The organism is Cellulomonas sp. (genome assembly GCF_017744555.1).
Classification (GTDB): Bacteria; Actinomycetota; Actinomycetes; order Actinomycetales; family Cellulomonadaceae; genus Cellulomonas.
In genome coordinates, this window is the sequence record NZ_JAGIBD010000007.1 from 1 (window position 1) to 53791 (window position 53791).

Genomic DNA, 53791 nt, shown 5'->3' on the forward strand with positions numbered 1-53791 from the left:
CGCGCGAACATCGACTACGGCTTCTTCGAGGCCCGCACGACCTTCGGGCGCATCGGCGTCAAGGTGTGGGTCTACAAGGGCGACATGACCGAGAAGGAGTTCGCCCGCGACCAGGCGACCCAGGCCCCGCGCCCGGCTCGTGGTCCGCGTGGCGAGGGCGGTCGTGGAGACCGCGGCGACCGTGGCCCCCGTTCGGGTGCCCCGCGTCGTGAGCGCTCGGACGCCCCCGTCGAGGCCACCGAGGCGCCGGCTGCCGAGGCCGCTGCCCCTGAGACCGGAACGGAGGCCTGAGCCGTGCTGATCCCGCGCAGGCTGAAGCACCGCAAGCAGCACCACCCGGGGCGCTCCGGCGCCGCGACCGGTGGTACGTCGATCGCGTTCGGTGAGTACGGCATCCAGGCTCTCGAGCCCGCGTACGTCACGAACCGGCAGATCGAGGCTGCTCGTATCGCCATGACCCGCCACATCAAGCGTGGTGGGAAGGTCTGGATCAACATCTACCCGGACCGTCCCCTCACCAAGAAGCCCGCCGAGACCCGCATGGGATCCGGCAAGGGCTCGCCCGAGTGGTGGATCGCCAACGTCAAGCCCGGCCGAGTGATGTTCGAGCTCGCCGGTGTCCCGGAGCCGCTGGCTCGCGAGGCCATGCGCCGCGCGCAGCACAAGCTCCCGATGAAGACCCGTTTCGTGGTTCGCGAGGGTGGTAACTGATGGCTATCGGAACCAAGGACCTGGCTCCCACCGAGCTGGACACCTTCGACGACGAGAAGCTGGTCGCCGAGCTGAAGAAGTCGAAGGAGGAGCTGTTCAACCTCCGCTTCCAGTCCGCGACCGGCCAGCTCGAGAGCCACGGGCGTCTCAAGGCCGTGCGCCGCGACATCGCGCGGATCTATACGATCCTGCGTGAGCGCGAGCTCGGCATCCGTACCGCCCCGAGCGCGAGCGAGTGAGACTGATGAGCGACGAGAAGAACGAGAACACCACGGCAGTGGCGGAGGCCCGCCCCTACCGCAAGACGCGCCGCGGCTACGTCGTGAGCGACAAGATGGACAAGACCGTCGTGGTCGAGGTCGAGGACCGGGTCAAGCACCCGCTCTACGGCAAGGTCATCCGGCGGACGAGCAAGGTCAAGGCGCACGACGAGCAGGGCTCGGCGGGCATCGGTGACCTGGTCCTGATCATGGAGACCCGGCCGCTGTCGGCCACCAAGCGGTGGCGTCTGGTCGAGGTCCTCGAGAAGGCCAAGTAAGACCCAGCAACACCCCAGTTGCCCACGGGCGGCGGGTGCCATCGCAAGACGACACCCGCCGCGACGTGTGCATCACGGCAACTACGTGCGGCCAGGCTCGCCCCGCCCCGGGGCGAGAACCCGCCGGACGACAGGAGTAGGTCATGATCCAGCAGGAGTCGCGACTGCGTGTCGCTGACAACACGGGTGCCAAGGAGATCCTCTGCATCCGTGTGCTCGGCGGCTCCGGCCGCCGGTACGCCGGCATCGGCGACATCATCGTCGCCACCGTCAAGGACGCCATCCCCGGCGGGAACGTCAAGAAGGGCGACGTCGTCAAGGCCGTCGTCGTGCGCACCCGCAAGGAGCGCCGCCGTCCGGACGGCTCGTACATCAAGTTCGACGAGAACGCCGCCGTGATCCTCAAGAACGACGGGGAGCCCCGTGGCACGCGCATCTTCGGCCCGGTGGGCCGCGAGCTGCGCGACAAGAAGTTCATGAAGATCATCTCGCTGGCGCCGGAGGTGCTCTGACCATGGCGAAGATCAAGAAGGGCGACCTCGTCCTCGTCATCTCGGGCCGCGACAAGGGCCGTCAGGGCCGTGTCCTCGAGGTCCTCACCGAGACGCAGCGTGTCGTCGTCGAGGGCGTGCAGCGCGTGCAGAAGCACGTGAAGGCCGGCCAGACGGCTCGCGGCACGCGCACCGGCGGCATCGAGACCGTCGAGGCCCCCATCCACATCAGCAACGTGATGCTCGTGGACCCGGAGACCAAGAAGGGCACCCGGGTCGGCTACCGCACCGAGCAGGTCGAGCGTGACGGCCGTACCCGCACCGTCCGGGTCCGCGTCGCCAAGCGCTCCGGTAAGGACATCTGATGACCGAGATCACCGCTCCGGCGCAGCCGCGGCTCAAGGCTCGTTACAACGACGAGATCAAGCCGGCCCTCTTCGAGCAGTTCAGCCACGCGAACATCAACCAGACCGCGCGTCTGGTGAAGATCGTCGTGAACATGGGCGTCGGCGAGGCCGCCAAGGACTCCAAGCTCATCGACGGCGCGATCCGCGACCTGACCCAGATCACGGGGCAGAAGCCGCAGGTCACCAAGGCCCGCAAGTCCATCGCGCAGTTCAAGCTGCGTGAGGGCATGCCGATCGGCGCCCACGTGACGCTGCGCGGCGACCGTGCCTGGGAGTTCCTGGACCGCCTGCTGTCGACCGCGCTTCCGCGCATCCGCGACTTCCGCGGCCTGTCGCCCAAGCAGTTCGACGGCCACGGCAACTACACCTTCGGCCTCACGGAGCAGTCGATGTTCCACGAGATCGACCAGGACAAGATCGATCGCGTCCGCGGCATGGACATCACGATCGTGACGACGGCCGACACCGACGACGAGGGTCGCGCTTTCCTCAAGCTCCTCGGCTTCCCGTTCAAGGAGAACTGACAATGGCGAAGACCGCCCTCAAGAACAAGGCCGCCGCGAAGCCGAAGTTCGCGGTGCGTGGCTACACGCGCTGCCAGCGTTGCGGCCGGCCCCACTCGGTGTACCGCAAGTTCGGCCTGTGCCGGATCTGCGTGCGGGAGATGGCCCACCGCGGCGAGCTCCCCGGCGTCACCAAGAGCAGCTGGTAAGAGAAGAAACACGACGTCGGTAGGTCTGCGTCGCCCGCCTCACGGAGGGCGACGCAGATACCCCGGCGAGAGAGGGCTGAAGCCCCATGACCATGACTGACCCCATCGCAGACCTGCTCACGCGGCTGCGTAACGCGAACTCGGCGCACCACGACTCGGTGTCGATCCCGTTCTCGAAGCTGAAGTCCCACATCGCGGAGATCCTCCAGGCGGAGGGCTACATCGCGGGCTGGAAGGTCGAGGACGCCGTCGTCGGCAAGAACCTCGTCATCGAGCTCAAGTACGGCCCCAACCGTGAGCGCGCGCTCGCCGGTGTGAAGCGCGTGTCCAAGCCGGGCCTGCGCGTGTACGCGAAGTCGACCAACCTGCCCAAGGTGCTCGGCGGCCTCGGCGTGGCGATCCTGTCCACGTCCTCGGGTCTCCTCACCGACAAGCAGGCCGCCAAGAAGGGCGTGGGTGGGGAAGTCCTCGCCTACGTCTGGTAAGTCCGAGACGGAAAGGAGCAAGCCATGTCTCGAATCGGCAGAATCCCCGTCCCGGTCCCGGCCGGCGTGGACGTCAGCATCGACGGTGCCGTGGTGTCGGTGAAGGGCCCCAAGGGGTCGCTCTCCCACACGGTCGCCGCCCCCATCGAGGTCGCGCGTGACGAGGCCGGTGCCCTGGTGGTCACCCGCCCGAACGACGAGCGCCTGTCGCGCTCGCTGCACGGTCTCACCCGCACGCTCCTGGCGAACCTCGTCACGGGTGTGACGGAGGGCTACACCAAGAAGCTCGAGATCGTCGGCACCGGTTACCGCGTGACGGCCAAGGGCTCGGACCTCGAGTTCGCCCTCGGCTTCAGCCACCCGGTCGTCGTCTCGCCGCCGGAGGGCATCACGTTCGTCGTGGAGGCCCCGACCCGCTTCTCGGTGCAGGGCATCGACAAGCAGCAGGTCGGCGAGGTCGCCGCGAACATCCGCAAGATCCGCAAGCCCGAGCCGTACAAGGGCAAGGGTGTGCGCTACGCGGGCGAGAACGTGCGCCGCAAGGTCGGAAAGGCTGGGAAGTAAGCCATGGCGATCAAGATCATCGGCAAGGGCAAGCGCATCGCGCGTCAGCGTCGTCACCTGCGCCTTCGCAAGAAGGTCGTGGGCTCGGCCGCTCGTCCCCGCCTCGTCGTGACCCGGTCCGCCCGGCACATCACGGCGCAGGTCGTCGACGACGGCATCGGGCAGACGGTCGCGTCGGCGTCGACCCTCGAGGCCGACCTGCGCGCCGCGAACGGCGACAAGACGGCCAAGGCCCGCAAGGTCGGCGAGCTCGTCGCCGAGCGTGCCAAGGCTGCCGGCGTCTCCGCCGTCGTGTTCGACCGCGGCGGCAACAAGTACCACGGCCGGGTGGCAGCCGTCGCCGACGGGGCCCGCGAGGGCGGACTCTCCCTGTGACGACCACGACCATCCCCGCATCGAAGAAGAGGACTCACTGATGGCTGCTCCTCAGCGCAGCAACACCGGGGCGCCCGCGGGCGGCACCGGCGGCGGCGACCGCCGCGACGGCGGTCGCGGCCGTGACGGCGGCCGCGGCGGTCGCGACGCCGCAGAGAAGAGCGCGTTCCTCGAGCGCGTCGTCACGATCAACCGCGTGGCCAAGGTCGTCAAGGGCGGCCGCCGCTTCAGCTTCACCGCGCTCGTCGTGGTGGGCGACGGCGACGGCACCGTCGGTGTCGGCTACGGGAAGGCCAAGGAGGTGCCCGCGGCGATCGCCAAGGGTGTCGAGGAGGCCAAGAAGAACTTCTTCAAGGTCCCGCGCATCCAGGGCACGATCCCGCACCCCATCCAGGGTGAGGCCGCTGCCGGTGTCGTCTTCCTGCGTCCGGCGTCGCCGGGTACCGGTGTGATCGCCGGTGGTCCGGTGCGCGCCGTGCTCGAGTGCGCCGGCATCCACGACGTGCTCAGCAAGTCGCTCGGCTCGTCCAACGCGATCAACATCGTCCACGCGACGGTCGAGGCCCTCCGCGGTCTCGAGCGTCCGGAGGCCGTGGCGGCGCGCCGCGGTCTGCCGGTCGAGCACGTGGTCCCGGCTGCGCTCCTGCGGGCGCAGGCCGCCGGCCTGGCCGCCGCTGCGGGCGCGAAGGCAGGTGCCTGATGGCTCGGCTCAAGGTGACGCAGAAGCGTTCCGGCATCGGTGGCAAGCAGAACCAGCGCGACACGCTGCGCACGCTGGGCCTGAAGCGGATCGGCGACGTCGTCGTCAAGGAGGACCGTCCTGAGATCCGCGGCATGGTCAAGACCGTGCAGCACCTGGTCGCGGTCGAGGAGGTCGAGTGACCATGGCTGACGACAAGAAGGCCGACGCGAAGGCCGACGAGGTGACGGCCCCCAAGGCCGCCGCCAAGGCGGCTCCGAAGAAGGCTGCTGAGAAGAAGGCTCCCGCGAAGGCCGAGGCCACGGAGGCAGCCCCGAAGACGACCAAGGCGAAGGCTGCGGCGTCGGAGAAGGCGGAGCCGAAGGCTGACGCGAAGGCGGCGAAGGCCGAGACGAAGGCCGCCCCGGCGAAGGCCAAGGCGGCTCCCGCAAAGAAGACCGCCGCGGCGAAGTCCGAGGCTGCCGTCAAGGCGGCCGAGGCCGCAGCCGAGCCCGGCGCCGGTGGCACCCTCAAGGTGCACCACCTGCGCCCGGCCCCCGGCGCCAAGACCGCCAAGACCCGCGTGGGTCGTGGTGAGGCGTCGAAGGGCAAGACGGCCGGTCGTGGCACCAAGGGCACCAAGGCCCGCTACCAGGTGCCGGACCGCTTCGAGGGTGGGCAGATGCCGCTGCACATGCGGCTGCCCAAGCTCCGTGGCTTCAAGAACCCGTTCCGCGTCGAGTACCAGGTCGTCAACCTGGACAAGCTCTCGGCGCTGTACCCGGACGGTGGCGACGTGACGGTCGCCGACCTGGTCGCGAAGGGTGCGGTCCGTAAGGGCCAGCCCGTCAAGGTGCTCGGCACCGGCGACCTCACGGTCAAGGTCTCGGTCGCGGTCGACGCCTACTCGGCGTCCGCGAAGGAGAAGATCGTGGCTGCCGGCGGAAGCGTCGCGCAGGACTGATTCACGGACGGGGCCGGTGGGGCCGACAGAGCTCCCACCGGCCCCGTTCCGCATGCTGGTGGGCATCGGTTAGGGTGCCCCGTTGCCTGCAATGATTCGCGGGCGTTCACGGCCGGAACGGACCGGTCGTACGAGATGCCGCTCAGGCGGCCCAGGAGGACCAGGTGCTCAGCGCATTCGTCAGGGCGTTCAGGACGCCCGACCTGCGGCGCAAGCTGCTCTTCACGATCGGCATCATGGTCGTGTTCCGCATCGGTTCGTTCCTGCCCACGCCGGGGGTGTCCTACCCCAACGTGCAGGAGTGCATCGACCAGTCCCAGGGCAACGACCTGCTCGGCCTGGTGAACCTGTTCAGCGGTGGAGCGCTCCTGCAGCTCTCCGTGTTCGCGCTCGGGATCATGCCGTACATCACGGCGAGCATCATCATCCAGCTGCTCCGCGTGGTCATCCCGCGGTTCGAGGAGCTGCACCGTGAGGGCCAGTCCGGCACCGCGAAGCTCACGCAGTACACGCGGTACCTGACGATCGGCCTCGCGGTCCTCCAGTCGACGACGATCATCACGGTCGCCCGCAGCGGTCAGCTGTTCTCGGGGTGCACCGTCGACGTGATCCCCGACGACAACTGGGTCACGCTCCTCATCATGGTCATCACGATGACCGCGGGCACCGGCCTCATCATGTGGCTCGGCGAGCTCATCACGGAGCGCGGCGTCGGCAACGGCATGTCGCTGCTCATCTTCACGTCGATCGCCGCGAGCTTCCCGACCTCGCTCGGCTCGATCGCCGGCGGCAACAACGGTGGCCCGAAGTTCGTCGCGGTCCTCGCCGTCATCGTCGTCGTGATCGCCATGGTCGTGTTCGTCGAGCAGTCGCAGCGCCGCATCCCGGTCCAGTACGCCAAGCGCATGGTCGGCCGGCGCATGTACGGCGGCTCCAGCACGTACATCCCGATCAAGATCAACATGGCCGGCGTGATCCCGATCATCTTCGCGTCGTCGCTGCTCGCCATCCCGGGCCTCATCGCCCAGTTCGGCGACCCGACCGCGGGCTGGGTCCAGTGGGTCAGCCGGCATCTCGCCCAGCAGAGCGCACCGCTGCACCTGGTGCTGTACGTGCTGCTGATCATCTTCTTCTGCTACTTCTACACGGCCATCACGTTCAACCCGGACGAGGTCGCCGACAACATGAAGAAGTACGGCGGGTTCATCCCCGGCATCCGTGCGGGTCGTCCGACGGCGGAGTACCTGGACTACGTCATCACGCGCATCACGGCGCCGGGTTCCATCTACCTGGCGATCGTCGCGCTGATCCCGACGGTGATGTTCATCGTGCTCAACGTCGGCAGCAACATCCCGTTCGGCGGTTCGTCGATCCTCATCGTGGTGGGCGTCGGCCTCGAGACCGTCAAGCAGATCGAGTCGCAGCTGCAGCAGCGGCACTACGAAGGGTTCCTCCGATGAGCGCACGTCTGGTCCTGCTCGGTCCTCCGGGAGCCGGCAAGGGAACGCAGGCGGCGCGGCTCGCCGAGGAGCTGGGCGTGCCGGCGATCTCGACCGGCGACATCTTCCGCGCCAACATCAAGGGCGGCACGGAGCTCGGTCGCACGGCGCAGGAGTACTCGGCCCGCGGCGCGCTCGTCCCGGACTCGGTGACGAACGCGATGGTCCGGGACCGTCTCGCGCAGGACGACGTGACGAACGGCTTCCTTCTCGACGGGTACCCGCGCAACGCGGCCCAGGTCGAGGAGCTCGACTCGATCCTCGCGGACCAGGGTCGTGCGCTGGACCTCGCGGTGGAGATCACCGCGGACCCCGAGGTCGTCGTCGAGCGGCTGCTCAAGCGCGCGGAGATCGAGGGGCGCGAGGACGACACCGAGGACGTGGTCCGTCACCGCCTCGACGTGTACGCCGAGCAGACCGCCCCGATCTCGCAGCTGTACTCCGACCGTGGGCTGCTCGCTCAGGTCGACGGCATCGGGGAGGTCGACGACGTGACCCGGCGGCTGCTCGCCGCGATCGGCTCGCTCGCTCGCTGAGCGTGCCCTCGGGTGACGTGATGTTCGGCAGGGAGCGGATCGAGTACAAGACCCCGGACCAGGTCGCCGTCATGCGGCGGGCGGGGCTGGTCGTCGCGGACGCATTGGCCGCGGTGCGCGAGCACGCCGTCGCCGGCGCGACGACCGCCGACCTCGACGCCGTCGCGGCGGGGCTCATCGCGGACCGCGGGGCGACGCCGTCGTTCCTCGGCTACCACGAGTACCCGGCGACGCTCTGCGTCTCTGTCAACGACGAGGTGGTCCACGGCATCCCGGGTCCACGCGTCCTCGAGGACGGCGACGTCGTGTCGATCGACTGCGGCGCGATCGTGGACGGCTGGCACGGCGACTCGGCGATCACCGTGGTGGTCGGCGAAGGGCACCCGGAGGACGTCGCGCTGGCCGCCACCACCGAGCGCGCCATGTGGGCGGGCATCGCGGCGCTCGCGCGCGGCGAGCGGCTCGGTGTCGTGGGCGAGGCCGTCGAGGACGTCGTCGACGCCGCCCTCGAGGCGGGCCTCAACGGGGGCGCGCGCTACGGGATCGTGCAGGAGTACGTCGGCCACGGCATCGGGACGGCGATGCACCAGCCGCCCGACGTCCTCAACTACCGGGCGCGTGACCGCGGGCCTCGGGTGCGTCCCGGCCTGTGCGTCGCCGTGGAGCCGATGATCGTGCGCGGCTCGCGCATGACCGAGGTGCTCGACGACGACTGGACCGTCGTCACGGAGGACGGGTCGCGGGCGTCGCACTGGGAGCACACGGTCGCCGTGCTCGAGGACGGCATCTGGGTGCTGACCGCACCCGACGGCGGCGCCGCCGCGCTCGCCGCGCTCGGCGTCGAGGTCGCCCCGCTCGCCTGAGACGTCGTCGTCGGGTCCCTGTCGGACGACTGTCCGGTTCGTCCGGTCCGCCGTTCAGGTGAACATCCGTCCAGATTCCAGATGAATCGCGTTCATCTGCGCAAACGCGCCTCCCTCGTCGCATATGTCCGATAGTGTGCGGCGCGGCGGGGCCGGGGTCCCGCCGCCCCTGTGAGGTGTGTGGCGTGTCGCCGCGCGCCCGGGGGAGCCCGCAGGCGCGCCCCCCGTCGTGCCTGCCCGTATCGACGATGGGTGGCCCATGCAGCGCAGCGTTCGTCCCGTGTCCTCGTCCCGAGCAGCGCGGTCTGCTCGCACGTTCACCACCCTCGCGCTCGCCACGGTGGTCGCCGCCGTGACGATCACGGTGGGTGCCGGCGCTGCGGAGGCCCACGGCGGCTCGCGCGACGGCGGCTGGCCGCGGTCCGCACCGTCCGCGTCCGCGTCGTGGGGCACGCCGAAGGCCACACCGACCCCCTCGGTCGAGCCCGGCACGGCGACCGGCGCCTACGTCTACCTCAAGCGCGACGCCTCCAAGAGGGCCTCGTGGGAGAACTCGACGCAGCAGTACCTCGTGGCGACGTGGTCCGGTCGGTACTACCGGCCGCTCACGCTCGCGGAGGTGCGCGCCGCCGTCCCGGTGACCGTGTGCGGGCCGGGCTGGGCCGTCCAGGAGGACCAGGCCGTCGGCGAGCAGTCGCTCTTCACCGGTGCGAAGGCGCCGTCCTACCCGGTCGCGACGATCGGCTGGCCGCCGATCACCGCCGCGAAGCACTTCGAGCTCGGCGAGTTCTTCGAGGTCCCGGCGTGCGGCGGCGCGACGCCCGCCCCGACGCCGTCCGTCACGCCCACGCCGACGCCGTCCGTGACGCCGAGCGCCACCCCGACGCCGACGCCGACGCAGACCGCGCCCGTCCCGCCGGCGCCGAGCCCCACGCCGACCGTCAGCGTGACGCCGACGCCGACGCCGACACCCGCCAGCGAGGTCGAGGTCGCGCCTGCGCCGACCACGAGTGCGACGCCGACCACGCGCGCGACACCGACTCCGACGCCGACGATCGTGTCCGAGGTGCTGGCCGCGAGCGGCGGCTCCACCCTCGCGGCGACCGGGTCGTCGCTGACGGTCCCGCTCCTCGTGGCGTTCGTCCTGCTGCTCGGTGGTGCGGGCCTCGTGGTCCTGCGTCGCCGCGGCAAGACGCAGGGCGCGGGCGAGGACGCCTGACACCAGGTCTGACCTGACCGGGCCCCGGTGCGCCAGCCGCACCGGGGCCCGCTCGCGCTTGCCGTGATGCGACGGCGGGCACGTGCTGCGGTGAGACCAGGGCCACCCTCCCGCCGGTTTCTTCCTGCAGGAGCGATGCCGTAAGATTGTCCGTTGGGTGTGTGCGCCCATTCAGCTTCCGGTCCTTGCAGGGCCGGTACGGATGCACATGCTCTCCACGAGAGCCGACGCCTGGGCCTGCACGACGCGGGGCCGAGGGGCGGGTCGACGTGGGTTGATCAATGAGACCGACAGTTAGCGGAGGACATGGCGAAGAAGGACGGTGTCATCGAGATCGAGGGCAGCGTCGTGGAGGCTCTGCCGAACGCGATGTTCCGCGTGGAGCTCACCAACGGCCACAAGGTGCTCGCCCACATCTCGGGCAAGATGCGTCAGCACTACATCCGGATCCTTCCCGAGGACCGGGTGGTCGTGGAGCTGAGCCCGTACGACCTGTCCCGCGGCCGGATCGTCTACCGCTACAAGTAATCACCACTCGAACACGCCGTCACGCCGCCGGTCCCCGGAGGCTCATGCGGCGGCGGAGGAACACGCGATGAAGGTCAAGCCCAGCGTCAAGAAGATCTGCGACAAGTGCAAGGTGATCCGCCGGCACGGTCGCGTCCAGGTGATCTGCGAGAACCTGCGTCACAAGCAGCGCCAGGGCTGATGCCCTGACGCGGGACGCATCCCGCGAGCACCGCAGCACCACGGAGGGCCGCACGCGGCCGTCCAGCACGACGGTCCCGACGACGGGACCGGCAAGCGCACCGCCACTCCGGTCGGTGCCGGGCGAGAGCCCGGTCCACCGGCGAACCCCCGGCTCGGAGGCCGGGGCCCGCAGCACGCGGGAAGGCGGTGCGGAAGACCTCCGACGCAGTACAGGAGCCACCAGGCACATGGCACGTCTCATCGGCGTCGACCTCCCCCGCGAGAAGCGGCTCGAGATCGCGCTCACCTACATCTACGGGGTCGGCCGCACGCGCTCGTTGCAGACCCTCGCCGCCACCGGGATCAGTGGCGACATCCGCGTGAAGGACCTCGGCGACGCCGAGCTCGTCGCGCTCCGTGACTACCTCGAGGCGAACTACAAGCTCGAGGGTGACCTTCGCCGTGAGGTCGCTGCGGACATCCGCCGCAAGGTCGAGATCGGCTGCTACGAGGGCCTGCGTCACCGCCGTGGCCTTCCCGTGCGCGGTCAGCGCACGAAGACCAACGCGCGTACCCGCAAGGGCCCGAAGCGCACCGTGGCCGGCAAGAAGAAGGCCGGGCGCAAGTAGCCCGACGCCCCGGGACGACGACGCGCCTCGCGCGGTCGGCCCCGGGATGCCGGTCCAGCGACCTGTAGATCACGAGAGAAGAAGCAGATGCCTCCCAAGACCCGTTCCGCCGTGCGCAAGCCGCGCCGCAAGGAGAAGAAGAACGTCTCCCACGGCCAGGCGCACATCAAGAGCACGTTCAACAACACCATCGTCTCCATCACGGACCCGTCCGGCGCCGTGATCGCCTGGGCCTCGTCCGGCCAGGTGGGCTTCAAGGGCTCGCGCAAGTCGACCCCGTTCGCCGCGCAGCTGGCCGCCGAGGCTGCCGCGCGTCGTGCGCAGGAGCACGGCATGCGCAAGGTCGACGTCTTCGTCAAGGGCCCGGGCTCGGGCCGCGAGACGGCGATCCGCTCGCTGCAGGCCACCGGCCTCGAGGTGGGCTCGATCCAGGACGTGACGCCGCAGGCCCACAACGGCTGCCGTCCGCCGAAGCGCCGCCGCGTCTGATCTCGGCTCGGCCGGGGCGGTGCGTCGTCCGCGACACGCACCGCCTCGGCCCCGCTCGTCCGACTCCGCTGGCCATGCGGACCGAGGCATGCCAGCTCGTAGTACCTGCGGAGCGTCATATGGCGGACGCCCGCTGAGAGGAATCACACCGTGCTGATCGCACAGCGCCCCACCCTGACCGAAGAGGTCATCTCGGAGAACCGCTCGCGGTTCTCCATCGAGCCGCTGGAGCCGGGCTTCGGCTACACGCTCGGCAACTCGCTCCGTCGGACGCTGCTGTCCTCCATCCCCGGTGCCGCCGTCACGTCCATCCGGATCGACGGTGTGCTGCACGAGTTCTCCACCGTGCCGGGCGTCAAGGAGGACGTCACCGAGATCATCCTCAACATCAAGCAGCTCGTCGTCTCCTCGGAGAACGACGAGCCGGTCGTGATGTACCTGCGCAAGCAGGGTGCGGGTGTGGTCACCGCCGCCGACATCGTGCCGCCGGCCGGCGTCGAGGTGCACAACGCCGACCTGCACCTGGCGACGCTCAACGACAAGGGCAAGCTCGAGATCGAGCTGACGGTCGAGCGTGGTCGTGGCTACGTGTCCGCGAACCAGAACAAGTCGTTCGACGCCGAGATCGGCCGGATCCCGGTCGACTCGATCTACTCGCCCGTCCTCAAGGTGACCTACAAGGTCGAGGCGACGCGTGTCGAGCAGCGCACGGACTTCGACAAGCTGGTCGTCGACGTCGAGACGAAGGCGGCGATCAGCCCGCGCGACGCGCTCGCGTCGGCCGGCAAGACGCTCGTCGAGCTCTTCGGTCTGGCTCGTGAGCTCAACGTCGAGGCTGAGGGCATCGAGATCGGCCCGTCGCCGACGGACGCGGCTCTCGCCGCGGACCTGGCGCTGCCGATCGAGGACCTGCAGCTGACGATCCGGTCCTACAACTGCCTCAAGCGTGAGGGCATCCACTCGGTGGGCGAGCTCGTCGCGCGCAGCGAGGCCGACCTCCTGGACATCCGCAACTTCGGTGCGAAGTCCATCACGGAGGTCAAGGAGAAGCTCGCTGAGCTCGGCCTGACCCTCAAGGACAGCCCGCTCGACTTCGACCCGACCGCCAGCGCCTACTACGGCGACGACGAGGGCGACTTCGTCGAGGACGAGCAGTACTGACGCCGGGGAAACCACGGACCGGCCCGCACTGGTCCGTCGTTAGCCCATCACTGGAACTCAAGGAGTAAAGACCATGCCTACGCCCACCAAGGGTCCCCGGCTCGGTGGCGGACCGGCGCACGAGCGGCTGATCCTCGCGAACCTGGCGACGTCGCTGTTCGAGCACAAGCGGATCACGACGACCGAGGCCAAGGCCAAGCGCCTGCGCCCGCTCGCCGAGCGCCTCATCACGTTCGCCAAGCGCGGTGACCTGCACGCCCGCCGTCGCGTCCTGACCGTCGTCAAGGACAAGGGTGTCGTGCACGAGCTGTTCACGGAGATCGCGCCGGCCGTGGCCGACCGTCAGGGCGGCTACACGCGCATCACGAAGATCGGCCCGCGCAAGGGCGACAACGCGCCCATGGCCGTGATCGAGCTCGTCCTCGAGCCGCTCTCGCCGAAGCAGGCCGTCGTCAAGGAGGCCACGAAGGCCACCGCCAAGGCCGCCCCCAAGGCGAAGGAGGAGCCCGAGGCTCCCGCCGCCGCCGAGGAGGAGACCGTCGAGGCCGCCGCCGAGGAGACGCCGGCCGAGGCCGTCGCCGACGACGCGACGACCGACGAGGCTGCCGCCGAGGGCGACGCCGAGAAGGCCTGACGCACCACCGCCTGCACGAGAGGCCCGGACCCGCACAGGGTCCGGGCCTCTCGTGTCTCTGGGGACCCGGTGGACGTCACGGGTCGACATCCCCGTCGGTGGTGCCGCGCCGGCGGCGGCTCGTAGGGTCGGAGCATGTGGCCGGCCGTCGTCATGGTGCACGGGCTGCGCGCGTCGCGGACCATGTGGCGCGCCCAGGTCGAGTCGGTCGAGCGCGCCGGTGGTGTCGCGGTCGCGGTGGACCTGCCCGGCCATGGGAGGCGGCTCGACGAGCGGTTCACGCTCGAGGAGTCGGTCGCGACGGTGTCGCGGGCCGTCGACGAGCTCGGGGGCCGGGCGCTCGTCGTTGGGCTCTCGCTCGGTGGGTACGTGGGCATCGCGCACGCCGCGCGTCGACCCGACCAGGTCGTCGGCCTGGTCGCCGCGAGCTGCTGCACCCAGCCTCGGCGGCTGATCCTGTCCGGGTGGGACCTCGCCGGCCGGCTGATCAACCGGCTGCCCGACGAGGGTGCGGGGCTCAACCGCTTCATGGTCGCGCGGGCGCTGCCACCGGCGGCCGTACGGGACCTGGAGGAGGGCGGGTACGCGTTGCGGGTGACCGGCGACGTGATGCGCTCGATGGTGGACGCGTCGCCGTTGGCGGACCTCGCACGGATCGAGGCACCGGTGTGGTTGGTGAACGGGCGCTACGACCACTTCCGCGGTGAGGAGCGGGCGTTCTTGCGGGCGACGAGGCACGGGCGGCTGGTCGTCGTGCCGCACGCGACGCACCTGGTGAACCTCGTGCAGCCGACGCGGTTCACGCGTGTGCTGCTGGAGGTCCTCGACGAGCTCGGCGCTGGTGCGCGGGCGGGGGTGCCGACGGAGCGCGACGCCGCGCAGGCGTGACGGGACCGCCGGGACCAGCGTTCGTGCCGGCGGCAGCGGCCCTGGGCGGCCGTCCGAACGGTGGCTCGTCAGTGCGCCATCGACCAGGCGCGCACGCCGCCGACGATGCCCGCCTGGTTCGGCACCACGACGACGTCGTCGCCGAGCCGGTCGAGCACCTGCGGGGTGACCTGCCGCGCGTTCCCGCCGCCGAGGTAGAGCCGGTCCCAGAGGAACACGGGGCGCAGCCCCTCGACGACGCGCCGCACGCGACGCGACCACAGCCCGTCACCGAGCCGGGCCCGCTCGACCTGCCCGATGTAGAGGTCGTACGGCATCCCCCACCGGACGGGCGCGTGCGACAGCTCGAGGTGCGGGGCGAGCGTCCCGCCGTCGAACAGCGCCGACCCCAGGCCGGTGCCGAGCGTGAGGACGAGCTCGACGCCCGTACCCGAGACGACCCCGGCGCCGTGCACCTCCGCGTCGTTGAGCACGAGCGCCGGGACGCCGAGCCTCGCCTCGACGGCGGCCCGGACGTCGCACCCCGACCACGCCGCCACGAGGTCGGGGTCGACTGCCGAGCGCGGCCCGGACCGGGTCACGTAGTGCGGCGTCGCGACGACGACGCCGTGCCGGATCATGCCGGGCATCCCGACGGTCACGCGGTCGGCGCGGGGGAGGGTGGCGGCGATGTCCGCGATCGTCTCGACGAGGCGCGCCGGCGGCAACGGGTACGGCGTGGGCACGCGGACGGCCGGGGCGTGCAGGGTGCCGGCCGCGTCGAGCACCGACGCCTTGATGCCGCCGCCGCCGCAGTCGACGGCGAGCGTGAACGGGTCGGGTGCGGCGTTCGGCACGTGCCCACGGTAGGCCCCGGCCGGCGGGAGGGCGGGACGCGGGGCGGGACAGGGCCGGGTGGCAGGTGGGGCGCGACTACCGTGGTGGCCCGTGAGCACGACGACCGACCTGGGCGCCGACGGTGCGGAGCACGACGCCGACGCCCGACCGCACGACGCCGACACGGCACCGGGCGCCGACACGGCACCGGACGCCAACGCGGCACCGGACGCCGACACGGCACCGGACGCCGACACACCGGACGCCGCCGACACGGCGCCCCCGGCGGTGCGGCTGCGCCTCGACCTCGCCTACGACGGCACGGCCTTCGCGGGCTGGGCTCGTCAGCCCACGCTGCGCACGGTGCAGGGGGTGCTCGAGGACGCGCTCGCGACGGTGCTCCGCGCGGGCCCGCTGGGCCGTCCGGCACCGCGGGTCACGGTCGCCGGCCGGACGGACGCCGGTGTGCACGCGCGCGGCCAGGTGGCGCACGTCGACGTCGAGCCGGTGCTGCTCCACGCGGCGCGCGGCCGGTCGGACCGCACGGCGACGCAGGCGCTGCTGTCGCGGCTGGCGGGCGTCCTGCCGCCCGATCTCGTGGTGCACCGCGTGCTCGACGCGCCTGCCGGCTTCGATGCCCGGTTCTCGGCGCTGCGCCGCCGCTACACGTACCGGATCTGCGACGACCACGAGCACCGCGACCCGCTGACCCGCACGCACGTGCTGTGGCACCGCCGCCCGCTCGACGCCGAGGCGATGGACTCGGCCGCACGCACGCTGCTCGGCCGCCACGACTTCGCCGCCTTCTGCAAGCCGCGCGAGGGCGCGACGACGATCCGGACGCTCGAGGTGTTCCGGTGGAGCCGTCCGACGGAGGGGCCCGACGCGGGGCTGGTGGTCGCCGACGTGCAGGCGGACGCGTTCTGCCACTCGATGGTGCGTGCGCTCGTCGGCGCGAGCGTCGCCGTCGGGGAGGGGCGGCGGGCGGTCACGTGGCCCGCGGAGCTGCTCGCGGGGCGTCGTCGTGAGGGCGGTGCCGCGGTGGTCGCCGCGCACGGCCTCACGCTCGAGGAGGTCGGGTACCCGTCGGACGACGAGCTGGCCGCGCGTGCCGACCAGACGCGCGCGCGCCGTCAGGCGGACGACGTGGACGCCCGGCCCGGCTGCTGCGGGTAGGGGTGCCCGCTCGGCCCGAGGAGGCAGAAGTGGTTGCCCTCCGGGTCGGCCATCACCAGCCACGGCACGTCACCCTGGCCGACGTCGGCGTCGGTCGCGCCGAGTGCGCGCAGCCGGGTGGCCTCGGCCGTCGGGTCGTCCCCGGCGTACGGCCGCACGTCGAGGTGGAACCGGTGGTGGGGGTCGTGCGCGGCGGGTGTCCGGACGAGCTCGAGGTACGGCCCGACGCCCGCGGACGAGCGGAGCCGGGCACCGTCGTCGGTCACGTCGTGCACGGTCCAGTCGGTGGCCTGGCCCCAGAACCGGGCCAGGGTGCGCGGGTCGGTGCAGTCGACGACGACCGCGGCGATCGGGCCGGTGTCCCGGTAGACGTCGCGCGGTTCCAGCACGCAGAACAGGTTGCCCTCGGGGTCGGCCAGGACGGTCCACGGCACGTCTCCCTGTCCGATGTCGGCGGGCGTCGCACCGAGCCCCTGCAGCCGCGCGACGAGCTCGGCCTGGTGGGCGGCCGAGGTGGTCGCGAGGTCGAGGTGCACCCGGTAGCGCACGGTCGTGGGGTCCGGCACGGCGACGACGTCGATGCACACGGCGGTGGGGTCGGGGTAGTCGAAGCCCGGCGGCTCGAGGTTGGTGACGCCGGGCCCCTCGCTCGACAGGTCCCACCCGAGCGCGTCCGCCCAGAAGCGGCCGACTGCCTCGTCGTCGCGGGCCTTGACGTTCACCTGGACGAGTCGCAGCGGCATGCCGCCCGACACTAGCGCCGGGCGGCCGCCGTCACGACCGGTCAGTCCTCGTCGTCGTCCCGGTACCGGCGGTCGTCGACGTACTCCTCCTCGATGAGGTGGACGGCGGCCTCCTCGGCCGAGGCGGCGCCGCCGGAGACGCCGGCGTCGATCGCGAACTCGTCGGTGCCGCCCGCGTCGACGGCGTCGTCGTCCGCGACGAGGCGCCCGGCGCGCAGGGGCTCGCGGTCGCCGCTGACGTGCGGCGCGACCTCCCACACCTCGGGCTCCTCCTGGCCGATGCGCTGGTCGATCGTCTCGCGGTGCGACTCCTCCCACGGCGTCTCGCCGTAGTGGTTGGACCGCGGGCGCTCGGGCGGGGAGTACCCCTCGTCGAGGAGGTCGTCGACGCCGCGGTCGACGAGGGTGTCCTCCCGCGGCAGCTGGTCGGTGTCGCCCTCGCTGCCGAGCTCGGGGTCGGGGCTGGTGGCGGAGGTGTCGCTCATGCCCTCGACCTTCGCACCGCGGCCGCACGCGCGCCAGGGGACGAATGCGGTTCGTCGCCCGGCGGGCAGCAGGGACACTTGCTGCATGGGTCATCTCGACATCGGCGGCATCGGTTACGTGCTGCCCGACGGCCGCCCGCTCCTCGACGACGTGACGTTCCGCGTCGCCGACGGTGCGCGCGTCGCGCTGGTCGGCCCTAACGGCGTCGGCAAGTCGACCCTGCTGCGGATCGTCGCGGGCGACGAGCAGCCGCACGCCGGGTCGGTCGGGCGCAGCGGCGGGCTCGGGGTCATGCGGCAGGACGTGGGTCGCATCGACGACGACCGTTCCATCCGGGACCTGCTCGCGTCGCTGGCCCCGGCTGCGGTCCGGGACGCGGCGGTGGAGCTCACGGCTGCGGAGCTCGGGATCATGGAGGTCGACGACGAGCCGGCGCAGATGCGGTACGCGCAGGCGCTCGTCGACTGGGCCGACGTCGGTGGCTACGAGGCGGAGGCCGGCTGGGACCGGGTCACGGACGCGGTGCTGTCGATCCCGTTCGAGCAGGCGCAGCACCGGGAGGTCCGCAGCCTGTCGGGCGGCGAGCAGAAGCGGCTCGTGCTCGAGGCCCTGCTGCGCGGGCCTGACGAGGTCCTGCTGCTCGACGAGCCCGACAACGCGCTCGACGTGCCGACGAAGCGCTGGCTCGAGGAGCGGCTGGTCGCGTCGTCGAAGTCGGTGCTGCTCGTGAGCCACGACCGTGAGCTGCTGTCGCACGTCGCCACGCACGTCGCGACGCTCGAGCCGACGGTCGTCGGGGCGTCGGTGTGGGTGCACGGCGGCAGCTTCGCGACCTACCACCAGGCCCGGGAGGACCGGCGCTCGCGGGCGGAGGAGCTGCTGCGGCGCTGGGAGGAGGAGCACGCGAAGCTCAAGGAGCTCGTGCTCACGCTCAAGACGAAGTCCGCGTTCAACGACGGTCTCGCGTCGCGCTACCAGGCGGCGCAGACACGGCTGCGCAAGTTCGAGGAGGCGGGGCCGCCGACCGTGCTGTCCCGTGAGCAGCAGGTCAAGGTGCGCCTGCGCGGCGGGCGGACGGCGAAGCGGGCCGTCGTCGCGACGGGGCTCGAGCTCACCGGCCTCATGCAGCCGTTCGACCTCGAGGTGTGGTTCGGCGAGCGCGTCGCCGTACTCGGGTCGAACGGGTCGGGCAAGTCGCACTTCCTGCGGCTGCTCGCGGCCGGCGGCAGCGACCCCGGTCCCGAGCACCAGCCGGCGGACGACACCCCGGTGAAGCCGGTCGCGCACACCGGCCGGGTCGTGCTCGGCTCGCGTGTCCGGCCCGGGTGGTTCGCGCAGAACCACGCCCACCCGGAGCTCGTCGGGCGCACGCTCCTGGAGATCCTGCACCGCGGCGACGCGCACCGGTCCGGACTCGGCCGCGAGCAGGCCAGCAAGGCGCTCGACCGGTACGAGCTCGTCGGCCAGGCCGAGCAGACGTACGAGACGCTGTCCGGCGGGCAGCAGGCGCGGCTGCAGATCCTGCTGCTCGAGCTCGGTGGGGCGACTCTCCTGCTGCTCGACGAGCCGACCGACAACCTCGACCTGCACTCCGCCGAGGCGCTCGAGACGGGTCTGGCGGCGTTCGAGGGGACCGTGCTCGCGGTGACGCACGACCGCTGGTTCACCCGGACGTTCGACCGCTTCCTCACGTTCGGCGCGGACGGCCGGGTCGTCGAGACCCCGGAGCCGGTGTGGGACGTCGCCCGGGTGCAGCGCGCCCGCTGACCGTCACGCCACCAGCACGACGGCCAGCGTGACCATGACGGCCGCGACGACGAGGTCGAGCACCTGCCACGCGCGCGGGCGGGCGAACAGCGGGCGGAGCCTCGTCGCCCCGAGCCCGAGCGCCGTGAACCAGACGGCGCTCGCGGTCGCGGCGCCGGCGGCGAAGCCCCACGGTGCGTCCTGCTGCCCGGCGAGGCTGCCGAGCAGCACGACGGTGTCCAGGTAGACGTGCGGGTTGAGGAACGTCAGGGCCAGGCACGTCGTGACCACGGCCGCGAGCCCCGCGGGCCCGGACGACGCGGGGTCGAGCCGGCTGGGTGTACGCGCCCGACGGACGGCAGCCAGGGCGAGCACGACGAGGAACGCCGCACCGCCGTACCGGGCGACGGCGAGCGCGACGGGGTGGCGGTCGACCAGCGCGCCCAACCCGCCGACGCCCGCGGCGATCAGCAGCACGTCGGCCGCGACGCACATGGCGACGACGGGTCCGACGTGCTCGCGGCGGATGCCCTGGCGCAGCACGAACGCGTTCTGCGCGCCGATCGCGACGATGAGGGACAGGCCGGTGAGGAACCCGGCGAGGGCGGAGGTCACGCCGTCGACGGTAGGTCGGGCGGATGATGAAGACCAGCGAATGTTTCGATGCCATGTGTAGCGTTGCTTCATGTCCTTCGACCCCGACCAGCTCGCCGCCCTCGCGGCGGTCGTCGACGAGGGCACGTTCGAGGGCGCCGCGCGGCGGCTGCACGTCACGCCGTCGGCGGTGAGCCAGCGCATCCGTGCGCTCGAGCAGGCCGTCGGACAGGTGCTCGTCCGGCGCTCACGACCCGTCGCCGCCACACCTGCGGGGGAGCAGGTCGTCCGGCTCGCGAGCCAGGTGGCCCTGCTCGCCGCGGACACGTGGACCGCGCTGCGCGCGACCGGCGGGAGCGACGAGCGCGCCGGGCCGCGGCGCCTCCCGGTCGCCGTCAACGCCGACTCGCTCGCCACCTGGTTCCCGGCCGCGCTGCGCGACCTGCCCGACGGCGTCGTCGTCGACGTCCGGCGTGCCGACCAGGACGCGACCGCCGCGATGCTCCGCGACGGGACCGTCCTCGCCGCGGTGACCGCCGACAGCAGCCCCGTGCAGGGGTGCCGGGTGAGTCCTCTCGGGGCGATGCGGTACCGGGCGATGGCGGCGCGCGCGTTCGCGGGAAGGTGGTTCGGCGACGGGGTCGACGCCCGCGCGTTCGCGGTCGCGCCGGTCGTCGTGTTCGGGCCTGACGACGCGCTGCAGCACCGGTTCGCCGCGCTGGCGGCCGGGACGCGTCAGCGTGGTGCCGGGGAGGACGACGACGCCGCGGGTCTGCTCGCCGGCGCGCCCGTGCACCGCGTCCCGTCGACGGCGGGCTTCGTCGCGGTGCTCGCGGCGGGCGTCGGGTGGGGGATGGTGCCCGAGCAGGAGGCCGACGCGCACGCGGCTGCGGGGACGCTCGTCGACCTGGCACCGGGCACCTGGCTCGACGTGCCGCTGTACTGGCAGCGGTGGTCGGTCCGCACGCCGACCCTCGACGACCTGACGACGCGCGTGGTGGAGGCGTCGCGGGCGCTGCGGCGGTGACCGTCGAACGTCACAGGCAGCCGATTTTGACCCCGTCTGAGGCCGCCAGGTAGTCTGTTGCTTCGTTGTGCGTCCCCTGTCGCGCGCGCCGGGCTTCTCACCTGGCTGCCGCGGTGGCGTCCCGGTGCGTTTCCCACTCGCCGGACGGGATGCTCCGACAGCCATCCTCGGGTGCTCCGGCGTCGCTCTTCCGGCGTGCGAGCCCCCATGACACGCAACACGAAACGAAGGCTACGACCGTGCGTACGTACACCCCGAAGCCCGGCGACGTCGAGCGGAACTGGTACGTCATCGACGCGACCGATGTCGTCCTGGGCCGCCTGGCCACTCACGTGGCCACGCTGCTGCGCGGCAAGCACAAGGCGACCTTTGCCCCGCACGTGGACGGTGGCGACTTCGTCATCGTCATCAACGCGGAGAAGATCGCCCTCACCGGCACCAAGCGCGAGAGCAAGCTCGCCTACCGCCACTCCGGCTACCCGGGTGGTCTGCGGGCCACCGCGTACTCGGACCTGCTGGACAAGCACCCCGAGCGCGCCATCGAGAAGGCCGTCCGCGGCATGCTCCCCAAGAGCTCGCTCGCGCGTCAGCAGCTCACCAAGCTCAAGGTCTATGCCGGCAGCGAGCACCCGCACGCCGCCCAGCAGCCGAAGCCGTTCGAGATCACCCAGGTCGCGCAGCAGGCCTGAGGCCGCCGCGCGTAGAGACACAGGAACCGAGGACACCAGTGGCAGAGACCACGGTCGACATCGACCTCGAGGGCGACGACACGCCCACGACCTACACCTCTGAGACGGTCGCCCCGACGGGCCGCGGTCAGAGCATCACGGCCCCCGGCCAGGCCCTCGGCCGCCGCAAGGAGGCCATCGCCCGCGTGCGCCTGGTGCCCGGCACCGGCCAGTGGAAGATCAACGGCCGCACCCTCGAGGACTACTTCCCGAACAAGGTGCACCAGCAGCTCGTCAACTCGCCGCTGAAGCTCGTGGACGTCGAGGGTCGCTTCGACGTCGTCGCGCGCATCACCGGCGGTGGCGTCTCCGGCCAGGCCGGCGCGCTGCGCCTGGGCATCGCCCGCGCGCTCAACGTCATCGACGCCGAGCACAACCGCCCGGCGCTCAAGAAGGCCGGCTTCCTCACGCGTGACGCCCGCGTCGTCGAGCGCAAGAAGGCCGGTCTCAAGAAGGCCCGCAAGGCTCCGCAGTACTCGAAGCGCTGATCCTTCGCGCTTCTCCGATGGCCCCGTCGGTCCACGTGACCGCCGGGGCCATCGGCATCTGCGGGACGCGCCGCACGACGCCGGCGCTCGGACGTGCACGACGACGAAGGAGTCTGTGATGGGTCGACTGTTCGGGACCGACGGGGTCCGAGGGCTCGCCAACCGCGACGTGACCGCTGAGCTGGCCGTCGACCTGTCGGTGGCCGCCGCGCACGTGCTCGGCGCCCGAGGCGAGTTCGCCGGGCACCGGCCGCGGGCCGTCGTGGGCCGCGACTCGCGCATCTCGGGGGAGTTCCTGTCCGCGGCGGTCGCCGCCGGGCTGGCCTCCGCGGGTGTGGACGTCAACAACGTGGGCGTGCTGCCGACGCCGGCGGTCGCGTACCTGACGGCGCACCTCGGGGTCGACATCGGCGTGGTCCTGTCCGCGTCGCACAACCCGATGCCGGACAACGGCATCAAGTTCCTCGCGCGCGGCGGTCACAAGCTCGACGACGACGTCGAGCAGGCCATCGAGGCGCGGCTCACCGAGGACTGGGACCGGCCGCTCGGGGGCGACGTCGGCCGGATCCGGCTCGACACCGGCAACGCCGGCGACCTGTACGTCGAGCACCTCGTCTCGACGATCGGCACGCGGCTCGACGGTCTGCGTATCGCGGTCGACTGCGCGAACGGCGCCGCGAGCGAGGTCGGGCCTGCGGCGCTGCGGGAGGCCGGGGCCGACGTCGTCGTCATCAACGCGTCGCCCGACGGCCGGAACATCAACGAGAAGTGCGGCTCGACGCACCCCGAGCAGCTGCAGGCCGCGGTCGTCGCGTCGGAGGCCGACCTCGGTGTCGCGTTCGACGGCGACGCGGACCGCTGCCTCGCGGTCGACGCGGCCGGTCGGCTCGTCGACGGCGACCAGATCATGGGCGTCCTCGCGCTCACCCTGCGGGACGCGGGCCGACTCGCACAGGACACGCTCGTCGCGACCGTGATGAGCAACCTGGGCCTGCGGCTCGCGATGACAGCGGCGGGGATCACGACGGTCGTGACGTCGGTGGGCGACCGGTACGTGCTCGAGGCGATGCGCGCGGGCGGCTACTCGCTCGGCGGCGAGCAGTCGGGGCACATCATCATGGCCGAGCACGCCACCACCGGCGACGGGCTGCTGACGGCCCTGCAGCTCGCCGCGCGGGTCGCGTCCACGGGGGAGTCGCTCGAGCAGCTGGCGGGCATCGTGCAGCGCCTGCCCCAGACGCTCGTCAACGTGCCGGGCGTCGACAAGACGCGCGCGGATCACGACGGCCCGCTGCAGGACGCGGTCCGTGCGGCCGAGGCGACACTCGGGGAGACCGGGCGGGTGCTGCTGCGGTCGTCGGGCACCGAGGACCTCGTGCGGGTGATGGTCGAGGCTGCCACGCAGGCGGACGCCGACCGGGTGGCCCGTGACCTCGCGGACGTCGTCGCCTCCCGCCTCGCCCTGTGAGCGCGGCGGGCGACGGGACGGACGCCGCGCGGCGGCGCGACGTCGCGCTGCGTGACGTCGTCCTGCGACTGCTCGAGGACGCCGGACCGACGGGCACGGCCACGATCGTCCAGGCCGGCCACCCCGCGCTGCGGGCGGTCTCGGTCCCCTACGACGGTCAGCTCGCGGCCGAGGAGCTCGCCGCGCTCGTCGCCCTCATGCGCCGGACGATGCACGCCGCCCCGGGCGTGGGTCTCGCGGCGCCGCAGATCGGGTTGCCCGTGGCGCTGGCCGTGCTCGAGGACGTCGGCGTGGGCGACAGCGAGATCGCCGCGACCCGGGAGCGTGCGCCGCTGTCGTTCCGGGTGCTCGTGAACCCGCGCTACGCGCCGGTCGACGGCGAGCGCGTGTCGTTCTACGAGGGCTGCCTCAGCGTGACGGGCTACCAGGCCGTGGTCGCCCGCGCCCGGCGGGTGCACCTCGTCGGCCACGACGAGACCGCCCGCCCGCTCGACGAGGTCGTCACCGGGTGGTCGGCGCGGATCGTGCAGCACGAGACGGACCACCTCGGCGGCACGCTGTACGTCGACCGTGCCGAGCTCCGCTCGCTGGCCGCGACGAACGAGCTCGGCTACCGGTGGGCCAGCGAGCCCCGGCCCGAGGCGGCCGCGAAGGCGCTGCGCTTCCCGCTGGAGGCCTGAGCGCCCCCGAGGGCCGGTGGGGGTCGCCCCAGGGGTGACCCGGGGGTTCCCCCTATGTCGCCGTCGTGGCCGGGAACCTACGGTGGAGGGACGACGCCGCACCGGCGCGTCACCGACCGCGGGAGCTGATGACACGTGCTGGAGGCCTGGGCCCTCGCGCTCGCCGGCTCCCCGTGGGTCTTCGTCGTGCTCTACCTGTTCGCGGCGATCGACGGGTTCTTCCCGCCGATCCCGAGCGAGTCCGTGGTGATCGCGATGGCGTCGCTCGCGATGGCGACGGGAGCGCCGAACCTGCCGCTCGTGATGCTCGTCGCCGCGCTGGGTGCGTTCACGGGGGACCAGATCGCGTACCAGATCGGCAGCATGGTCAAGGTGCGCGAGCTGCGGTTCATGAAGAGCCGACGCGGGCGCGCGGCCCTCGACTGGGCCGAGCGGGCGCTCGCGGAGCGCGGTCCGTCGTTCATCATCGCCGCGCGCTACATCCCGGTCGGCCGCGTCGCGGTGAACATGACCGCGGGCACGCTGCGGTACCCCCGCCGGCGGTTCGTGGGTCTCACGGCGCTGGCCGCCGTGACGTGGGCGCTGTACGGGACCGCGATCGGCGTCGGGGCCGGGGCGTGGCTCGGTGGCCACCCGTGGGTCGCGGTCGCGGTCGGGGTGGTGGGCGGCTTCCTCATCGGCCTTGCCGTCGACTGGGTGCTGCGGCACTGGCGGCCGGTCGTCGACCGGCTCCGTGGCCGCCCGTCGGCCGAGGCCGGGACGAGCGCCGGAGCCGACGCCGCGCGGCCGTCCGGACCGCGTGCGGTGGGGGACCTGACCCCCGTCCCTCCCACGACGCGGCGCCCGGAGGTCACGGAGCGCTCACGATCCGAGCCCGCGGCCTAACGATCCGGTCACAGCGGGGGTGACTGGCCGGAAGCGTGCCTATTCTCGGAGCGGGTCGACGTCGGTGTCGGCACTCCCGCACCGGGCCGGCCCTCAGGGGGTTGCGTCGTCGTGCGGTCGACGACACAGGGGGCGGCCATGGCAGGACGTGCAAGGGCAGGAGGGGGCGGTCCGGCAGGACGTGCCCTCGTCTCGCTCGTGCTCGGGTCGGCTGTCCTGACCGGCTGCGCCGGGAGCCCCGCGCCGTCCGCGCCGGTCGCCCAGGTCGCGTCGCAGGCCGACTGCCTCGCCCCGCAGGTCCTGTCCGCGCTCGAGCTGGTACCGGCGTCGTCGGGCGGCACGGTCCGACGCACCGCGCACCCGGACGTCCCCGCGGCGGGAAGGATCCCCGAGGACTTCGCGCCCGAGGCCGTCGTCACGTGCACCACGGGTGGCCGCCTGCGCGACTCGTCGGGCACGTGGGCCGCGGTCACGCAGTCGCGGCTCGAGGGCGACCTGGGCCCGCTGATCACGCTCGTCGACCGCACGCACACCGAGCCGACGGGGACGTGCGGGGCCGAGGGGCCGACCCGGACCGTCGTCTGGCTGGTCGACGCGCTCGGCCGCGCGGTGCGGCCGCTCCTCCCGCTCGACCCGTGCGGCGCGCCGACGCAGGCCGTGCACGACACGCTCGCGGCGCTCGAGGGCACCGACAGCACGGACTACCCGGTCGAGCTCATCGTCCCGCACGGCACGCCGCAGGGCTGACGCGTCAGAGCTTGCGCAGGCGAACCCGCTCGACGGAGTGGTCGGACCCCTTGGTGAGCACCAGCGTCGCACGGCTGCGGGTCGGCAGGATGTTCTGCTCGAGGTTCGGGGCGTTGATCGAGTCCCAGATCTGCTCGGCCTTCGCCACGGCCTCGTCGTCGGACAGCGACGCGTACCGGTGGAAGAACGACTCGGGCTTGGAGAACGCGGTCTCGCGCAGCGTGAGGAACCGGTCGACGTACCACTGCCGCACGTCGGACGGGCGGGCGTCGACGTAGATCGAGAAGTCGAAGAAGTCGCTCACAGCGAGGTTCGACGAGCCCTCGGCGGTCGGCCGGGCGGGCTGCAGCACGTTGAGGCCCTCGACGATGAGCACGTCGGGGCGGTTCACCACGGTCTCGCGTCCCGGGACGATGTCGTACGTGAGGTGGTCGTACACCGGGGCGCGGACCTCGGGGCGGCCGGCCTTCACCTTCGACACGAAGCGCAGGAGGGCTCGGCGGTCGTAGGACTCGGGGAACCCCTTGCGGTCCATGAGCCCGCGGCGCTCGAGCTCGGCGTTCGGGTAGAGGAACCCGTCGGTGGTGATGAGCTGCACGCGCGGGGTCGCGGGCCAGCGGGCGAGCAGCTCGCGCAGCAGGCGCGCGGTCGTGGACTTGCCGACGGCGACGGACCCGGCGACGCCGATCACGAACGGCGTGCCCCCGACGTCCTCCCGCAGGAACGTGGTGGACGCCGCGTGCAGGGCACGGGTCGCCTCGATGTACAGGTCGAGCAGCCGGGAGATCGGCCGGTAGATGGCGTCGACCTCGGCGAGGTCGATCGGGTCGCCGAGGCCGGCGAGGCGTTCGACGTCGGCGTCCGTGAGCGGCAGCGGCGTGGAGGCCGACAGCCGGGTCCAGGCGTCGCGGTCCAGGTCGACGTACGGCGTGGCCGGGGTGAGCGACGGTGGCACGGTGACGATTGTGCCGGACGGACGCACCCTGCCGTGCAGCGGTTCGTCCCGGGGCGCCGTCGTCGTCGCCGCGGGTGCACCGCCCGGCGGTCCGTCGGAAGGAGCCCGGTAGACTCCCCGCCATGTGTGGAATCGTCGGCTACGTCGGTAACCAGGTGCCCAGCGAGCGTCCGCTCGACGTGGTGGTCGAGGGCCTGCGGCGGCTCGAGTACCGCGGCTACGACTCGGCGGGCGTCGCCCTCGTCGGCCCCGGCAGCGAGCTCGCGACCGCCAAGAAGGCCGGCAAGCTCGCGAACCTCGTCGAGGAGATCGACCTCCACCCGCTGCCCGAGGCGACCGCCGCGATCGGCCACACCCGCTGGGCGACGCACGGCGGCCCGACCGACGTGAACGCGCACCCGCACGTCGCCGGCAAGCTCGCGGTGATCCACAACGGCATCGTCGAGAACTTCGCGGCGCTCAAGGCCGAGCTCGTCGCGCAGGGCGTCGAGTTCCGCTCCGAGACGGACACCGAGGTCGCCGCGCAGCTCATCGCGCGCGCGTACGACGAGACCAAGGACCTGACGTCCGCCATGGCGCAGGTCGCACGGACGCTGCACGGCACGTTCACGCTCCTCGCGGTCCACGCCGACAACCCCGACGTGGTCGTGGGGGCGCGGCACGACTCGCCGCTCGTGGTCGGGCTCGGCGAGGGCGAGAACTTCCTCGGGTCGGACGTGTCGGCGTTCATCGCGCACACGCGCTCGGCGCTCGAGCTCGGCCAGGACCAGGTCGTCACGATCACGCCGACCTCCGTCGAGGTCACGGACTTCGACGGCGCGCCCGCACAGGGGCGCGAGTACACGGTCGACTGGGACGCGGCCGCCGCGGAGAAGGGCGGCTTCAAGTCCTTCATGGACAAGGAGATCCACGACCAGCCGCACGCGGTCGCGGACACCCTGCTCGGCCGCACGGACGCGCAGGGCCGGCTCGTGCTCGACGAGGTCCGCATCGACGAGTCGGTGCTGCGGGCCGTCGACAAGATCGTCGTCGTCGCGTGCGGCACCGCCGCGTACGCCGGTCACGTCGCCAAGTACGCGATCGAGCACTGGTGCCGCGTGCCCGTCGAGGTGGAGCTCGCGCACGAGTTCCGCTACCGCGACCCGGTCGTCAACGAGCGCACCCTCGTGGTCGCCGTGTCGCAGTCGGGCGAGACCATGGACACGCTCATGGCCGTCCGGCACGCGCGCGAGCAGGGCGCCAAGGTGCTCGCGATCGTCAACACGCACGGCTCGACGATCCCGCGCGAGTCCGACGCCGTCCTCTACACGCACGCCGGTCCCGAGATCGCCGTCGCGTCGACGAAGGCGTTCCTCGCGCAGATCACCGCCGCGTACCTGCTGGGCCTCTACCTGGCGCAGCTGCGCGGCAACAAGTTCGCCGACGAGGTCACCGCGATCCTCGACGAGCTGCGCGCGATGCCGGACAAGATCCAGCAGGTGCTCGACCGGGCCGGCCGCGTGCGGGAGATCGCCCGGTGGATGGCCGACACGCAGTCGGTGCTGTTCCTCGGCCGCCACGTCGGGTTCCCCGTCGCGATGGAGGGCGCGCTCAAGCTCAAGGAGCTTGCGTACATCCACGCCGAGGGGTTCGCGGCCGGCGAGCTCAAGCACGGGCCGATCGCGCTCATCGAGCCGGGGCAGCCCGTGTTCGTCGTCGTGCCGTCGCCGCGCGGCCGTGACTCGCTGCACTCCAAGGTCGTCTCGAACATCCAGGAGATCCGGGCGCGCGGTGCGCGCACGCTCGTGATCGCGGAGGACGGCGACGAGGCGGTCCGGCCGTACGCCGACGAGGTGTTCTACGTGCCGAAGTCGCCCACGCTGCTCGCCCCGCTGCTCGCCGTGGTGCCGCTGCAGGTGTTCGCGTGCGAGCTCGCGACCGCGAAGGGCCTCGACGTGGACCAGCCGCGCAACCTGGCCAAGTCCGTCACGGTCGAGTGAGCCGCCGGTCGTCCTGCGCGCGGGTGTGCGCATGATCGTCGGCGTCGGGATCGACGTCGTCGACGTCGCCCGGTTCGTCGCCACGCTCCACCGTGTGCCCGCGCTGCGGGACAAGCTGTTCACGCCCGAGGAGCGCGAGATGCCGGAGACGTCGCTCGCCGCGCGGTTCGCCGCCAAGGAGGCGATCGCGAAGGCGCTCGGCGCGCCCCCGGGGATGAGCTGGCAGGACGCCACCGTGCGACGGATCTCGGGGTCGCAGCCCGAGATCGAGGTGGTCGGCACGGTGCTGGCCCGGTCGAAGGAGCTCGGGGTGAGCCGGTTCCACCTGTCGATCTCGCACGACGCCGGGATCGCCTCCGCGGTCGTCGTCGCGGAGCGGGACACGTGACGACCTACACCGTCGCCGCAGACCGTGACCGGGTCGACCGGGACGCCGTCTGGCGCCTGCTGTCGACCGAGGCGTACTGGGGCCGGTGGCGCGAGCGGGAGCACCTCGAGCGCCAGATCGACGCGTCGTGGCGGGTCGTCGGCGTGTGGGACGACGCGACGGGCGCGACCGTCGGCTTCGCGCGGGCGATCTCGGACGGCATCGACTTCGCGTACCTCGCGGACGTCATCGTCGACCCCGCGCACCGCGGCCACGGGCTCGGCAGGCGCATCGTGTCGACGATGATCGACGACGGTCCCGGGGCGTCGTTCCGGTGGACGCTGTTCACCGCGGACGCCCACGGCCTGTACCGGGGGTACGGGTTCGTCGAGCCGGACCACATGGCGATGGTCCGCCCGAGCCGCAACGGCTGACCCGGGCGGACCCCTGGCGTCGGGCGTCAGCGCAGCGTCGGGCGTCAGCGCAGCGCAGCGACCACCTCGCGCTCGAACAGCTCGATGCTCGTCCGGTCGTAGGCGGCGTCGAGGAAGTACGTGATCGCGTACGTCATGCCGAGCTTCTCGAGGCCCTGGAGCTTCTCGACGAGCTGCTCGGGCGTCCCGACGAGCGTGCCGCGCCGGTACTCCTCGGTCGTCTCGGGGGCCTTGTCCGGCACGGTCAGCGAGAGGTGCTCCTCGACCCACGCGATCTTGTCGTCCACGTCGGCCTCGGTCTCGCCGACGATCACGTTGTAGTTGGCCGACCGGGTGATCTCCTCGAACGGGCGGCCGATGGCCTCGCAGTGGCCGCGCAGGACCTCCGACTTGTGGGCGAACCCGTCGGGGGAGCCGTCGAAGTTCGTGTACTGCGCGTGCTCGGCGGCGATCCGCAGGGTCTTCTTCTCGCCGCCGCCCGCGATCCACAGCGGCGGGCCGTCGACCTGCAGCGGGAGCGGCGACAGCTGGGCGCCGTCCACCTGGTAGTGCCGGCCGTCGAGGGTCGCGACGCCGTTCGTCCAGAGCTGCTTGAAGATCTGCACGCCTTCGTCGAGCATCGCGATCCGCTCGCCGGCACCCGGGAACCCGTAGCCGTACGCGCGCCACTCGTGCTCGTACCAGCCGGCGCCGATGCCCATCTGCACGCGGCCGCCCGAGATGACGTCGGCCGTCGCGGCGACCTTCGCGAGGTAGGCGGGGTTGCGGTACGCCATGCACGTGCACATCTGGCCGAGCTTCACGCGGGACGTCGTCGCCGCGTACGCGTTGATGAGGCTCCACGCCTCGTGCGTGGCCTCGCCGTTGGGCTCCGGCACGGCGTGGAAGTGGTCGTAGACCCAGATCGAGTCGAAGGCGTCGCCCTGGTCGGCGTGCTGCGCGAGGCCGTTCATGACGGCCCAGTGGTCGCGCGTCTCGATGCCGGTGAGGTCCTGGCGCCAGCCCTGCGGGATGAAGAGTCCGAATCGCATGCCAGGCACGTTACCTGCGCAACCGGGAGGATGAGTGGCGTGTTGGTCGCATGGACGTCGGACCAGGTCCGCGCACTGGAGGAGCCGCTGCTGGCGGCGGGGCTGCCCCTCATGCAGCGGGCGTCGTTCGCGCTCGCGGTGCAGGTCGCCGGGGTGCTGCGCGACCGGCGCAGGCGCGTCGGGGGCGCACGTGTGGTGGTCCTGGTGGGCGGCGGCAACAACGGTGGCGACGCGTTGTACGCGGGCGCCGAGCTCGCGCGTCGCGGCGTCGCCGTGCGGGCGGTGACGACGTCCCAGCGGGTGCACGAGGCCGGTCTGGCGGCGTTGCGGACCGCGGGCGGCCGGGTCGTGAGCGTCGCGGACGGCCGCGGCCAGGTGCCGGTGGACGAGGCGGTCGCGCTGGTCGCGGGTGCGGATGTGGTGCTCGACGGCGTGCTCGGGATCGGGTCGCGCGGGGGCGGTGTCGGCGGGGTGGCCGGCGAGCTCGTCGCGGCCGTCGCCGCGCTGCCGGACCGCCCGTTCGTGGTCGCGGTGGACGTGCCGTCGGGCATCGGCGTGGACGACGGGACCAGCACCGGCCCGGTGCTCGGCGCCGACCTCACGGTGACGTTCGGGGCGGCCAAGCCGGGTCTGCTCCTGCCGCCCGCGGCGCGGTCGGTGGGCCGCGTCGAGGTCGTCGACATCGGGCTGGGCGACCTCCCCGACGGCGGCCACCCGCTCGTCGCTCGCCTGGAGCCGTCCGACGCGGCCGCCCTGTGGCCCGTGCCCGACGCGGCGTCGCACAAGTACACGCGCGGCGTGGTCGGTGTCGTCGCCGGCACCCGGTCGTACCCGGGGGCGGCGGTGCTCGCGACGACCGCGGCCGTGCGCACCGGTGCGGGCATGGTGCGCTACCTCGGCGACGTCGGCGAGACGGTCGTGGCGCACCGGCCCGAGGTCGTGGTGGGACCGGGGCGCGTCCAGTCATGGGTGTTCGGGCCGGGAGTGTCCCCGGACGACGCCGGGCAGCGGCGGCGCATCGAGTTCGCGTTCGAGGGCGTGCTCCAGCGAGGCGAGGCCGCCGTCGTGGACGCCGGCGCGCTCGAGCTGCTGCCCCCGCACGTCGGCCCGCACGTGGTGCTGACCCCGCACGCGGGCGAGCTCGCCCGGCTGCTCACGCGGCTCGGCGCCGACGTCGACCGGGCCGGGGTCGAGGCGGAGCCGCTGCGGTGGGCGCGCCTCGCGCACGAGCGGACGGGCGCGACGGTGCTGCTCAAGGGCGGTGTCACCGTGGTCGTCGGGCGCGGCGGTGCCGTGTACGCGCAGGCCGACGCGCCCGCCTGGCTCGCGACCGCGGGGGCGGGCGACGTGCTCGCGGGCATCCTCGGCGCGCTGCTCGCCGGCCGGGTCGACGACCTCCACGACGACGCGAGCCTGGTCGCGGCGCTCGCGGCCACGGCGGCGCTCGTGCACGGCCGGGCCGCGCAGCGGGCGAACCCCGGCGGTCCGGTCGACGCGGCGGCCGTCGCGGAGGCGCTGCCGGGCACGATCGCGGAGCTGCTGCGCGAGGCGGGCACACTGGCCCGGTGACGCTCACGCCGGACCTCCGCCGCCGCCTCGACGCCCTGCTCGCGACGGGCGGCCGCCGGCTCCTCGGCATCGCCGGCTCACCCGGTGCCGGCAAGTCGACGCTCGCCGCCCAGGTCGGCGAGGCCTACCCGCACGACGCCGTGATCGTGCCGATGGACGGCTTCCACCTCGCACAGAGCGAGCTCGAGCGGATCGGCCGGGCCGACCGCAAGGGTGCGCCCGACACGTTCGACGCCGCCGGGTTCGTCGCGCTGCTGCGCCGCCTGCGCGACCCGCAGCCGGACGACACCGTGTACGCCCCCGAGTACCGCCGCGACCTGCGCAACGGCGTCGCCGGGGCGATCGCGGTGCCGGCCGACGTGCCGCTCGTCGTCGTCGAGGGGAACTACCTGCTGCTCGACGACCACGGCTTCGGGCCGGTCGCGGGCCTGCTCGACGAGTGCTGGTTCGTGGCGCCCGACGACACCGTGCGGCTCGCACGGCTCGTCGCACGGCACGAGGCGTTCGGCAAGGCGCCCGATGCCGCGCGGGCGTGGGCGCACGGGCCGGACGAGCGCAACGCGGCGCTCGTCGCGGCGACCGCGAGCAGGGCCGACGTGCTCGTGCGCCTGTGAGCGTGCGTGCGCCGGCGCCGGTCACGAGACCGGTCGGCACGGCCGGTGGTGCGACACTGGGCGCCGTGACCGAGTACCCCGCCCGTGCCGTCGTCGATCTCGCGGCCGTCCGCGGCAACGTCCGCGCCCTGGCCGCGCACGCACCGACCGCGCAGGTCATGGCCGTCGTCAAGGCCGACGCGTACGGGCACGGGCTCGTCCCGTCGGCCCGTGCCGCGGTGGACGGCGGTGCCGCGTGGCTCGGCGTCGCCCAGGTCCCCGAGGCTCTCGAGCTGCGCCGCGCCGGCGTGGTGGGACCGCGCGTCCTCACGTGGCTGTACGCGCCCGGCGCGCCGCTGCGCGAGGCGCTGGAGGCGGACGTCGACGTGTCCGTGAGCGCCGCGTGGGCGCTCGACGAGGTCGTCGCCGCCGCGCGCGCCTCGGGTCGCACGGCCCGCGTGCACCTCAAGGTCGACACGGGCCTCGGCCGCAACGGCCTGACGCCGGCCCAGCTCGACGACGTCCTCCCCGCGGCGCTCGCCGCGCAGGCCGAGGGTGCGGTCGAGCTCGTCGGGGTGTGGTCGCACCTCGCGTTCGCCGACGAGCCCGCGCACCCGACCGTGCGGGCGCAGGCCGTCGTGTTCGCGGACGCGGTGCGGTTGCTCGAGCAGGCGGGCGCGCACCTCGAGGTCCGGCACCTGGCCAACTCGGCGGCCACGCTGACCGACCCGGGCGTGCACTACGACCTCGTCCGGCCCGGGATCGCCGTCTACGGCATCTCGCCCGTGCCGCAGGTCGGCGACCCGGCATCGTTCGGGCTCGTGCCGGCGATGACGCTCGAGGCCGAGCTCGCGACCGTCAAGCCGGTCGCGGCCGGACACGGCGTGTCGTACGCGCACCAGTACGTGACGACGCAGGACACCGTGCTCGGCGTCGTGCCCCTCGGGTACGCCGACGGGGTGCCGCGGCACGCGTCCGGGACGCAGGAGAAGCCCGGCGGGCCCGTGCGGGTCGGCGGGCGGACCGTCGGCGTCACGGGCCGCGTGTGCATGGACCAGGTCGTGCTCGACCTCGGTCCAGGCGCCACCGACCGGGCCGGTGACCGCGTCGAGCTGTTCGGCACCGGCGCCGACGGCGGCCCGACCGCGCAGGACTGGGCGGACGCCGCCGGCACGATCGCGTACGAGATCGTCACGCGCGTCGGCGCGCGCGTGCCCCGGGTGCACGTGGACAGCGAGGCGGCCCTCATGGAGGCCGCGGTGAACGAGGTGGCCCTGTGACCGACCTGACCTCCGGACTCGTCGTCCGCCTGCGCGACGCCGACACCACGCGCGCGTTCGGGCGCGCGCTCGCGGGCGTGCTGCGCGCCGGCGACCTCGTGGTCCTGACCGGCGACCTGGGCGCGGGCAAGACGACCCTCACGCAGGGCATCGGGGCCGGCCTGCACGTCCGCGGCCAGGTCGCCTCGCCGACGTTCATCATCGCGCGCGAGCACCCGCCGCTCCCGCGCGAGGACGGCTCGCGCGGACCCGCCCTCGTGCACGTCGACGCGTACCGGCTCGGCTCGCTCGAGGAGGTCGACGCGCTCGACCTCGACTCGAGCCTCGACGAGGCGGTCACGGTCGTCGAGTGGGGCGAGGGCTGGGTCGAGGCGCTCGCCGCCGACCGCCTCGAGGTCACGCTGCAGCGCCCGCGCGGCGACCACGACCCGACCGGGCACGACCCCCACGAGCACGAGGCGCTGGACGCCGCCGCGGGGGAGCGGACGGTGACCGTCCGGGCCGTGGGCGACCGGTGGGCGGGCGTGGAGCTGCCCGACCTCGACGACACCCTCGTGGGAGGCTGACCCGATGCCCGTGCTCGCACTCGACACCTCGTCGTCCGTCGCGGTCGCCGTGGTCGGCGACGACGGCGCCGTGCTCGCGGCCCGGTCCGACGACCAGCCCCGCCACCACGCCGAGCTGCTCGCCCCGATGATCGAGGCCGCGCTGGCCGAGGCCGGCGTCGACCGGCACGCGCTCACATCGGTCGTCGTCGGCACCGGCCCGGCGCCGTTCACCGGCCTGCGCGTCGGCCTGGTGACGGCCCGCACCCTCGCGCTGTCGCTGGGCATCCCGGTGCACGGCGTGCCGAGCCTGGACGCCGTGGCGGCGACGGCGTCGCGCACGCTGCCGGTCGGCGCGGACGTGCTCGTCGCGACGGACGCGCGCCGCCGCGAGGTGTACTGGGCGCTGTACCGGGTCCACGGGCCGGGGGACGTCGAGGTCGTCGTCGCCCCCGAGGTCGCGGCACCGGCCGACGTCGCGGCGGACCCCCGGACGCACGGCGCGCTCGTCGTCGGCCGCGGTGCTGCGCTCTACCCGGCGCTCGCGGCGGAGGGGGCGCTCGACGTCGACGTCGACCCCGCCGAGCTCGCGCGCCTCGCGCTCGCCCGGGTCGCCGCCGGCCAGGTCCTCGACACCGAGCCGCTCTACCTGCGCCGCCCGGACGCGGTCCCCTCGGCGGGTGGGAAGCGCGTCCTCGGATGACCGGCGTCGTCGTCCGGACGCTGTGCCCGCGGGACGTGCCGGCGGTCGTCCGGATGGAGGGCGAGCTGTTCGGGGCCGGCGCGTGGTCGCAGGAGTCGATCGTCGAGGAGCTGTCCGGGCCCGGCCGCTGGTATGTGGGCGCGGTCGACGAGGTCAGCGGCGAGCTCGTCGGGTACGCGGGGCTGTGGTTCGACGGGTTCGACGCGCAGGTCATGACGATCGGCACCGACGTCGCCCACCAGCGCCACGGGGTCGGCCGGCGGCTGCTCGCCGAGCTCCTGGACCGGGCGCGCACGCTGGGCGCCGGGGCCGTGCTGCTCGAGGTCCGCGTCGACAACGAGCCGGCCCTGCACCTGTACGAGAGCGCCGGCTTCGAACGGATGGGCCTGCGCCGCGGGTACTACCAGCCGGAGAACGCCGACGCGTGGACCATGCGGCTCGACCTGCGCCGCGACGCCGCCGCCGACGAGGGGGACGAAGGATGACGACGAGGTCCGACGTGCTGGTGGACGCACCGACGCTGGCCGCCGCGCTCGCGGGCGACGAGCCGCCGCTCGTGCTCGACGTGCGCTGGGCGCTCGGCCGCACCGACGGCCACGAGCAGTACCTCGCCGGGCACGTGCCGGGCGCGGTCTACGTGGACCTGGAGACCGAGCTCGCCGCGCCGCCCAGCCCGGCCGAGGGGCGTCACCCGCTGCCGGACGTCGCGGACCTCGAGGCGGCTGCCCGCCGCTGGGGCGTCCGGGACGACCGCGCGGTCGTCGTGTACGACGGCGTCGGCGGGATGTCCGCCGCACGCGCGTGGTGGCTGCTGCGCTGGGCCGGTCTGCCCGACGTGCGGCTGCTCGACGGCGGGCTGGACGGCTGGGTCGCGGCGGGGCTCGGTGTCGAGGCGGGCGACGTGCTCCCGGAGCCCGGGGACGTCGTGCTCGTGCCCGGTGCGCTGCCGACCGTGACGGCCGACGAGGCCGCCGCCTGGGACGGCGACCTGCTCGACGCGCGCGCCACCGAGCGGTACGCCGGGGAGGTCGAGCCCGTCGACCCGCAGGCGGGCCACATCCCCGGGGCGCTCAGCGTGCCGACCGCGGGGAACCTCACGGCGGACGGGTCGTTCCTGTCGGACGAGGCGCTGCGCGCCCGGTTCGGCGACCTGACCGGCCCGGTCGCCGTCTACTGCGGGTCCGGCGTGACGGCCGCGCACCAGGTCGCGGCACTCGCTGCCGTCGGCATCGAGGCTGCGCTGTACCCGGGGTCGTGGTCGCAGTGGTCGAACGACCCGGACCGGCCGGTGGCGACGGGGCGCTGACGCGGACGACGAGGGCCGCGGCCCCGGGCGGGTCGCGGCCCTCGTGCGTGCGCGGAGTCGTCAGACGGTCTGCGCCACGTCGGCGAACGTGTGGCGCGGTGCGCGCGGGTGGTGCGTGCCGGCGCCCTCGCGGTGGCCGACGTTGACGACGAACAGCGACTGCCAGCCGTTCTCGGCGAAGAACTCGGCGTCGATCCCGGCCGCGTCCATGCCGCCCATCGGGCCGGCGTCGAGACCGGCGGCCCGCAGGCCGACCAGGAGGTATCCGGCCTGGAGGAGCGCGTTGGTGCGGGCCATCTGCTGGCGCGTCTCGAGCTGCGGGTCGAGCGCGTCCGACAGGCCTGCCATGTGCGGCGCGAGCGTCGGGATGTGCTTGTGGAAGCCGGGGTCGGCGGCGAGCACGAGGCTCACGGGGGCGGCGAGGACGCGCTCGCGGTTGCCCTCGTTCATGTGCGCCGCGAGCCGGGCGCGGGCCTCGGGCGTGCGGACGACGAGAAGCCGTAGCGGGATCGTGTTGAGGGCCGTCGGGCCCCACTTGACGAGGTCGTACACGGCGGCGAGCTGCTCGTCGGTAACGTCCTGCGCGGTGAAGGCGCCGACCGAGCGGGCCTCGCGGAACAGCAGGTCGGCGACGTCGTCGGAGACGGCGAGGCTGGGGGTGGGGAAGTCGAGCCCGTCGAGGACGGTCGCGTCAGTGGTCATGTGTGATTGAAGCGTCAACTACCGTGGATCATTCCGACCTGCGGCCGTGACGTGGGTCACCCCCGGCGCCCACCTATTCTGGACCGCATGGCAGACCCCCTCGTCCTCGGCATCGAGACCTCGTGCGACGAGACGGGCGTCGCGCTCGTCCGGGGCCACGACCTCCTGGTCGACGCGGTCGCGAGCTCGGTCGACGAGCACGCGCGGTTCGGCGGGATCATCCCTGAGATCGCGTCGCGCGCCCACCTCGAGGCGATGGTCCCGACGATCGAGCGCGCGCTCGCGACCGCCGACGTGTCGCTCGGCGAGGTCGACGCGATCGCCGTCACGGCCGGCCCCGGCCTCGTGGGCCCGCTCACCGTCGGTGCGTCGGCCGCCAAGGCGCTGGCCCTCGGGCTCGGCAAGCCGCTGTACGGCGTCAACCACGTCATCGGGCACGCGGTGGTCGACGAGCTCGTCGACGGACCGTTCCCCGAGCGGGTCATGGCGCTCGTCGTCTCCGGCGGGCACTCGTCGCTGCTGCTCATCGACGACACCGTCAACGTCACCGAGCTCGGCTCGACGCTCGACGACGCCGCGGGGGAGGCCTTCGACAAGGTCGGCCGCCTGCTGGGCCTGCCCTACCCGGGCGGCCCGCACATCGACCGGCTCGCCCGCGACGGCGACCCGCACGCCATCCGGTTCCCGCGCGGCCTGACGGCCCCCAAGGACCAGGCGGACCACGCCGCGGACTTCTCGTTCTCGGGCCTCAAGACGGCCGTCGCGCGGTGGGTCGAGACGCAGCAGGACGCCGGCCGCGAGATCCCCCTGAACGACGTCGCCGCATCGTTCGCCGAGGCCGTCGCCGACGTGCTCACCGCCAAGACGATCGCCGCGTGCCGTCGGCACGACGTGTCGACGCTCGTGGTCGGCGGCGGGTTCTCCGCCAACTCACAGCTCCGCGACATGGCCGCCAAGCGCTGTGCCGAGGCGGGCATCGAGCTGCGGATCCCGCCCATCCGGTACTGCACGGACAACGGCGCGATGATCGCCGCGCTCGGGTCGGCCGTCGTGCGGCGCGGGCTGCCGCCGTCGTCGCTCGACATCCCCGTCGACTCCTCGATGCCGCTGACGCAGGTGCTCGTCTAGGTCGCCTCAGGCGGGGACGGCGTGGCCGGCGCGCTCGGGACGGTGCCACGCGCGCCACACCCGGGCGCCGACCAGGTACGGCACCAGGAACACGACGAGGTAGACGACCGCGAGCCGCCACGTCGCGACCGTGCCGACGGAGACGGCGCCGTCCGCCGTGCGCGTGTACGTGGTGGTGGCGCCGAACGCCGTGTGCTCGACCGTGCCGCCGCCCATCGCCGCGAGGGTGTCGAGCGTGCCGGCGGCGTAGGCCCAGCTGAGCCAGACGAGCGCCGAGACGGCGAGCGCACCCCAGACGCCGCCGGTGCCCCACCGCGGCACCCGCCGGCCGAGCTCCGCGACGTACTGCTCGGCGAGCACGCGGGGGTGCCCGAGGCCGGCCACGGCGCGCGCCATGCCGACCTCCGCGGCCGTGGCTGTCAGCTCGGTGCGCAGCTCGCGCACGATGCGGCCGTTCTTCGGGTAGTCCTGCATCGCCCACGAGAAGCGCAGCAGGTAGCGCTCGCGGACGAGGCGGTCGCGCAGGGGCAGGGTCGGCTGGGTGGTCATGACGCCTCCTCGGCGGGTGCGGAGCCAGGTACGGGTGGACGGGCGAGAGCCCGCGCCAGCAGGGCGGACGCCGTGCGGCCGAGGCGTTCCCAGGCCGCGGCGGCACGGGCCAGCTCGGTCCTGCCGTCGGCGGTGGGGACGTAGTACTTGCGAGCCGGGCCGGCGCTCGAGGCGACGAGCCGGCTCGCGACGAGGCCGTCGCGCTCGAGCCGGTTGAGGACCGGGTACACGGTGCCGGCGGACATCTCGTCGAGGCCGGCGTCCTGCAGCCGGGTGACGAGCTCGTAGCCGTAGGACTCGTGCTCCGTGAGCACCGCGAGGACCAGCATGGGCAGGACGCCCTTGAGGAGCTGGGGATCGGACATGTCGACACGCTATTGCCCGCTAGCAGGCAATGACAAGTAGCGGGCGATGTCGGTGTCATGTTTGCGGGTGATTGACACGGTTTGTCCAGAGGGGTCCACTGGGGACGTCCTGAGGAGACGACGATGTCGCTACGCCCCCGCCTCGGCCCATCCGCGCGTGCGGCCCTGCCCACCCGCCGCCGCTGGTCCGCCGCCGCGACCCTGCTCGCACTCGCTGCGCTCGTCGTCGGCATCCCGCCCGCCCCCGCGGCGGCCGACGATCCTGCGCCGTTCACGTTCCTCGTCGTCCCCGACACGCAGAACTACGTGAGCAGCACCGCCAACGACCCGATCATGGCCGCGCAGACCCAGTGGATCGTCGACCACCGGACCGACCTGAACCTGGCCTTCGTCGCCGGGCTCGGCGACATCGTCGGTGTCGACACGTCGACCGTGCAGTGGCAGCGCGCGTCCGACCACCTCGCGGTGCTCGACGCCGCCGGCGTCCCGAACACCGTCGTGCCCGGCAACCACGACATGGACCTGACGACAGGCGCGGCGCCGCTGTACCAGCAGTTCTTCCCGCCGAGCCGGTACGCGGGCGCGTCGTGGAGCTCTCCCGCGGCGTCGTACGGCGGGTACCTGGGGCAGAACCAGTTCGGGCCCGACGAGGTCGACCGGCAGAACCTCGACAGCTACGCGCTGTTCAGCGCGTCCGGCCTCGACTTCCTGGTGCTCAACCTCGAGTACAACCCGCCCGACGTGGCGCTCGCGTGGGCCCGTCGGGTGCTCGCCGCCTACCCGGACCGCCGCGCGATCCTCGTGACGCACTCGTACGTCGACGTCACGGGTGCGCTGAGCACGCAGGTGCTGCGGTCCGACGGCGGCAACAGCGGCCAGGACCTCTGGGACGACCTCGTGTCGACGAGCTGCTCGATCTTCCTGGTCGTCAACGGCCACTTCTACTCGGGCGACGCGTCCGAGGCCCGCCGGACCGACACCAACACGTGCGGGAAGCCGGTCCACGCGGTGCTGAGCGACTACCAGGGACGCGCGCACGGCGGCGACGGGTGGCTGCGGTACTACACGTTCGACCCGGCGCAGAACCAGATCACGGCCGTCACCTACTCGCCGACGCTCGCCCGGTTCGAGACCGACGACGACAGCGCGTTCGTGCTGCCGTACGACATGGGCGGCACCGCCCCGCCCCCACCGCCGCCCCCGCTCGCGGCCGACACGTTCACGCGCACGCTCACGGGCGCCTGGGGCACGGCCGACACGGGCGGCACCTGGACGCTCACGGGCGGCGCCGCGCGGTTCACGGTGGCCGGCGGCGCGGGACGGCAGGCGCCGCTGCCCGGCGGGACGGTGACGGCGAACCTCACGGGGGTCGCGTCGACGGCGACGGACCTGACGACGACGGTCGCGCTCGACCGCATCCCCGACGCCGCGCTGTACGCGACGGTCGCGGGCCGGCTCGTCGGCTCGACCGAGTACGGCGCGCGGCTCAAGGTGCTCCCCGCGGGAGCGGTCCAGCTGCATGCCGAGCGGTCCGGGACCGTCCTCACAGGCGGCACCCTGCCCGGCCTCGTCCTCGCCGCCGGTCAGCGGCTGCACGTGCGGGTCCAGGTGCAGGGCACCGCGCCGACGACGATCCGGGTGCGCGCCTGGCCCGACGGCGCCGCCGAGCCGACGACGTGGTTCGCGACCGCCAGCGACTCGACGGCGGCGCTGCAGGTCCCGGGCGGCGTCCGGATCTCCACCTACGTGAGCGGCACGACCACGGGCGGCGCGGTCACGGCCTCGTACGACGACGTCCTCGCGACGACCATCGGGTCCCCGCCCCCGCCTCCTCCGGTGAACCAGCCGCCGCAGGCCGCCTTCACCGTCACGCCGACGAACCTGTCGGTCGCGGTCGACTCCGCGGGCTCGACGGATCCCGACGGGACGGTCGTCGCGCGGTCGTGGACGTTCGGCGACGGGGGCACGGCGAACGGCACGACGGCGACGCACACCTACGCGGCCGCCGGGACGTACACCGTGACGCTCACCGTGACGGACGACGACGGCGCGACCGGCACCGCGACCCGCACGGTCACGGTCACGGCACCGCCACCCCCGTCGAGCACGCTCGCCGCCGACACGTTCACGCGCACCGCCACCCGCTCCTGGGGCTCGGCCGACACGGGCGGGACCTGGACGCTCGGCGGCGGGACGACCGCGTTCTCGGTGGCGGGTGGTACCGGCCTGCAGCAGGTCTCACCGGGCGCGACGCTCACCGGCACGCTGGCCGGGGTCTCGTCGACGTCGACCGACGTACAGGCCACCGTCTCGCTGTCCGGCATCCCCGACAACACGCTGTACGCGGCCCTGTCCGGCCGCGTCGTCGGGACCGCCGACTACGCCGCGCGGATCAAGGTGCTCGCGGGCGGGGGAGTCCAGCTGCACCTCGTCCGCAGCGGCACCGCGCTCGCGGGCGGGACGCTCGCCGGTGTCACGCTGACGCCCGGCGCGGTGCTGCACGTCCGCACCCAGGCGGTCGGCACGTCACCCACGACGCTGCGCGCACGCGCATGGCTCGACGGCGCGGCCGAGCCGGCGGGCTGGCAGTACACCGCGACGGACTCGACGGCGACCCTCCAGGCGGCGGGCGGCGTCCGTCTCATGACGTACCTGTCGGGGGCGACGACGACCGGCGCCGTCACCGCCCGGTGGGACGACCTGCTGGCGACGACCGTGCCGTGACGGCGAGGTCGCGGTGTCGCGCCCGCGGCCGTCAGAGCGGGCGGCCGGCCTTCATCTCCGCGACCAGTGACCTCACCACGGAGTCGAGCTCGCCCGCGTTGCGCCGCGCGACGGCCCGCTGCCGCTGGTACGACGCCCCGCGCCGCAGGATGACGCGCACCTGCTCGAGCTCCGCGGTGCACCCGAGCCGCTCCGCGACGGGCGCGAGCTCGACGAGCCACCGGCCCACCGAGTCGGTGACGAGCTCCTCGTCGCCGGCCGCGTTCGTGATGATGATCGCGTCCATGCCGTACCGCGCGGAGCGCCACTTGTTCTCCTGCGTGAACCACGGTGGCAGCGTCGGCAGGGCCTCGCCGCGGTCGAGCATCGACGAGAAGTGCTCGACGAAGCAGTGCGTGAGCGCCGAGATCGCGGTGACCTCGAGCAGGTTGGCTGCGCCGTCGGCGATCCGCATCTCGAGCGTGCCGAACCGCGGCGACGGGCGGATGTCCCACCGCACCTCGTCGAACTGGTCGATGACGCCGGTGTGCATCATGTCGCCCACGTACTGCTCGAGCTGCTCCCACTGCTCGAACCCGAACGGGAGGCCCGCGGTCGGGAGCTGCTGGAACAGCAGGGCCCGGTTCGACGCGTAGCCGGTGTCCTTCGCGGCCCAGAACGGCGACGACGCCGACAGCGACTGGATGTGCGCGAACACGGTGAGCATCGCGCGCGTGAGCGGCAGCACCTTGGTCCGGTCCTCGATGCCGACGTGCACGTGCACGCCGTAGATGAGCATCTGCCGGCCCCACCACTGCGTGCGGTCGATGAGCGTCGCGTACCGCTCCTTGTCGGTGACCTTCTGCTGCGCCCAGTTCGCGAACGGGTGCGTGCCGCCGCCCATGAGGTCGATGCGCAGGGGAGCGGCGGCGGCGGCGACCTCGTCGAGCGAGCGCTGCAGGTCCGCGCCGGCCTCGGCGATCGTGCGGCACTTGCCCGACGAGATCTCGACGGTGTTGAGCAGCAGCTCCTGCTTGATGTGCGGGTTGTCGGTCCCGTCGTCCGGCCGGACGGCCGCGAGCACGGCCTCGGCGGCCTGCCGCAGGTCGCCGGAGTCGGCGTCGACGAGCGCGATCTCCCACTCGATCCCCACGGTGGACCGCTCGGACCGGGCGAACGGCAGCGTGACGGGCGCGGCCATCAGACGGGCTCCACCACGAGGACCTCCTGGTGCCCGGCGACGCGCGTGAGGACGACCGTCGCCTCGGCGTCGCCGCGCAGGTCGAGCTGCTTGCGCAGCTGCTCGGGCACCACGGCGGTGCCGCGCTTCTTGATGGTGATCCGCCCGACGCCACGTTCGCGCAGGTAGGTGCGCAGCCGCTTGAGCCCGAACGGCATGACGTCGAGCACGCGGTAGCCCCGCAGCACGGGGTCCTCGACCAGCTCGTCGGACGTCACATAGGCGATCGTGGGGTCGACGAGCGTCCCGCGCACCCGCTCGGCGGCCTCGGCGACGAGCCCCGCCCGGATCACCGCCCCGTCGGGCTCGTACAGGTAGGCGGCGACCGGTCCGACGTCGGCCACCGCCCGGGTGCCGTGCACGGCGTGCGCCTGGTCGCCGACGAGCACGAGCGCCGAGCGGCCCGGACCCTCGGGCGCGAGCGTGCCGAACCACAGGCCGAGCTCGACGACGTCGCCGTCGACCGACACCCACTGCGCACGGGCGTCGTCGGGCAGCGCGGAGTGCGGCACGCCCGGTCCGAGCTTGAGGCCGAGCCGAGGCACCGTCTCGCGCAGCGCGAGGACGGCGTCGAGCGGTGGTGCGTATGCGGCGGGGTCGAACAGCCGGCTGCCGGACGACGTGCGCCGCGCCGGGTCGGCGTACACGCCGTCGACCCCTTCCGCGACGAGGTCGAGGGCGAGCCCGTCGCCGTGCCGCACGACGGCCTCGGGGAAGTGGCGCAGGTTGACGGTCGCGACGGCTGCGGTCGCCTCGTCGACGTCCGTGGCGAGCACCCGCAGCCCGACGGCCGCGAACGCCATCGAGTCGGCCCCGATGCCGCACGTGAGGTCGGCGACGTGCGTGCAGCCGGCGTCGCGGTACCGCCGGGCGTGGTGTGCGGCGACCGTCAGCCGGGTGGCCTGCTCGAGGCCCGCGGGCGTGAAGAGCATGCCGTCGGCGAACTCGCCGAGCTTGGGCCGGGCCTTCGCCCGCAGGCGCGACTGGGTGAGGGCCGCGGCGACCAGCGTGGGGTCCAGGCCCTCCTCGCGCAGCCGGGTGGACAGCGCCATCGCGCGGGCCTCGTCGTACGGCGGCAGCGCGGCCAGGAGGGCCCACCCGTCCGGGCTGAGCAGCGACGTGAGACCGGCGGCGTCCATGCGGTGATCCTTGCACCTGGGGCGGCCGGCACGGTCGCCGGACGACCCTGTTGGCACTCGCCTTGACCGAGTGCTAACCCGTTCCTAGAGTTGGGGCGCTGGCACTCTCCACGTGGGAATGCCAACGGCGTCACCGGCCGCGGCACCCGCGACGACGTGGACGGCACGCCATACGGACATCAGTGAACGACTCACATGCGAAGGGGAGGTCCGCTGTGTCGGTCTCCATCAAGCCCCTCGAGGACCGGATCGTCGTCAAGACGCTCGACGCCGAGACGACGACCGCCTCGGGTCTGGTCATCCCTGACAGCGCCAAGGAGAAGCCCCAGGAGGGCGAGGTCCTGGCGGTGGGCCCGGGCCGTGTCGACGACAACGGCAACCGCGTCCCGCTCGACGTCGCGGTCGGCGACAAGGTCATCTACTCGAAGTACGGCGGTACCGAGGTCAAGTACGCCGGCGAGGAGTACCTGATCCTGTCGGCGCGCGACATCCTCGCGGTCGTCGTCAAGTGACTGACGGGGCGCCGGGCCGCTGACGACCGACGTCGCGGCCGGCGCCCTGCGCACGAGAGCCCCCTCCCGGATGGGAGGGGGCTCTCGTCGTTCCTGGTGGCGGCAGGTCAGACGGCGGCGCGACGTGCGCTGCGCTGCGCGAGGATCGCCGCGCGCTCGTCCTCCGACAGGCCGCCCCACACGCCGTAGGGCTCGCGCACCGCGAGGGACTGCTCGCGGCACTCCTTGAGGACGGGGCACGTGGCGCAGATCGCCTTGGCCGCCTCGGCGCGGCGTCGGCGGGCCGAGCCGCGTTCGCCCTCGGGGTGGAAGAACAGGTCCTGGTCGGCGTCCCGGCATGCGCCGTCGAACTGCCACTCCCAGAGGTCCATCACCGGACCGGGCAACCGCGAGATCTCGGCCATGCGTTCCTCCTCGGTCTTCGCGACCACCCAGCGGTGGGCGGTCGGTCAGCTCCTGCGTCGTCGTGGTGCAGCCCGCGTGCTTTTCAGCGGGTGAAGCGATGTGCCGCCACGTTACAACCGCGCCAGAAGTTGTTCAAGACTGTGTCGCCCATTGGAGGGATGACTCGATTTGGCCCGTCGGCGCAGGTCGTGAGGCTGACCGGTTCGCCCGAGTGCCGCGCCGGTCCCGACGGGTGCGCCCGGCGAGGCCTGGCAGAATCGCGTCATGGTCCCCGAGCGCGACGAGGAGCCGGCCGTCACGACGACCGACGACGTGGCCGTCGCCGACCTCGCACCTGCCCTCGCCGTCGCGGCCGTCGCGCGTCGTCTCGGCGTCGCGCCCGCGACCCTGCGCACGTGGGACCGGCGGTACGGGCTCGGGCCGTCCGAGCACTCCGCGGGCGCCCACCGGCGGTACAGCGCGGTCGACGTCGACCGGTTGCTCGTCATGCGCCGTCTCACGCTCGACGGCGTCGCCCCGGGCGAAGCCGCCCGCGTCGCGCTCGCGACCGACGTCCGGCCCGCCACGCCCGCGGACGGCGTCGCGGCACCGACCTCCGACGTCCCCCGTCAGGCCACCGCCCTCGGTCGGGCCCACCTGACCGCGACCCCGACCGACCTCGTGGACGCCGCCCTCGCGGGCGACCCGGGCCGGTGCGCGCGCCTTCTCGGGCTCGACGGCGTCGCGAGCCGGGGCGGCGTCGCCGGGTGGTGGACCGCGCTGGTCGAGCCGGCTCTCAGCGACCTCGCGCGCCGCACCGTCGTCGACACCCCCGGCGTCGACGCCGAGCTCACGCTGCGGTCCGCGGCCCTCGAGGCCCTGCGGGTGCACGCCGGTCGTCCGCCGGCCGTCGGCGCGCCCGTCGTGCTCGTGCTCGTGCCGCCCGGCGAGCCTCGGCCGCTCGTGACCCACGCGCTCGCCGCCGCCCTGGCCGCCGAGGGGTCCGACGCCCGGATCGTCGGCGGCCCGGTCGGCCCGCACCACGCGGTCGAGCTCGTCGTCATGACGCGCGCGGTCGCCGTCGTCACGGTCGGCCGGCGGCACGATCCCGACCTGTCCGCGGTCGCGCGGCTCGCGCACGACCGCCCCGACGTCCCCCAGTTCGTCATGGTGCCGGCCGCGGCCTGGGACGCGGTGCCCGTCGAGCGCTCGGTCCACGTCGCCCGGTCGTTCACCGGGCTCCTGCACGAGGTCCTCGCGGTCGCCGGCAGAGGCCCGACGGGCTGACGCCGACCCGCCGTCGCCTGACCGGCGCTCGACATTCCTGACAGGTCCCGCAACGGCGGACGAACCACCGTGACGCATGCGTGACAATTCAGGCTGTGCCTAACTTCCCAGGCCACGTTGGCCGATAAGGACCTCGTGACCGCGATGGCGGGCACAACCCAGCGGCACCGTCGTCGACCCTGACGGCTGCCGGTCACCGACGACGAGGGGAGCAGCACCCATGGCAGGAGTCGTGGTCTGTCACGGCTCGGCAGTGGTGCGCGAGCGTCTGGTCGTCACGTCGATCGGAGTGCCCGCGCTGACCCCCGTCCGCGCCGCAGCCGGCGTGGACGAGCTGGTGTCGCTCGCCCGGCGCATCCCGCCGACCATCGTGCTGCTCGACGCCCACCTGCCCGCCCCCGGCTCGACCGAGGCGATCCGCCGGCTGCGTGCCGTCGCGCCCGGCGCCGCGGTCGTGCTGCTCGCGTCGCCCGACGACGGTGCGGCGCTCGACCGGGCGCTGGCCCTCGGCGCCCGCGGCTTCCTGGCGCCCGACGTGGGCCGTCCCGAGCTGTCCGCAGTGGCGGCGCACATCCTGGCGAGCCCGGTGCTGGCCGGCTCGAACGGCCGGGCTCCCGGCGTCGACGTGCCGAGCCCCGCCGTCGCGCACGAGGTCGACGGTGCCGGCCGGACCGCCGTGGCCCGCCCGCTGACGGCCGTGGCCGTCGACGACGAGCGCGACGCCTCCGAGCCCGCCGCGCCCGTGCCCACGGGCGTCGCGACGGGTGCCGCGCTCACCAAGCGGGAGATCGAGGTCCTCGTGGGCATGAGCAACGGGCAGTCGAACGCGCAGATCGGTGCCCAGCTGTTCCTCTCCGAGGACACCGTCAAGACGCACGCGCGCCGGTTGTTCCGCAAGCTCGGGGCCAAGGACCGCGCGCAGGCGGTCGCGATCGGGCTGCGGCGGGGGCTCATCCGCTGAACGTGCTGCCGGTGCGACCGTCAGTGTGCCGGCAGGTGTGCCCACGGGTGTGCCGGTCCTCACGCGTCCGGTCAGCGGGACCATCGGCGGGAGTGCCCCGGCGCCGACGTATCCTGTCTGGATGACGGAGCTGGGACACTCGCCTGCCGACCCCTTCGCGCGGATCGGGCTGACCTACGACGACGTGCTCCTGCTCCCCGGGGAGACCGACGTCATCCCGAGCGAGGTCGACACCACGACCCGGCTGACCCGCGAGATCACCGTGCGCGTGCCGCTGCTGTCGGCCGCCATGGACACCGTGACCGAGTCGCGCATGGCCATCGCGATGGCGCGCCAGGGCGGCATCGGCATCCTGCACCGCAACCTGTCGATCGCCGACCAGGCGCACCAGGTCGACCTCGTGAAGCGCTCCGAGTCGGGCATGATCACCGACCCCGTCACGACGTCCCCGGAGGCGACGCTCGCCGAGCTCGACCGGCTCTGCGGCACCTACCGGGTGTCCGGCCTGCCCGTGGTCGGCGAGGGCGGCCGGCTGCTCGGCATCATCACCAACCGTGACCTGCGCTTCGTCCCGCCGCACGAGTTCGAGACCCGGCGCGTGCGTGAGGTCATGACCGCGATGCCGCTGGTCACGGCGCCCGTCGGCATCGCGCGCGACGACGCCGCCGCGCTGCTCGCGAAGCACAAGATCGAGAAGCTCCCGCTGGTCGACGACGCCGGCATCCTGCGAGGCCTCATCACCGTCAAGGACTTCGTGAAGTCCGAGCAGTACCCCGACGCCACCAAGGACTCCGAGGGCCGCCTGGTGGTGGGTGCCGCGATCGGCTTCTTCGGCGACGCGTGGGAGCGGGCCACGGCGCTCGTCGAGGCCGGCGTCGACGTGCTCGTGGTCGACACGGCGAACGGTCACGCCCGGCTCATGCTCGACATGGTGCGCCGCCTCAAGGCCGACCCGGGGACCCGTCACGTGCAGGTGATCGGCGGCAACGTCGCGACCCGCCCGGGCGCGCAGGCCCTGGTCGACGCGGGTGCCGACGCCGTCAAGGTCGGCGTCGGTCCGGGCTCGATCTGCACCACGCGCGTGGTCGCCGGCGTCGGCGTCCCGCAGGTCACCGCGATCCACGACGCCGCGCAGGCGTGCAAGCCGGCCGGCGTGCCGGTGATCGGCGACGGCGGGCTGCAGTACTCGGGTGACATCGCCAAGGCGCTCGTCGCCGGCGCGGACACCGTGATGCTCGGGTCGCTGCTCGCCGGGTGCGACGAGTCGCCCGGCGACCTCGTGTTCGTCAACGGCAAGCAGTACAAGCACTACCGCGGCATGGGGTCGCTCGGTGCGATGGCGTCCCGCGGGCGCGTGTCGTACTCCAAGGACCGGTATTTCCAGGCCGACGTGTCGACCGACGAGAAGATCGTCCCCGAGGGCATCGAGGGCCAGGTGCCGTACCGCGGCCCGCTCGGCGCCGTCGCGCACCAGCTGATCGGCGGCCTGCACCAGTCGATGTTCTACGTCGGGGCGCACACCATCCCGGAGCTGCAGGAGCGCGGGCAGTTCATCCGGATCACGCCGGCGGGGCTCAAGGAGTCGCACCCGCACGACATCCAGATGACGGTCGAGGCGCCGAACTACTCGTCCGGCCGCTGACCCGACCCTTCACCAGAGCGTGCCGACCGGCTCCCGGGCCGGCCACACGCCCTCGGCTCCCGGGCCGTCGAGGCCCTTCTCGGCGCGCCACGCGTTGAAGCCCTCGGCCCACGCCTGGTGCGCCGTGACCTGGTACTCGTGCAGCGTGTCGAGGTCCAGGTCGGCGAGGTGCGGGAACCGCCCGACGAGCCGCTCCAGCACGTCGAGCGTCGCCACGACGTCGACGTCCGCGCTGTGCAGGGACCCGGACTCGACCACCTGGTAGAAGCCGCACAGGTCGACCAGCTTGCGCTTGCCCTTGCGGAAGCGGTCCTCCGCACGGTCGAGCACGAGGGGGTCGATGACCGGACGGGCGGCACCCAGCAGCCGGTCGGGCAGCGTCGGGAGCTTGTGGCGGCGCAGCTCGGCGTCGAGCAGGCACAGGTCGAACGCCGCGTTGTACGCGACGACCGGCACGCCCTGGCGGAACGCGTCGGCCAGGACGGTCGCGATCTCGTCCAGCGCGGGCTTGGGGGCCCCGCCGTGCGCGCGGGCGTGCTCGGTGGTGACGCCGTGGATGGCGGCGGCGGCCTCGGGGATCTCGACACCCGGGTCGATCAGCCAGGTCCGCACGTGCGTCCCGGTGCCGTCGCGGCGGACGAGGGCCGCGGTGACGATCCGGTCGTGGTCGACGTCGATCCCCGTGGTCTCCGTGTCGAACCCCAGCAGCGGCCCGTCGCTCCAGCTCATCGCACCTCGTCCTCACGTACCCGTCCCTGCCGCGGTCCGTCCCGGCCCCGCTGCGCCCAGGTTCGCACCGACCGCCCACAGGCCCGGGCACCGCGCCCGGCGTGCCGCGCAACGCGACGGCGGCGCGGGGGGAAGGGGTGGGCGCCGGTAGCCTGGTGCGGTGAGCAACGAGATCGAGATCGGGCGCGGCAAGCGTGGCCGCCGGGCGTACTCCTTCGACGACGTGGCCGTGGTCCCCTCGCGGCGCACGCGGGACCCCGAGGAGGTCTCGGTCGGCTGGCAGATCGACGCGTACCACTTCGACCTCCCGGTCGTCGCGGCGCCCATGGACTCGGTGATGAGCCCGGCCACCGCCGTCGCGCTCGGCGAGGCCGGTGGCCTGGGCGTGCTGGACCTCGAGGGCCTGTGGACCCGGTACGAGGACCCGACGGCGCTGCTCGCGGAGGTCGCGACGCTCGACCCGGCGCGGGCGACGAGCCGCATGCAGGAGATCTACGCGGCGCCCATCCAGCCCGAGCTCATCACCGCCCGCCTCAAGGAGATCCGCGCGGCAGGGGTCACGGTCGCGGGCGCGCTCTCGCCGCAGCGGACGCAGGAGTTCTGGCGGACCGTCGTCGACGCGGGCGTCGACCTGTTCGTGATCCGGGGCACGACGGTGTCGGCCGAGCACGTGTCCGGGCGGGCCGAGCCGCTCAACCTCAAGCGCTTCATCTACGAGCTCGACGTGCCGGTGATCGTCGGCGGCGCGTCGACCTACACGGCGGCGCTGCACCTCATGCGGACCGGGGCGGCGGGCGTGCTCGTCGGGTTCGGTGGGGGAGCGGCGCACACCACGCGCGTGTCGCTCGGCATCCACGCGCCGATGGCGACGGCCGTCGCGGACGTCGCTGCCGCGCGGCGCGACTACCTCGACGAGTCGGGCGGCCGGTACGTGCACGTCATCGCGGACGGCGGCGTCGGGCACTCGGGCGACCTCGTCAAGGCCGTGGCGTGCGGTGCGGACGCCGTGATGCTGGGTGCCGCGCTCGCGCGGGCGACCGAGGCGCCCGGACGTGGCTTCCACTGGGGGCCCGAGGCGCACCACCCGCACCTGCCGCGCGGCGAGCGGGTCGAGGTCGGCACCGCGGGCACGCTCGAGCAGATCCTGTTCGGCCCCGGCCACACGGCCGACGGCACGCTGAACCTCATCGGCGCGCTGAAGCGGGCCATGGCGACGACCGGGTACTCGGACCTCAAGGAGTTCCAGCGGGTCGAGGTCGTCGTGTCTCCGTACCAGCCGCACTGAGCATCGCCGGGCGCCGAGCCCGGCTGCACCGACGACGACGCCCGGGTGGGTCCGTGACGGACCGGCCCGGGCGTCGTCGTGCTTCCGGGGTGCGCGCCCGGCGGCCGGGCCGCTCCCCGCTGGCGCCCGCCGGTGGTGGGAGGAGGGTGAGACGGACAGGGCACCACCTGCGGCGATGTCCGAACAGACATTTGATTGAGTCCGAATCTGCCCGAATCTCTTGACAGTTCGGGTGAATCGGACGACTCTGGACGGCACGAGGCAGGCGACAGGCGCCGCCCACGGGGCAACGGAGTCGACGTGTACGCACCGGAGCGACACCAGCAGATCCTCGTCAGAGCACGCGCCGACGGCCGCGTCGACGTCACCGGCCTCGCGGACGAGCTCGACGTGACGCCGGAGACGATCCGCCGTGACCTCACCGCCCTCGAGCGGCACGGCCTCGTCCGCCGCGTGCACGGCGGGGCCATCCCGGTCGAGCGGCTCGGCTTCGAGCCCGGTCTCGCCGACCGGGAGGGCGTGCTCGCCGGCGAGAAGGAGCGCATCGCCAAGGCCGCGCTCGACGAGGTCCCGGACAGCGGTGCGGTGGTCTTCGACGCGGGCACCACGACCGTGCGCCTCGCCGAGATGCTGCCCACCGACCGGGAGCTCACCGTCGTCACGCACGCGCTGCCCGTCGCGACCCTGCTGGCGTCGCGGCCCAACATCACGCTGCACCTCGTCGGCGGCACGGTCCGCGGCCGGACGCTCGCGGCGGTCGGGTCGTGGGCGCTCGCGGCGCTCGCGGACATCCACGCCGACGTCGCGTTCGTCGGGACCAACGGGCTGAGCGTCGAGCACGGCCTCACGACCCCTGACCTCGCCGAGGCGGCGGTCAAGCGCGCGCTCGTGTCGAACGCGCGGCGCACCGTGGTGCTCGCCGACCACACCAAGCTCGGCCGCGTCGACTTCGCGCACGTCGCGCCGTTGTCCGAGGTCGACACCGTCATCACCGACACGGGCGCCGCGACGGAGCTCGTCGAGGAGATCGAGGCCGCCGGACCGCGGGTGGTGCGCGCATGATCGTCACCGTGGTCGCCCGAGGGGTGATGTGCGCATGATCGTCACCCTCACGCCCAATCCCAGTCTCGACCGGGCCCTCGAGCTCGACCGGCTCGTGCGCGGCGAGGTCAACCGCGCGACCGGCGCGCACGTGCACCCCGGCGGCAAGGGGATCAACGTCTCGCGCGTGCTGATCCGGCACGGCGTCCCGTCCCTCGCGGTGCTCCCGACCGGCGGCGCGGACGGGGCGCGGCTCGTCGACCTGCTCGGCGAGCGGGCCGTGCCGGTGGTGCCGGTGCCGGTCGGCGGCGACGTGCGGACCAACCTCACGCTCGTCGAGACCGGTGGCGCGACGACCAAGGTCAACGCGCCCGGCCCGAAGCTGACGCCCGACGAGGTCGACGCGCTGCTCGCGGCCGTCGAGGCGCAGCTCGTCAACCGCCCCCGGGCGCTCGTCGGGGCCGGCAGCCTGCCCCTCGGTGCGAGCGAGACGTTCTTCGTCCGGGTCGCCGGCCTGGCCGCCCGGTACGCGGTGCCGTTCGCCCTGGACACGTCCGGGCTGCCGCTGGCTCGGGCCGTCCGCTCGGGCGGTCTGACGCTCGTCAAGCCGAACGACGAGGAGCTCGCCGAGCTCGTCGGGCAGGACATCGTGACGGTGGGCGACGCCGTCGAGGCCGCGCGGACCGTGATCGCGCAGGGGACCCGGGCGGTGCTGCTGAGTCTCGGCGCGCACGGCGCACTGCTGATCCTCGCCGACGCCGTCTGGTGGGCCGGCGGCCCGCCGCTCGTGCCCGTCTCGACGGTCGGCGCCGGCGACACCACGCTCGCCGGTTTCCTGGCCGCCGAGGGGCACGCCCCCGAGCGGCTGCGTCAGGCCGTCGCGTTCGGCCGGGCGGCCGTGCTGCTGCCCGGCACCGCCGTCCCGGCACCCGAGGACATCGACCTGGGCGCCGTCCGGGTCGTCGAGAACCCCGCGCACCACCTCGCACTGAAGGAGCTGTGAACCGTGAGCACACCGCTGATCACCCCTGACCTCGTCGCCGTCGACGTGGTCGCCGCCGACCGCGACGCCGCGACCCGGCAGCTGATCGACCTGCTCGCCGCCGCGGGCCGCGTGACGGACGCCGACGGGTTCCACGCCGACGTCCGTGCCCGCGAGGCGCAGATGGCCACCGGCATGCCGGGCGGCATCGGCCTCCCGCACGCCCGGTCGGCGCACGTGACCGCCCCGAGCCTCGCCGTCG

The 53791-nt window shown here is 73.2% G+C and carries 66 protein-coding genes and 1 pseudogene (1 of these 67 cut by a window edge); 54 read left to right on the plus strand and 13 right to left on the minus strand.

Annotated features, from left to right (window positions below):
- From J7523_RS06165 to J7523_RS06285, 25 genes and pseudogenes are all read left to right on the plus strand, one after another.
- Positions 1 to 291: pseudogene (locus tag J7523_RS06165) on the plus strand (30S ribosomal protein S3); the annotation flags it as partial.
- 3 nt (positions 292 to 294) lie between these two features.
- Complete coding sequence (gene rplP / locus J7523_RS06170; RefSeq protein WP_154728249.1) at positions 295 to 711, plus strand: 50S ribosomal protein L16; 417 nt, start codon at positions 295 to 297, stop codon at positions 709 to 711.
- Entirely contained in the window at positions 711 to 950 is a 240-nt protein-coding gene (rpmC, locus tag J7523_RS06175; RefSeq protein ID WP_239069710.1) for a 50S ribosomal protein L29, read from the plus strand. Before rplP ends, rpmC begins: the two co-directional genes overlap by 1 nt.
- Positions 951 to 955: 5 nt before the next feature.
- Positions 956 to 1249: a 30S ribosomal protein S17 gene (gene rpsQ / locus J7523_RS06180; protein WP_291883710.1), complete on the plus strand. Its 294-nt coding sequence runs from the start codon at positions 956 to 958 to the stop codon at positions 1247 to 1249.
- 143 nt (positions 1250 to 1392) lie between these two features.
- Positions 1393 to 1761, plus strand: coding sequence for a 50S ribosomal protein L14 (gene rplN / locus J7523_RS06185; RefSeq protein ID WP_203747480.1), 369 nt, complete (start codon positions 1393 to 1395; stop codon positions 1759 to 1761).
- Positions 1762 to 1763: 2 nt separating this feature from the next.
- Positions 1764 to 2105, plus strand: coding sequence for a 50S ribosomal protein L24 (gene rplX, locus J7523_RS06190; protein WP_203747477.1), 342 nt, complete (start codon positions 1764 to 1766; stop codon positions 2103 to 2105).
- Complete coding sequence (gene rplE, locus J7523_RS06195; RefSeq protein ID WP_291883717.1) at positions 2105 to 2671, plus strand: 50S ribosomal protein L5; 567 nt, start codon at positions 2105 to 2107, stop codon at positions 2669 to 2671. The genes rplX and rplE overlap by 1 nt, the downstream gene beginning before the upstream one ends.
- Positions 2672 to 2673: 2 nt before the next feature.
- Positions 2674 to 2859, plus strand: a complete 186-nt coding sequence (locus J7523_RS06200; protein ID WP_028045055.1) for a type Z 30S ribosomal protein S14 — start codon at positions 2674 to 2676, stop codon at positions 2857 to 2859.
- 86 nt (positions 2860 to 2945) lie between these two features.
- The gene (gene rpsH / locus J7523_RS06205; protein WP_203747471.1) at positions 2946 to 3344 is read left to right on the plus strand and encodes a 30S ribosomal protein S8; all 399 of its coding nucleotides are present in this window, start codon (positions 2946 to 2948) and stop codon (positions 3342 to 3344) included.
- A gap of 24 nt (positions 3345 to 3368) precedes the next feature.
- Entirely contained in the window at positions 3369 to 3908 is a 540-nt protein-coding gene (gene rplF, locus J7523_RS06210; RefSeq protein WP_291883727.1) for a 50S ribosomal protein L6, read from the plus strand.
- Between the two features lie 3 nt (positions 3909 to 3911).
- Complete coding sequence (gene rplR / locus J7523_RS06215) at positions 3912 to 4283, plus strand: 50S ribosomal protein L18 (protein WP_291883730.1); 372 nt, start codon at positions 3912 to 3914, stop codon at positions 4281 to 4283.
- Between the two features lie 40 nt (positions 4284 to 4323).
- A complete protein-coding gene (gene rpsE / locus J7523_RS06220; protein WP_291883733.1) occupies positions 4324 to 4983 on the plus strand; it encodes a 30S ribosomal protein S5 in 660 nt (219 codons plus the stop codon).
- Positions 4983 to 5165, plus strand: coding sequence for a 50S ribosomal protein L30 (gene rpmD / locus J7523_RS06225; RefSeq protein ID WP_048342543.1), 183 nt, complete (start codon positions 4983 to 4985; stop codon positions 5163 to 5165). The genes rpsE and rpmD overlap by 1 nt, the downstream gene beginning before the upstream one ends.
- Positions 5166 to 5167: 2 nt before the next feature.
- Positions 5168 to 5926 carry a 50S ribosomal protein L15 gene (gene rplO / locus J7523_RS06230; RefSeq protein ID WP_291883736.1) on the plus strand — a complete coding sequence of 253 codons (759 nt, stop codon included), beginning with the start codon at positions 5168 to 5170 and terminating at the stop codon, positions 5924 to 5926.
- A 164-nt stretch (positions 5927 to 6090) separates the two neighbouring features.
- A complete protein-coding gene (secY, locus tag J7523_RS06235) occupies positions 6091 to 7386 on the plus strand; it encodes a preprotein translocase subunit SecY (RefSeq protein WP_291883737.1) in 1296 nt (431 codons plus the stop codon).
- Positions 7383 to 7961: an adenylate kinase gene (locus J7523_RS06240; RefSeq protein ID WP_291883738.1), complete on the plus strand. Its 579-nt coding sequence runs from the start codon at positions 7383 to 7385 to the stop codon at positions 7959 to 7961. Before secY ends, J7523_RS06240 begins: the two co-directional genes overlap by 4 nt.
- A 20-nt stretch (positions 7962 to 7981) precedes the next feature.
- Positions 7982 to 8824 carry a type I methionyl aminopeptidase gene (map, locus tag J7523_RS06245; RefSeq protein ID WP_291883739.1) on the plus strand — a complete coding sequence of 281 codons (843 nt, stop codon included), beginning with the start codon at positions 7982 to 7984 and terminating at the stop codon, positions 8822 to 8824.
- 280 nt (positions 8825 to 9104) lie between these two features.
- A complete protein-coding gene (locus J7523_RS06250) occupies positions 9105 to 10043 on the plus strand; it encodes an LPXTG cell wall anchor domain-containing protein (protein WP_291883740.1) in 939 nt (312 codons plus the stop codon).
- Between the two features lie 306 nt (positions 10044 to 10349).
- Complete coding sequence (gene infA, locus J7523_RS06255; RefSeq protein ID WP_013770189.1) at positions 10350 to 10571, plus strand: translation initiation factor IF-1; 222 nt, start codon at positions 10350 to 10352, stop codon at positions 10569 to 10571.
- A 67-nt stretch (positions 10572 to 10638) separates the two neighbouring features.
- Positions 10639 to 10752, plus strand: coding sequence for a 50S ribosomal protein L36 (rpmJ, locus tag J7523_RS06260; protein WP_013117849.1), 114 nt, complete (start codon positions 10639 to 10641; stop codon positions 10750 to 10752).
- A gap of 229 nt (positions 10753 to 10981) precedes the next feature.
- A complete protein-coding gene (gene rpsM / locus J7523_RS06265; protein WP_203747450.1) occupies positions 10982 to 11362 on the plus strand; it encodes a 30S ribosomal protein S13 in 381 nt (126 codons plus the stop codon).
- Positions 11363 to 11449: 87 nt separating this feature from the next.
- On the plus strand, positions 11450 to 11851 hold the full coding sequence (gene rpsK, locus J7523_RS06270; protein ID WP_203747447.1) for a 30S ribosomal protein S11: 402 nt from the start codon (positions 11450 to 11452) through the stop codon (positions 11849 to 11851).
- Positions 11852 to 12001: 150 nt separating this feature from the next.
- Positions 12002 to 13012, plus strand: coding sequence for a DNA-directed RNA polymerase subunit alpha (locus tag J7523_RS06275; RefSeq protein WP_203747444.1), 1011 nt, complete (start codon positions 12002 to 12004; stop codon positions 13010 to 13012).
- A gap of 73 nt (positions 13013 to 13085) precedes the next feature.
- Complete coding sequence (gene rplQ, locus J7523_RS06280) at positions 13086 to 13646, plus strand: 50S ribosomal protein L17 (RefSeq protein WP_291883743.1); 561 nt, start codon at positions 13086 to 13088, stop codon at positions 13644 to 13646.
- Positions 13647 to 13781: 135 nt separating this feature from the next.
- A complete protein-coding gene (locus J7523_RS06285; protein WP_291883745.1) occupies positions 13782 to 14534 on the plus strand; it encodes an alpha/beta hydrolase in 753 nt (250 codons plus the stop codon).
- 68 nt (positions 14535 to 14602) lie between these two features.
- Here the strand turns inward: J7523_RS06285 and J7523_RS06290 are convergent, their stop codons facing one another.
- Positions 14603 to 15370, minus strand: coding sequence for an ROK family protein (locus tag J7523_RS06290; protein WP_291883746.1), 768 nt, complete (start codon positions 15368 to 15370; stop codon positions 14603 to 14605).
- Positions 15371 to 15638: 268 nt separating this feature from the next.
- Here J7523_RS06290 and truA point away from each other — a divergent pair, with 268 nt between their 5' ends.
- Positions 15639 to 16526, plus strand: a complete 888-nt coding sequence (gene truA / locus J7523_RS06295) for a tRNA pseudouridine(38-40) synthase TruA (RefSeq protein WP_291884185.1) — start codon at positions 15639 to 15641, stop codon at positions 16524 to 16526.
- Here truA and J7523_RS06300 read toward each other — a convergent pair.
- A complete protein-coding gene (locus tag J7523_RS06300) occupies positions 16484 to 17269 on the minus strand; it encodes a VOC family protein (RefSeq protein ID WP_291883747.1) in 786 nt (261 codons plus the stop codon). The two genes, truA and J7523_RS06300, sit on opposite strands and share 43 nt — an antisense overlap.
- 41 nt (positions 17270 to 17310) lie before the next feature.
- Positions 17311 to 17754, minus strand: a complete 444-nt coding sequence (locus J7523_RS06305; RefSeq protein WP_291883748.1) for a DUF5709 domain-containing protein — start codon at positions 17752 to 17754, stop codon at positions 17311 to 17313.
- An 85-nt stretch (positions 17755 to 17839) separates the two neighbouring features.
- On the opposite strand from J7523_RS06305, the gene J7523_RS06310 reads away from it, so the two are divergent.
- Complete coding sequence (locus tag J7523_RS06310) at positions 17840 to 19522, plus strand: ATP-binding cassette domain-containing protein (protein ID WP_291883750.1); 1683 nt, start codon at positions 17840 to 17842, stop codon at positions 19520 to 19522.
- Positions 19523 to 19525: 3 nt separating this feature from the next.
- On the opposite strand, the gene J7523_RS06315 is transcribed toward J7523_RS06310, so the two are convergent.
- Complete coding sequence (locus J7523_RS06315) at positions 19526 to 20116, minus strand: LysE/ArgO family amino acid transporter (RefSeq protein ID WP_291883752.1); 591 nt, start codon at positions 20114 to 20116, stop codon at positions 19526 to 19528.
- 70 nt (positions 20117 to 20186) lie between these two features.
- On the opposite strand from J7523_RS06315, the gene J7523_RS06320 reads away from it, so the two are divergent.
- The 7 genes from J7523_RS06320 (at position 20187) to J7523_RS06350 (ending at position 26118) form a co-directional block, all read left to right on the plus strand.
- Positions 20187 to 21122 carry a LysR family transcriptional regulator ArgP gene (locus J7523_RS06320; protein ID WP_291883754.1) on the plus strand — a complete coding sequence of 312 codons (936 nt, stop codon included), beginning with the start codon at positions 20187 to 20189 and terminating at the stop codon, positions 21120 to 21122.
- A 239-nt stretch (positions 21123 to 21361) separates the two neighbouring features.
- Positions 21362 to 21811: a 50S ribosomal protein L13 gene (gene rplM, locus J7523_RS06325; protein ID WP_291883755.1), complete on the plus strand. Its 450-nt coding sequence runs from the start codon at positions 21362 to 21364 to the stop codon at positions 21809 to 21811.
- A gap of 38 nt (positions 21812 to 21849) precedes the next feature.
- Entirely contained in the window at positions 21850 to 22338 is a 489-nt protein-coding gene (gene rpsI / locus J7523_RS06330) for a 30S ribosomal protein S9 (protein WP_291883756.1), read from the plus strand.
- A 118-nt stretch (positions 22339 to 22456) separates the two neighbouring features.
- Entirely contained in the window at positions 22457 to 23806 is a 1350-nt protein-coding gene (glmM, locus tag J7523_RS06335; protein ID WP_291883757.1) for a phosphoglucosamine mutase, read from the plus strand.
- Positions 23803 to 24486 (plus strand): peptide deformylase, encoded by a 684-nt coding sequence (locus tag J7523_RS06340; protein WP_291883758.1) that lies wholly within the window; start codon positions 23803 to 23805, stop codon positions 24484 to 24486. The genes glmM and J7523_RS06340 overlap by 4 nt, the downstream gene beginning before the upstream one ends.
- A gap of 135 nt (positions 24487 to 24621) precedes the next feature.
- Positions 24622 to 25371, plus strand: coding sequence for a DedA family protein (locus J7523_RS06345; protein ID WP_291883760.1), 750 nt, complete (start codon positions 24622 to 24624; stop codon positions 25369 to 25371).
- Between the two features lie 138 nt (positions 25372 to 25509).
- Positions 25510 to 26118: a hypothetical protein gene (locus tag J7523_RS06350; protein ID WP_291883761.1), complete on the plus strand. Its 609-nt coding sequence runs from the start codon at positions 25510 to 25512 to the stop codon at positions 26116 to 26118.
- Positions 26119 to 26122: 4 nt separating this feature from the next.
- Here the strand turns inward: J7523_RS06350 and coaA are convergent, their stop codons facing one another.
- A complete protein-coding gene (coaA, locus tag J7523_RS06355) occupies positions 26123 to 27073 on the minus strand; it encodes a type I pantothenate kinase (protein ID WP_291883763.1) in 951 nt (316 codons plus the stop codon).
- 122 nt (positions 27074 to 27195) lie between these two features.
- Here coaA and glmS point away from each other — a divergent pair, with 122 nt between their 5' ends.
- From glmS to J7523_RS06370, 3 genes are read left to right on the plus strand one after another with little or no spacing between them, the layout of a single operon-like run.
- Entirely contained in the window at positions 27196 to 29052 is a 1857-nt protein-coding gene (glmS, locus tag J7523_RS06360) for a glutamine--fructose-6-phosphate transaminase (isomerizing) (protein ID WP_291883765.1), read from the plus strand.
- 31 nt (positions 29053 to 29083) lie between these two features.
- Complete coding sequence (locus tag J7523_RS06365) at positions 29084 to 29440, plus strand: holo-ACP synthase (protein WP_291883767.1); 357 nt, start codon at positions 29084 to 29086, stop codon at positions 29438 to 29440.
- Positions 29437 to 29853 carry a GNAT family N-acetyltransferase gene (locus tag J7523_RS06370; protein ID WP_291883769.1) on the plus strand — a complete coding sequence of 139 codons (417 nt, stop codon included), beginning with the start codon at positions 29437 to 29439 and terminating at the stop codon, positions 29851 to 29853. The genes J7523_RS06365 and J7523_RS06370 overlap by 4 nt, the downstream gene beginning before the upstream one ends.
- A gap of 44 nt (positions 29854 to 29897) precedes the next feature.
- Here J7523_RS06370 and J7523_RS06375 read toward each other — a convergent pair whose 3' ends face one another.
- Positions 29898 to 30884, minus strand: coding sequence for an LLM class F420-dependent oxidoreductase (locus J7523_RS06375; RefSeq protein WP_291883772.1), 987 nt, complete (start codon positions 30882 to 30884; stop codon positions 29898 to 29900).
- Between the two features lie 30 nt (positions 30885 to 30914).
- Here J7523_RS06375 and J7523_RS06380 point away from each other — a divergent pair, with 30 nt between their 5' ends.
- The 7 genes from J7523_RS06380 to J7523_RS06410 all read left to right on the plus strand — a co-directional run bounded on the left by J7523_RS06380 (position 30915) and on the right by J7523_RS06410 (position 36880).
- Complete coding sequence (locus tag J7523_RS06380; RefSeq protein WP_291883774.1) at positions 30915 to 32453, plus strand: bifunctional ADP-dependent NAD(P)H-hydrate dehydratase/NAD(P)H-hydrate epimerase; 1539 nt, start codon at positions 30915 to 30917, stop codon at positions 32451 to 32453.
- A complete protein-coding gene (locus J7523_RS06385) occupies positions 32450 to 33067 on the plus strand; it encodes a nucleoside/nucleotide kinase family protein (RefSeq protein ID WP_291883776.1) in 618 nt (205 codons plus the stop codon). The genes J7523_RS06380 and J7523_RS06385 overlap by 4 nt, the downstream gene beginning before the upstream one ends.
- 65 nt (positions 33068 to 33132) lie before the next feature.
- The gene (alr, locus tag J7523_RS06390) at positions 33133 to 34326 is read left to right on the plus strand and encodes an alanine racemase (RefSeq protein ID WP_291883777.1); all 1194 of its coding nucleotides are present in this window, start codon (positions 33133 to 33135) and stop codon (positions 34324 to 34326) included.
- The gene (gene tsaE / locus J7523_RS06395; protein ID WP_291883780.1) at positions 34323 to 34892 is read left to right on the plus strand and encodes a tRNA (adenosine(37)-N6)-threonylcarbamoyltransferase complex ATPase subunit type 1 TsaE; all 570 of its coding nucleotides are present in this window, start codon (positions 34323 to 34325) and stop codon (positions 34890 to 34892) included. The genes alr and tsaE overlap by 4 nt, the downstream gene beginning before the upstream one ends.
- Before the next feature lie 4 nt (positions 34893 to 34896).
- Positions 34897 to 35574, plus strand: a complete 678-nt coding sequence (gene tsaB / locus J7523_RS06400) for a tRNA (adenosine(37)-N6)-threonylcarbamoyltransferase complex dimerization subunit type 1 TsaB (protein WP_291883782.1) — start codon at positions 34897 to 34899, stop codon at positions 35572 to 35574.
- A complete protein-coding gene (rimI, locus tag J7523_RS06405) occupies positions 35571 to 36059 on the plus strand; it encodes a ribosomal protein S18-alanine N-acetyltransferase (RefSeq protein WP_291883784.1) in 489 nt (162 codons plus the stop codon). The genes tsaB and rimI overlap by 4 nt, the downstream gene beginning before the upstream one ends.
- On the plus strand, positions 36056 to 36880 hold the full coding sequence (locus J7523_RS06410) for a sulfurtransferase (RefSeq protein WP_291883786.1): 825 nt from the start codon (positions 36056 to 36058) through the stop codon (positions 36878 to 36880). The genes rimI and J7523_RS06410 overlap by 4 nt, the downstream gene beginning before the upstream one ends.
- A 60-nt stretch (positions 36881 to 36940) precedes the next feature.
- Here J7523_RS06410 and J7523_RS06415 read toward each other — a convergent pair whose 3' ends face one another.
- Positions 36941 to 37582, minus strand: a complete 642-nt coding sequence (locus tag J7523_RS06415) for a malonic semialdehyde reductase (RefSeq protein WP_291883788.1) — start codon at positions 37580 to 37582, stop codon at positions 36941 to 36943.
- Between the two features lie 87 nt (positions 37583 to 37669).
- Between J7523_RS06415 and tsaD the strand changes: the two genes are divergently transcribed.
- Positions 37670 to 38710, plus strand: a complete 1041-nt coding sequence (gene tsaD / locus J7523_RS06420; protein ID WP_291883790.1) for a tRNA (adenosine(37)-N6)-threonylcarbamoyltransferase complex transferase subunit TsaD — start codon at positions 37670 to 37672, stop codon at positions 38708 to 38710.
- A gap of 6 nt (positions 38711 to 38716) precedes the next feature.
- On the opposite strand, the gene J7523_RS06425 is transcribed toward tsaD, so the two are convergent.
- Together J7523_RS06425 and J7523_RS06430 are read right to left on the minus strand one after the other, a co-directional pair.
- Positions 38717 to 39259, minus strand: coding sequence for a hypothetical protein (locus tag J7523_RS06425; RefSeq protein ID WP_291883792.1), 543 nt, complete (start codon positions 39257 to 39259; stop codon positions 38717 to 38719).
- The gene (locus tag J7523_RS06430) at positions 39256 to 39624 is read right to left on the minus strand and encodes a PadR family transcriptional regulator (protein WP_291883794.1); all 369 of its coding nucleotides are present in this window, start codon (positions 39622 to 39624) and stop codon (positions 39256 to 39258) included. The genes J7523_RS06425 and J7523_RS06430 overlap by 4 nt, the downstream gene beginning before the upstream one ends.
- A 123-nt stretch (positions 39625 to 39747) precedes the next feature.
- Here J7523_RS06430 and J7523_RS06435 point away from each other — a divergent pair, with 123 nt between their 5' ends.
- Complete coding sequence (locus J7523_RS06435; RefSeq protein ID WP_291883795.1) at positions 39748 to 42348, plus strand: PKD domain-containing protein; 2601 nt, start codon at positions 39748 to 39750, stop codon at positions 42346 to 42348.
- Positions 42349 to 42379: 31 nt separating this feature from the next.
- Here the strand turns inward: J7523_RS06435 and J7523_RS06440 are convergent, their stop codons facing one another.
- Positions 42380 to 43528 (minus strand): glutamate--cysteine ligase, encoded by a 1149-nt coding sequence (locus J7523_RS06440; RefSeq protein ID WP_291883798.1) that lies wholly within the window; start codon positions 43526 to 43528, stop codon positions 42380 to 42382.
- Complete coding sequence (locus tag J7523_RS06445; RefSeq protein WP_291883801.1) at positions 43528 to 44706, minus strand: class I SAM-dependent methyltransferase; 1179 nt, start codon at positions 44704 to 44706, stop codon at positions 43528 to 43530. Before J7523_RS06445 ends, J7523_RS06440 begins: the two co-directional genes overlap by 1 nt.
- A 215-nt stretch (positions 44707 to 44921) precedes the next feature.
- Here J7523_RS06445 and groES point away from each other — a divergent pair, with 215 nt between their 5' ends.
- Complete coding sequence (gene groES / locus J7523_RS06450; protein ID WP_013770231.1) at positions 44922 to 45218, plus strand: co-chaperone GroES; 297 nt, start codon at positions 44922 to 44924, stop codon at positions 45216 to 45218.
- A gap of 107 nt (positions 45219 to 45325) precedes the next feature.
- Here the strand turns inward: groES and J7523_RS06455 are convergent, their stop codons facing one another.
- A complete protein-coding gene (locus J7523_RS06455; RefSeq protein ID WP_275407146.1) occupies positions 45326 to 45622 on the minus strand; it encodes a WhiB family transcriptional regulator in 297 nt (98 codons plus the stop codon).
- A gap of 265 nt (positions 45623 to 45887) precedes the next feature.
- On the opposite strand from J7523_RS06455, the gene J7523_RS06460 reads away from it, so the two are divergent.
- The 3 genes from J7523_RS06460 (at position 45888) to guaB (ending at position 49492) form a co-directional block, all read left to right on the plus strand.
- Positions 45888 to 46889 carry a MerR family transcriptional regulator gene (locus J7523_RS06460; protein ID WP_291883816.1) on the plus strand — a complete coding sequence of 334 codons (1002 nt, stop codon included), beginning with the start codon at positions 45888 to 45890 and terminating at the stop codon, positions 46887 to 46889.
- A gap of 220 nt (positions 46890 to 47109) precedes the next feature.
- A complete protein-coding gene (locus tag J7523_RS06465; protein ID WP_291883820.1) occupies positions 47110 to 47850 on the plus strand; it encodes a response regulator transcription factor in 741 nt (246 codons plus the stop codon).
- A gap of 121 nt (positions 47851 to 47971) precedes the next feature.
- Entirely contained in the window at positions 47972 to 49492 is a 1521-nt protein-coding gene (guaB, locus tag J7523_RS06470) for an IMP dehydrogenase (RefSeq protein ID WP_291883823.1), read from the plus strand.
- Between the two features lie 9 nt (positions 49493 to 49501).
- Here guaB and J7523_RS06475 read toward each other — a convergent pair whose 3' ends face one another.
- Positions 49502 to 50221, minus strand: coding sequence for an exonuclease domain-containing protein (locus tag J7523_RS06475; RefSeq protein ID WP_291883825.1), 720 nt, complete (start codon positions 50219 to 50221; stop codon positions 49502 to 49504).
- 160 nt (positions 50222 to 50381) lie between these two features.
- On the opposite strand from J7523_RS06475, the gene J7523_RS06480 reads away from it, so the two are divergent.
- The 4 genes from J7523_RS06480 to J7523_RS06495 form a co-directional block, all read left to right on the plus strand.
- The gene (locus J7523_RS06480) at positions 50382 to 51506 is read left to right on the plus strand and encodes a GuaB3 family IMP dehydrogenase-related protein (RefSeq protein WP_291883828.1); all 1125 of its coding nucleotides are present in this window, start codon (positions 50382 to 50384) and stop codon (positions 51504 to 51506) included.
- Positions 51507 to 51806: 300 nt separating this feature from the next.
- Positions 51807 to 52568 (plus strand): DeoR/GlpR family DNA-binding transcription regulator, encoded by a 762-nt coding sequence (locus tag J7523_RS06485; protein ID WP_291883830.1) that lies wholly within the window; start codon positions 51807 to 51809, stop codon positions 52566 to 52568.
- 34 nt (positions 52569 to 52602) lie between these two features.
- A complete protein-coding gene (locus J7523_RS06490; protein WP_291883833.1) occupies positions 52603 to 53550 on the plus strand; it encodes a 1-phosphofructokinase family hexose kinase in 948 nt (315 codons plus the stop codon).
- Positions 53551 to 53553: 3 nt separating this feature from the next.
- Positions 53554 to 53791, plus strand: partial view of a PTS sugar transporter subunit IIA gene (locus J7523_RS06495; protein WP_291883837.1) — the 5' portion only. Its footprint extends 218 nt past the window's final position; the window shows 238 of its 456 coding nt (coding positions 1-238); it begins with the start codon at positions 53554 to 53556; its stop codon lies off the right edge, out of view.

What these genes read in the sequence shown, in the direction of transcription:
- rpmC (WP_239069710.1), top strand. Translation starts at nt 711, where the DNA reads ATGGCTATCGGAACCAAGGACCTGGCTCCCACCGAGCTGGACACCTTC.
- rpsQ (WP_291883710.1), top strand. Translation starts at nt 956, where the DNA reads ATGAGCGACGAGAAGAACGAGAACACCACGGCAGTGGCGGAGGCCCGC.
- rplN (WP_203747480.1), top strand. Translation starts at nt 1,393, where the DNA reads ATGATCCAGCAGGAGTCGCGACTGCGTGTCGCTGACAACACGGGTGCC.
- rplX (WP_203747477.1), top strand. Translation starts at nt 1,764, where the DNA reads ATGGCGAAGATCAAGAAGGGCGACCTCGTCCTCGTCATCTCGGGCCGC.
- rplE (WP_291883717.1), top strand. Translation starts at nt 2,105, where the DNA reads ATGACCGAGATCACCGCTCCGGCGCAGCCGCGGCTCAAGGCTCGTTAC.
- J7523_RS06200 (WP_028045055.1), top strand. Translation starts at nt 2,674, where the DNA reads ATGGCGAAGACCGCCCTCAAGAACAAGGCCGCCGCGAAGCCGAAGTTC.
- rpsH (WP_203747471.1), top strand. Translation starts at nt 2,946, where the DNA reads ATGACCATGACTGACCCCATCGCAGACCTGCTCACGCGGCTGCGTAAC.
- rplF (WP_291883727.1), top strand. Translation starts at nt 3,369, where the DNA reads ATGTCTCGAATCGGCAGAATCCCCGTCCCGGTCCCGGCCGGCGTGGAC.
- rplR (WP_291883730.1), top strand. Translation starts at nt 3,912, where the DNA reads ATGGCGATCAAGATCATCGGCAAGGGCAAGCGCATCGCGCGTCAGCGT.
- rpsE (WP_291883733.1), top strand. Translation starts at nt 4,324, where the DNA reads ATGGCTGCTCCTCAGCGCAGCAACACCGGGGCGCCCGCGGGCGGCACC.
- rpmD (WP_048342543.1), top strand. Translation starts at nt 4,983, where the DNA reads ATGGCTCGGCTCAAGGTGACGCAGAAGCGTTCCGGCATCGGTGGCAAG.
- rplO (WP_291883736.1), top strand. Translation starts at nt 5,168, where the DNA reads ATGGCTGACGACAAGAAGGCCGACGCGAAGGCCGACGAGGTGACGGCC.
- J7523_RS06240 (WP_291883738.1), top strand. Translation starts at nt 7,383, where the DNA reads ATGAGCGCACGTCTGGTCCTGCTCGGTCCTCCGGGAGCCGGCAAGGGA.
- map (WP_291883739.1), top strand. Translation starts at nt 7,982, where the DNA reads ATGTTCGGCAGGGAGCGGATCGAGTACAAGACCCCGGACCAGGTCGCC.
- infA (WP_013770189.1), top strand. Translation starts at nt 10,350, where the DNA reads ATGGCGAAGAAGGACGGTGTCATCGAGATCGAGGGCAGCGTCGTGGAG.
- rpmJ (WP_013117849.1), top strand. Translation starts at nt 10,639, where the DNA reads ATGAAGGTCAAGCCCAGCGTCAAGAAGATCTGCGACAAGTGCAAGGTG.
- rpsM (WP_203747450.1), top strand. Translation starts at nt 10,982, where the DNA reads ATGGCACGTCTCATCGGCGTCGACCTCCCCCGCGAGAAGCGGCTCGAG.
- rpsK (WP_203747447.1), top strand. Translation starts at nt 11,450, where the DNA reads ATGCCTCCCAAGACCCGTTCCGCCGTGCGCAAGCCGCGCCGCAAGGAG.
- rplQ (WP_291883743.1), top strand. Translation starts at nt 13,086, where the DNA reads ATGCCTACGCCCACCAAGGGTCCCCGGCTCGGTGGCGGACCGGCGCAC.
- J7523_RS06285 (WP_291883745.1), top strand. Translation starts at nt 13,782, where the DNA reads ATGTGGCCGGCCGTCGTCATGGTGCACGGGCTGCGCGCGTCGCGGACC.
- J7523_RS06300 (WP_291883747.1), bottom strand. Translation starts at nt 17,269, where the DNA reads ATGCCGCTGCGACTCGTCCAGGTGAACGTCAAGGCCCGCGACGACGAG.
- J7523_RS06305 (WP_291883748.1), bottom strand. Translation starts at nt 17,754, where the DNA reads ATGAGCGACACCTCCGCCACCAGCCCCGACCCCGAGCTCGGCAGCGAG.
- J7523_RS06310 (WP_291883750.1), top strand. Translation starts at nt 17,840, where the DNA reads ATGGGTCATCTCGACATCGGCGGCATCGGTTACGTGCTGCCCGACGGC.
- J7523_RS06320 (WP_291883754.1), top strand. Translation starts at nt 20,187, where the DNA reads ATGTCCTTCGACCCCGACCAGCTCGCCGCCCTCGCGGCGGTCGTCGAC.
- glmM (WP_291883757.1), top strand. Translation starts at nt 22,457, where the DNA reads ATGGGTCGACTGTTCGGGACCGACGGGGTCCGAGGGCTCGCCAACCGC.
- J7523_RS06350 (WP_291883761.1), top strand. Translation starts at nt 25,510, where the DNA reads ATGGCAGGACGTGCAAGGGCAGGAGGGGGCGGTCCGGCAGGACGTGCC.
- glmS (WP_291883765.1), top strand. Translation starts at nt 27,196, where the DNA reads ATGTGTGGAATCGTCGGCTACGTCGGTAACCAGGTGCCCAGCGAGCGT.
- J7523_RS06365 (WP_291883767.1), top strand. Translation starts at nt 29,084, where the DNA reads ATGATCGTCGGCGTCGGGATCGACGTCGTCGACGTCGCCCGGTTCGTC.
- J7523_RS06375 (WP_291883772.1), bottom strand. Translation starts at nt 30,884, where the DNA reads ATGCGATTCGGACTCTTCATCCCGCAGGGCTGGCGCCAGGACCTCACC.
- J7523_RS06380 (WP_291883774.1), top strand. Translation starts at nt 30,915, where the DNA reads ATGAGTGGCGTGTTGGTCGCATGGACGTCGGACCAGGTCCGCGCACTG.
- tsaB (WP_291883782.1), top strand. Translation starts at nt 34,897, where the DNA reads ATGCCCGTGCTCGCACTCGACACCTCGTCGTCCGTCGCGGTCGCCGTG.
- rimI (WP_291883784.1), top strand. Translation starts at nt 35,571, where the DNA reads ATGACCGGCGTCGTCGTCCGGACGCTGTGCCCGCGGGACGTGCCGGCG.
- J7523_RS06410 (WP_291883786.1), top strand. Translation starts at nt 36,056, where the DNA reads ATGACGACGAGGTCCGACGTGCTGGTGGACGCACCGACGCTGGCCGCC.
- J7523_RS06415 (WP_291883788.1), bottom strand. Translation starts at nt 37,582, where the DNA reads ATGACCACTGACGCGACCGTCCTCGACGGGCTCGACTTCCCCACCCCC.
- tsaD (WP_291883790.1), top strand. Translation starts at nt 37,670, where the DNA reads ATGGCAGACCCCCTCGTCCTCGGCATCGAGACCTCGTGCGACGAGACG.
- J7523_RS06425 (WP_291883792.1), bottom strand. Translation starts at nt 39,259, where the DNA reads ATGACCACCCAGCCGACCCTGCCCCTGCGCGACCGCCTCGTCCGCGAG.
- J7523_RS06430 (WP_291883794.1), bottom strand. Translation starts at nt 39,624, where the DNA reads ATGTCCGATCCCCAGCTCCTCAAGGGCGTCCTGCCCATGCTGGTCCTC.
- J7523_RS06435 (WP_291883795.1), top strand. Translation starts at nt 39,748, where the DNA reads ATGTCGCTACGCCCCCGCCTCGGCCCATCCGCGCGTGCGGCCCTGCCC.
- J7523_RS06440 (WP_291883798.1), bottom strand. Translation starts at nt 43,528, where the DNA reads ATGGCCGCGCCCGTCACGCTGCCGTTCGCCCGGTCCGAGCGGTCCACC.
- J7523_RS06445 (WP_291883801.1), bottom strand. Translation starts at nt 44,706, where the DNA reads ATGGACGCCGCCGGTCTCACGTCGCTGCTCAGCCCGGACGGGTGGGCC.
- J7523_RS06455 (WP_275407146.1), bottom strand. Translation starts at nt 45,622, where the DNA reads ATGGCCGAGATCTCGCGGTTGCCCGGTCCGGTGATGGACCTCTGGGAG.
- J7523_RS06460 (WP_291883816.1), top strand. Translation starts at nt 45,888, where the DNA reads ATGGTCCCCGAGCGCGACGAGGAGCCGGCCGTCACGACGACCGACGAC.
- J7523_RS06465 (WP_291883820.1), top strand. Translation starts at nt 47,110, where the DNA reads ATGGCAGGAGTCGTGGTCTGTCACGGCTCGGCAGTGGTGCGCGAGCGT.
- guaB (WP_291883823.1), top strand. Translation starts at nt 47,972, where the DNA reads ATGACGGAGCTGGGACACTCGCCTGCCGACCCCTTCGCGCGGATCGGG.
- J7523_RS06475 (WP_291883825.1), bottom strand. Translation starts at nt 50,221, where the DNA reads ATGAGCTGGAGCGACGGGCCGCTGCTGGGGTTCGACACGGAGACCACG.
- J7523_RS06490 (WP_291883833.1), top strand. Translation starts at nt 52,603, where the DNA reads ATGATCGTCACCCTCACGCCCAATCCCAGTCTCGACCGGGCCCTCGAG.